Below are 56511 nucleotides of genomic sequence, written 5' to 3'. Positions count from 1 at the left end.
CCTCGACCTGGGCGTCGCCTCCGTCCTCGACACGGACACGACCCGCCTCACGCAGACCGGTTCGCCGATCGGCAGCCCGGCGTACATGGCGCCGGAGCAGGCCATGGGCGGCGCCGTCGGCCCGTCCACCGACCTGTACGCGCTGGGCATCCTGCTCCACGAGCTCCTCAGCGGCGACGTCCCGTTCGCCGGCTCCACCGCCCTCGGCGTCCTGCACCGGCACCTCTACGAGCCTCCCGTGCCGATCCGCCGGATCCGGCCCGAGGTCCCCGAGGCGCTCGAAGCCCTGGTCCTGCGGCTGCTCGCCAAGGACCCGCGGGCCCGGCCGTCCGGCGCGCACGAGGTGTACGAGCACCTGCTGCCGCTGCTTCCCGCGCGCGGCGCCCCGACGGGCCCGATGGACCCGACCCGCCCGTTCCTGCGGCCGCACGCGCCCTGGCCGGCGCGCCCCGCCGCCGTGCCCCCGCCGCTGCCGGCGCAGGCGCCCCCGCCGCCCGCCCGGCCCGCGGACCCCCGTACCGACCCTCGTACCGATCCCCGGGTCACGCCCTCCGCCGTCGGGCGCACCGACCTGGCCGCCGCGGTGGACGAGGTCAAGCGGCTGCTCGGCGAGGGCTCGCTGACGCAGGCCGTGGACCTCCTCGGCGGAATCCTGCCGCGGGCGGCGGCGGAGCACGGGGAGCGGTCGCCGATCGTCCACATCCTGCGCAAGCAGTACGCGTCGACGCTGATGGACGACGGCCGGTACCGCCGCGCGCTGCCGGAGTTGCGCCGGCTCGCGGAGGACCGTGACGCGGAGGCCGGCCCCGCGGACCCGGGGACGCTCCAGTTCCGGTACGACGCGGCGCTCTGTCTGGAGCAGCTGGGGGAGACGGCCGCCGCGCTGGCGGAGTTCCGGGCGGTCCTGCCGTCCTACGAGCGGGATCTCGTCCGCGCCTTCGACATCCGGCAGCGGATCGGGCTGCTGCTCGTGGCGGCGGGCGAGCACGCGGCGGGGCAGGACCAGCTCCAGCGGCTGCTGTTCGACGCGGAGCGCGCGTACGGCCCGTATCACCCGCTTCCGGTGGACTTGCGGCGGGTGCTGGACCACCAGCGGCAGCTGGGGCCCCGCTCCTGAGGGTTCCTGACGAGGCGCCAGGGTCACGACTCCACAACTGATCGGGAAGTGGATCTTCGTGATCCTTTTTGTCTATTTTGGCGCATGTAACGTTCGCGTCTGATCATGTCCGCGTCCCCAAGGAATCCCTCATGACGACGCCGTCCGCGCCCCTCACCCCCGAGCAGCAGCCCGCCGCCCCCGCCAAGAAGGGCAGCGCTGCCCTCAAGAAGGTCGGCGGCGTGGTCCTGGCGATCGTCATCGCCGTCGCCGTCAAGTTCGGCCTGCCCATCCTCACGGGCGACGCCCCGGTGCACGCCAAGGCCGGCGAGTGCGTCACCGTGACCGGTTCCGACAACGACCCGAAGGTCGACACCGCGGACTGCTCCTCCGGCAAGGCCGACCTCTTCAAGGTCGTCAAGGTCTACGACGACACCTTCGACCTCGACAAGTGCGGCCAGGAGCTCTCCGCCCTCGCCCAGCAGCTGGACTCGGACAAGTTCGTCCTCTGCCTCGAAGAGGTCGTCAAGAAGTAACCCCCACACACCCGAGAGGGCCGGAACCCACGGGTTCCGGCCCTCTCGTGCTGCCCGGCCCCTCGTGCCGCCCGGCCCCGAACGGCCGCATCGTCCCGGCCGCTCCGGAGTGAACGGGAATGAAACGATGCCGTGTTGCCGTTCGAGCCGATGCATTCTGGCCACTGTCAGTGGAGGTGGCGATCCGGGGGAGCAGGCGCGATGTGGTCGGTGGTGTCGTCGGGGGACCTCCCCGAGGCGGAACGGTTCGAGTGGTTCGCGGACATGATCTCGCGGGCGGTCATGCCCACCGCCCTCAGCAGCGAGCGGACCGCCGACTTCACGGCGGAGGCGGCCGTGCTCGACCTGGGGGAGCCCCAGGTGTCCCGGGTCGCCTACTCGCCGCTGCGCTCACGCCGCACCCCCGCGCTGATCCGGCGCGGTGACCCCGAGCAGTACCAGCTGGCCCTGGTGAGCAGCGGGGCCATGACCCTGGTCCAGAACGGCAACAGCTGCGCGGCGGAGGCCGGGGACCTCGTCTTCTGGGACACCTCGCGGCCCTCCGACGCGCGGTCGGTCTCCGAGGGCGAGCCCGGGCAGCTGGTGATCCTGCAACTCCCGCGCGACATCCTGCCGCTGCGCTCGAACCGGCTGGACGGCCTGCTCGCCCACCGGATGCCCGGCGGGACCGGCGTCGGGGCGCTCCTCGCCGACTTCCTGCGCTCCCTCGTCACCCACGGCGGCGCGTGCGGGCCCGAGGAGCTGCGCCGGGTCGGCTCCACGGCGGTCGACCTCGCGGCCGCCTGCCTGGCACAGCACATGGACGCCGGGCAGCAGCTGCCCGCCGAGATACGGGCGCGGACGCTGATCCGCCGGATCCACGCGTTCATCGAGTACAACCTCGGCGACCCCGAACTGACACCCGTCGCCGTCGCCGCCCACCACAACCTGTCGGTGCGCACCCTCCACCAGCTCTTCAAGGGCGAGGGGGAGACCGTCCAGGCCCGCGTCCGGCGGCGGCGCCTCGAACGGTGCCGGGACGAGCTGGCACGGCCCGAGTTCCTCACGTATCCCGTGCAGGCGATCGCCGCGCGGTGGGGGTTCAGCGGGCCGGCCGTGTTCAGCCGCTCCTTCCGGGAGGCGTACGGGGTCAGCCCCACGGAGTTCCGCGCGCGTGCGCTGAGCGTCAACGAAGGCCGCGCCGAGCGCACACCGCGCCGACCTCGGTCTTCTTAGGCTCGGAGCCGTTCGAACGAGTGCGGTGAAGACGGGGAGCCTTTCATGGGGAAGCGGAAGAGGACCGGCGGCCAGGGGGTCTGGGACGTGGCCGGGACGGCCGGCGGGCGCGTCCGTGCGACCATGCCCCGGTGCGTGAACTGAGTGAGCTGATCGAGGTCGAGAACCCGGCGTGGCCGGTCCTCGGCGAGGAACTGCGGGCGGCGGCCGTGCCCGTCGAGCTGCCGGACGCCGACGCCGGGCGCGGCGCGGCCGCGCTGCTGCAGACGCAGGTGACCGCCCGGTCGTTCCTCGGGGCGTTCCTGCTGCACAGCGGAGGGGCGTTCGTCGACGACGGCTGGCTGCGGGTGTACGGCAGCCCGGCCGCCGGCGACCCCCGTCGGCTGCCGGGCCTCGCACAGGTCAACGGCTATCCGGCCGAGGTCGACCCCCACTGGCGGCCCGAGGGCGGGCTCGTCGTGGCGCACGACGTCCTCGGCGGCGTGTTCATGATCCAGGGCGGGACCACCGAGGAGGTCGGGCTGCCCGGACAGCCCGGCGAGATGGTCTACTTCGCCCCCGACTCCCTGCGATGGGACGCCCTCGGCGCCGGATACGCCGCCTGGCTGTCGTGGACGCTGTCCGGCGGCACCGAGGAGTTCTACGAGGGCCTGCGCTGGCCCGGCTGGCGCGACGAGGTCCGTGACCTCGACGGGGACCGGGGCCTCACCCTCTATCCGCCGCTGTGGTCCGCCGAGGCCCACCAGGACCTCGCGGGGACGAGCCGGCGCGTGGTGGCGATGGCCGAACTCCTGGGCCTGGAGCGGGAGACGTGCCGCGAGTTCGACGGCGCCGACCCCGGCTTCCTGGGGACGGTGTAGCGCGTCCGGCCGCCGCGACGGAGCCCGACCGCCGAAGGGGGCGCGCCGAATGGGGGTGCGCGGGCCGGGGCGGCTGTGCAGACTCGGGCGGTGATCACTCACCACTGGCCGCTCAAGGCCCTGCGCGTACGGACTCCCCGGCTGGAGTTGAGGCTTCCCTCCGAGGAGGAGCTCGGAGAGGTGGCGGAGGTGGCCGCCCGGGGGGTGAGCGACGGGGGCGCCCGCACCTTCCTCACCGGATGGACGGAGCTGCCGCCCGAGGGGCGGGCCCGGTACGTCCTCCAGGGGTACTGGGGGCGGCTGGGGCGCTGGACGCCGGAGGACTGGGCGCTCGACCTGGTCGCGTTCCACGAGGGGCGGGCCGTCGGCGTCCAGAGCATGAGGGCCGCCGAGTTCGGGCTGCGGCGCGAGATCGTGTCGGGCTCCTGGCTCGGTGCCGCGCACCAGGGCAAGGGGCTCGGGACCGAGATGCGGCTCGGCATGCTCCATCTGGCCTTCGAGGAACTGGGGACGGTCTCGGCCACCTCGGCCTCCTTCTCCGAGAACCTCTCCGCCGTCACCGTCTCCCGCAAGCTCGGCTACCGCCCCGACGGCATCACCCGTGACGTCCTGAACGGCGAGGTCGTCGAGTCCACGCGCTTCCGCCTCTCGCGGGAGGACTGGCACCGGCGCCGGCGTTCCGACGTGACCGTGACCGGCCTCCGCGGCTGCGAGGAACTCTTCGGCATCCAGGCCACCTGACCCGCCGGGCCGGCGGAGCTGCCGGGCCGCCTTGCCGCCAGGCCACCTGACCGCCGGGCCGGGCGAGACCCCGGGGCGCCGTGGCAAGGCGTCAGGACCCGCCGCCGGTGGGGGCGGCGCGTGCGCGGCGCCGGTTCCGCCGGGCGCCGACCGTGCCGCGCAGCAGCAGGGCGAGCGCGGCCGCGGCTCCCGCGGCGAGGCCCGCGCGGAGACCCGGCGGGCGGAAGGCGCAGGAGATCTCGGTGCGGCCGGCGCGCAGGGGGACGGCGAGGAGGCCGCCGTAGGAGACCGCCGGGGCGCCCTCGCAGCGCCAGCCCGCGAGGCGGGGGGTCGCGACGACCGCCGTGCCGCCGCCGGCGGGGAGCGTGGCCCGTATCCCGGCCGGGGTGATCCGGACCGAGGTCGCCGCCCGGGCGCGGAGGGCGGTCACCGCCGCCCGGAGACGGCCGTGGTCCAGGCAGCCGACCTCGGCGCCGGAGCCGGGAAGGGCCGGCCGTGTCCCGGCGCGGTCGTCCCGCAGGACCACCCGCTCGCCGGGTGTCCGCTGGATCCCCAGGGAGGCCAGGGCGGCGCTGCGGCGGGGCCGGCCGCCGAGGAGACGGATCTCGTGGCCGCCGAGACGGGCCGTGCCCGTGGTGTCGGGGGCCCAGAGGAAGACCTCGGTGCCGGTGGGGCAGGCGCCGGAGAGCGCAGCGCCGTACACGCGGGAGCCGAGCAGGAGTTCCTGGTTGCGGAAGGGCGACGGGCCGTAGACCGGGGGCGGGCCCGGGGGCCGCGCCGTCACCAGCGGCAGGTACGGCCCGGTCCCGACGACGGTGCCGTCCCGCCACCGCGCCCCCACCCCGAACAGCGCGTCCGTCACCGGATTGTCGAGGCCGAGGAGGTTGCGGCCCCGGGAGGTCCAGCCGCCGCCGAGCGCGGTCGCCGTGGCGGTCAGCACGGCGGGGGTGTGGCTGCTGTAGTAGGCGGCGCTCTGGCCGCCCAGCAGCAGGGGGTCGTTGCCCGCGATCCGGGGCAGGCCGGGGTCCGTGCGGTACGCCGGCCAGCCGTCGGCGGCCGCGAGCGCGGCCGCCCGCCGGGAGTGCTCCGCGCCCCACGGCGGATAGTCGTCGAGCCGGACGAGGCGCTCCCGGTCCGCGTACGCCGTCGTGGCCGCCGCCTGCCCGAGCAGCGTGCCCGTGACGAGGAGCGCGGCGAGCACCCCGTACCGGCCGCGGCGCGGGAGCAGCAGCGCGCCGGACACGGCCGCGAGGCCCGCGCCCGCGAGGAGCAGCGCCCAGGGGGTGAGGAGGCGGCTGGGCAGGGCCCCGGCGCCGAGGGCCAGGACGACGGCCGCGCCGCCGAGCAGCGACCGGCGGTCCGGGAGGCCGTGTGCGAGGCCCGTCCACGCGGCGAGGACGAGGACGCCGGAGAGCACGAAGGTCTGGCGGTACGGGCTGCCGTTCGGGGTCGCGAAGACGTGCCAGACGAGGTGGGTCGGGCCCCACTGCATCGACACCGTCACCGCCGCGCACAGGCCGGCCCACAGCCACCGCTCCCGCCCCGGCACGTCCCGGCGGAAGAGCAGCGCCCCCGCGAGCAGCGGCACCGCGGTGCAGACGAAGGCCGCCGGGGTCGCGAAGCTGTAGGTCGCGGGGAGCAGCCGGGCGAGGAAGTCCGTCCCGGCCGCCGGGGCGAAGTCCCGGACGACGCCCGGGTGGGCGTGGCGCGAGCCGAGGAGGACGGGGAGGAGGAGGGGTGCGGCGAGCCCGGTCCCGAGCGCGGTGGTGAGCGCCGCGCGGGCGAGGACGCGGACGCGGAAGGAGTCCGTCACCGCGAGGCGGACCAGGAGGACCAGGCCGGCGCCGAGGGTCGCCATGTACGCGGTGTAGAAGTTCGCGAGCCAGCAGAGCGCCACCACCAGGGGGCCGAGGAGGGGCCGGCGGGCCTCCCGGGACCACTCGCCGACCAGGCAGAGCAGGGGGAGGGCGATGAGGCCGTCCAGCCACATCGGGTTGTAGGTGCCCTCCGCGAGCGACCAGCCGCACAGTGCGTAGGAGGCGCCGAGGACCGCCGCCCACCACCAGACGCCCGGCGCGAGGCGGCGCAGCAGGAAGGTCATGGCGGCCGCCGCGACCGCCGTCTTCAGGACGGTGACCGCGTACACCGCGTACTCGACGTCCCCGCGCGGGAAGAGGGCCACGAGCGGCGCGAAGGGACTCGACAGGTAGGTGCCGTAGTCGGGGAGGAAGCTGGTGCCCCAGCCCGCCTGCCAGTCGAGCGGCCCGCCGTCCGCCCGGCCGTGCAGCAGGTCCCACAGGTGGGCGTGGAACGGGACGAACTGGTTGGCGAGGTCGTTGACGGCCCGGTGGCGCGGCCCGAAGGGGAAGACCCGGGCGACGGCGTCCCCGCCGCAGACGGCGACGGCGGTGAGGAGGGCGGCGAGCAGGCACGAGCGCTTGGTGTTCGGCATGACGGGTCGAATATGACAGCGCTCCCGGGGGAGGATCCGCTGCCGGACGGCCAGTTCACGCAATGGTCGTCTGCAGGCCATCCATGCGGACCGGCCGGGACACCGCGCCCCGTTGTCGTGGTCCGCGTGCTGCTCTCGATCGTCGTCCCGTGCTTCAACGAGGAGGACGTCCTCGCCCGCTTCCATGACCGCGTGACCGACGAACTCGCCAGGCTCGACGGCGAGTTCGAGATCGTGTACGTGGACGACGGAAGCCGGGACGGGACCCTCCCGCTCCTGCGGCGGCTCGCCGCCACCGACCCCGGACGCGTCCGCTACGTCTCCTTCAGCCGCAACTTCGGCAAGGAGGCCGCGATGCTCGCCGGCCTGCGCCACGCGGCCGGCGACGCCGTCGTCATCATGGACGCCGACCTCCAGCACCCGCCCGAACTGGTGCACCGGATGGTCGCCCTGCACGCCGAGGGGTACGACCAGGTCGTCGCCCGCCGCACCCGCGACGGCGACCGGGTCACCCGGACCCTGACCGCCCGCCTCTACTACTGGTCGATCAACCGGCTCGTCGACGTCGAGCTGGTCGACGGCGTCGGCGACTTCCGGCTGCTCTCCCGCCGCGCCGCCGACGCGGTCCTCGACCTCGGCGAGTACAACCGCTTCTCCAAGGGGCTCTTCTCCTGGGTCGGCTTCCGCACCACGACCTTCGCCTACGAGAACGCCGTCCGGGAGCAGGGCCGCTCCAAGTGGAGCTTCGGCAAGCTCCTCAACTACGGGCTCGACGGACTGCTCTCCTTCAACAACAAGCCGCTGCGGGCCGCCGTCCACCTCGGGCTGCTCCTCGTCGTCGTCGCCCTCGGCTATGCCGCCTGGATCGTCGGCGACGCCCTGGTCAACGGCGTCGACACCCCCGGCTACGTCACGCTCCTCGTCGCCGTCACCGCTCTCGCGGGCGTCCAGATGGTCATGGTCGGGCTGATCGGCGAGTACGTCGGCCGCATCTACTACGAGGTGAAACGGCGGCCCCACTACCTGGTGCAGGAGACGCACCGGGGGGCCGAGACCGGCACGCCGCCGGTCGATACCAGGGAGACCGGTGAGTCGTTGTGGGAAACAGTCGCTCCGAAGTAGTGGCTCCGGCCCCGGCGACTCCCTACCATCGATCACCGCAAGGTCGTTCAACGTGACGCACGACCAGCCCGGGAGGCTCCTTTGCACCGCCGCACTGCGCTCACCGTCTCCGCCGCGCTCCTCGCCGCGGCCCCCCTGCTCACCGCGTGTGGCAGTGACGCCCACCCAGGAGCGGCGGCCGTCGTCGGCGGCGAACGGATCGAGGTCTCCAGCCTGCAGGCCCAGGTGAAGGACGTGCGGGCCGCTCAGGCCGCATCGGAGCAGTCGGCCGAGCTGCTCAAGGCCACCGGCGACCTCGGCCGGCAGAAACTCACCGGAATGATCATCGACCGGATCATCGAGAAGGTCGCCGAGGACAACGGCATCACCGCGACCCGGGCCGAGATCCAGCAGACCCGGACCGCCTACGTCCGCGAGAACGGCGGCGAGGAGCGGTTCGAGGCCATCCTGCTCCAGCAGCGGGGCGTGGCCCCCGACCAGATCGACGGCTTCATCCGGCACGAGGTCCTCATGCTGAAGACCGCCGAGAAGCTGGGCTTCACCGACAGCGCCGAGGGCCAGAAGAAGCGGACGGACGTCTACTCCGCCGCCTCCAAGGCCCTCGCCATCGACGTGAACCCGCGCTACGGCGCCTGGGACTCCGACCGGGGCGGCCTGACCGCCGCCACCACGCCCTGGCTCCGCCGGATCAGCCAGACCCCGGCCGCCGTCGAGGCCGGCGCCTGAGGCCGGGTAGGTTCGAGGGGTGACTTCTGAGAGCCCCGGCCGCATCGTCCTGCTCACCGCCAGCCACCGTGTGGCGCCCGGACTCCTGTCCTGGCCCGCCTGGCAGGCGCTGCACGGTGCCGACCGGGTGCTCTGCCCCGACGAGGACCACCCCCAGCTGCCGTACCTGCGGGAGGCCGGTGTCGCCGTCGAGCACGCCCGGCCGACCGCCGAGGAGCTCGTCGAGGCGTGTGCCGGGGGCCGGACGGTCCTGCTGCTGCCCTCCGGCGAGGGCGATCGCGCGCTGACCGACGGCCTGGCGCGGCTCGCCGGCTCGGGCCGTGTGTCGATGCCCGACCTGGAGCTGCTGCCCGGCTCGTACGACCTGCCCGGCGCCCGTCTGCTCGACGTCGTGCAGATCATGGACCGCATCCGGCGCGACTGCCCGTGGTCCTCGCAGCAGACCCACAAGGGGCTCGCCAAGTACGGCATCGAGGAGGCGTACGAACTCGTCGAGGCGATCGAGGAGGGCGACCGGGAGGAGCTGCGCGAGGAGCTCGGGGACGTCCTTCTCCAGGTCGTCTTCCACGCCCGGATCGCCGAGGAGGACCCGGAGGAGCCGTTCTCCGTGGACGACGTGGCCGGGCGGCTCGTGGAGAAGCTGATCCACCGGCATCCGCACGTCTTCGGGGACGAGACCGCCGAGACCCCCGAGGAGGTCAAGGCGCACTGGCTGCGCACCAAGGCGATCGAGAAGCAGCGGGAGTCCGTCACCGACGGCGTCCCGCTCGGCCAGCCGGGTCTCGCGCTCGCCGCGAAGCTGGCGGGGCGGGTCAGGACGGCGGGCCTCGACGTCGCCCTTCCGGCGGACGGGCCGGCCGGCGAGGAGGGCATCGGGTACGAGCTGCTCGCCCTCGCGGCACGCGCCGAGGAGTCCGGTGTGGATCCGGAGGCGGCCCTGCGGGCGGCGGCGCGGACCTATCGGGACGCGATCCGCGCGGCGGAGGGCCTCGGGGGCTGAGCTCCCGGCCGGCTCAGCGGTCGCGGGGGGCCCGGGCCTCCGGGTTGTGCCAGAGGACCTGGGGCGGGCCGAGGAGGCGTTCGGCCGTGGTGGCGGGGCGGGTGGCGAAGCGGCCGACGGTCGGCAGGGTGTCGTGGTGGACGCGGTCCGGGTCGGTGCCCAGTTCCTCCAGGACCTCCCCGACCTCCGTGTGGAAGGCGGGCGGCCCGGCGAGGTACACGTCGTGGGCCGGCCAGTGGACGCAGGCGCGCAGGGCCTGGAGCAGCCGCTCGGTGGCCTGGTCGCGGCGCTGGCGGGGCGCCGAGGTGATGTAGGTGACGCTCAGGCGGGGGAGGCGTTCCCTCAGGAGTTCGAGGTCGTCGCGCCCGTACAGGTACTCCTTGGCGCGGGCCACGACGAACAGCCGGCCTTCGAGTTCCGGCTCGGTCTCGGCCGCCTCCTCCAGGAGGGCCTTCACCGGCGCCCAGCCCGTACCCGCGCATATGTAGGTGCGCAGCCCGCCCGGCTCCGTCCGCGCGGTGAGTGCGCCGCCGGGGGCGCTGAGCCGCAGGAAGTCGCCCGGGCCGGTCTCCTCGACGAGCGCGGTGCTCATCGCGCCGCCCGGGATGCGGCTCACGTGCAGGTCGACCGTGCCGTCCGGGCGGGGCGCGTTGGCGAGGGAGTAGGTGCGCCAGACGCGGGGCACGCGCAGCGAACTGACGCTGACGTACTGCCCGGGGAGGTACGGCAGGGGGCGGCGGGGGTGGAGGGTGAGGACGGCGAGGTCCTCGCCGAACCGCTGGTGCCGGACGACGTCCGCGTCCCACCAGGACGGCTCGCCGGCCGCGGCCGCCTCGTCGGCGCCGGCCAGCATCAGGTCGGAGACCAGGCCGTACGCCTCGGACCACGCCTTCTCCGCCTCCCTCGTCCAGGCGGAGCCGGCGGCGTGCGCGAAGGCGGCGAGCAGGCTCCCGCCGACGGCGGCGTACAGCGCGGGTGAGGCGAGGAACTTGCGGTGGTCGCGCCCCAGCTGTCCCAGGTAGGCGGCGAGACCGGGGTCCTCCAGGTGCGTCACGACATGGGTGAGCGCCGCGAAGAGCCGGTCGCGCTGCGGCTGCATCTCCTCGGGGAAGAGCTCGCGCATGGCGGGGTTGTTCCAGAAGAGGTGCGAGTAGAAGAAGGTGACGGCTTGTTCGGCGCGTCTCTCGACGACGGCGAACGTAGCTCTGAGCAGCTGGGGATCCACCGACATGAATCTAGGGCACGACCTGTACCCCTTGATCACAGGTTCTCCACGAACGTGCCCTCCGGAGCGGACCTGTACGGTCGTGGCGTGAGCACAACCCCCGGCCCCGCCCCCTCGCCCGAGCTCTTCACCTGGGAGTTCGCAAGCGATCCGTACCCCGCCTACGCCTGGCTGCGGGAGCACGCGCCGGTGCACCGGACGACGCTGCCCAGCGGCGTCGAGGCATGGCTCGTGACCCGGTACGCCGACGCCCGCCAGGCCCTCGCGGACCAGCGGCTCTCCAAGAACCCGGCGCACCACGACGAGTCCCCGCACGCGAAGGGGAAGACGGGCATCCCGGGCGAGCGCAAGGCCGAGCTGATGACCCACCTGCTCAACATCGACCCGCCCGACCACACCCGGCTGCGGCGGCTCGTGTCGAAGGCGTTCACCCCGCGCCGGGTCGCCGAGTTCGCACCGCGCGTGCAGGAGCTGACCGACCGGCTCATCGACTCCTTCGCCGAGCGGGGGAGCGCCGACCTGATCCACGAGTTCGCGTTCCCGCTGCCGATCTACGCGATCTGCGACCTCCTCGGCGTGCCGCCGGAGGACCAGGACGACTTCCGGGACTGGGCGGGGATGATGATCCGCCACGGCGGCGGGCCGCGCGGCGGGGTCGCGCGCTCGGTGAAGAAGATGCGCGGCTATCTCGCCGAGCTGATCCACCGCAAGCGCGAGGAGTCCGGCGAGGACCTCATCTCGGGGCTCATCAGGGCCTCCGACCACGGCGAGCACCTCACCGAGAACGAGGCCGCCGCCATGGCCTTCATCATTCTGTTCGCCGGTTTCGAGACGACCGTGAACCTCATCGGCAACGGGGTCTACCAGCTGCTGCGCCACCCCGGAGAGCGCGAGCGGCTCCAGGCGTCGATCGTGGCGGGGGAGCCGGGGCTGCTGGAGACCGGTGTCGAGGAACTGCTGCGGTACGACGGGCCGGTGGAGATGGCGACCTGGCGGTACGCGACGCGGGCGCTGACGATCGGCGGTCAGGAGATCCCGGCGGGGGACCCGGTCCTCGTCGTGCTCGCCGCGGCCAACCGCGACCCGGCGCGGTTCGCGGGGGCGGACACGCTGGACCTCGGCCGGCGCGACAACCAGCACCTCGGGTACGGGCACGGCATCCACTACTGCCTGGGCGCGCCCCTGGCCCGGCTGGAGGGGCAGACCGCGCTCGCGACGCTGCTGACGCGCCTGCCGGACCTGCGACTTGCCGTCGATCCGGACGAACTGCGGTGGCGTGGTGGGCTCATCATGCGGGGATTGCGCACGCTTCCGGTGGAATTCTCCACTTCCGCCCCCCGGAAGTGAACTGACACCGCATCAGAAATGTGATCTTCACGTGATCGGGGGTCCATCGACTTGTGACGAGCGTTCGAATACCGCTACGTTTCGCCGCAGTCTCAGCCGTCACGCGAAAGGCGCTTCTATGCGTTCCGGGAACGGACGACACCGTCGCCCCCGTCAGGCCCCCGCCCTCGTCGTCGCCGCCGGTGTGACCGGATCCGCGATGGCGCTGCCGCTGCTCGCCACGGGGTCCGCCTCCGCCGCCGACGCCGCCACCTGGGACCGGGTCGCCGAGTGCGAATCCGGTGGCCAGTGGAGTGCCAACTTCGGCAACGGGATGTACGGCGGCCTCCAGTTCACCCAGGACAGCTGGGAGCGGAACGGTGGCCTGGCCTACGCCCCCAGCCCCGACCTGGCCAGCCGCGCCCAGCAGATCGCGGTGGCCGAGAAGGCCCTTGCCAAGGGCAGCACCGAGTGGGCCACCTGCGCGCCGATCGCCGGCCTGACCAACGACGGCAAGGCCACCGGGGTGGACCCCGGACCGACGGCCGTCCCGACGACCCCCGCCGGGCCGGTCGCCGAGTCGAACCGGACCTCCGGCCTCCCCGCGGGCTCCGCCGGCGCCTTCCGGCCCGCCGGGACGCCGAAGGGCGCGAAGGCCGCCACGGCCGCGCCCAGCGCGCCCGCCGTCCCCGAGGACCCGAACGCCTCGGTCACCCCGACCGCGCCGGTCACCCCGGACGCGTCCACGACCCCGGGCGCGCCGACGACCCCGGTCACGCCCGACACGTCCGTTACGCCCGGTACGCCCGTCTCTCCCGACGCGACCGAGGGTGACGCGTCGTCGGCCACGCCCGGATCCGGCAAGCACCGGGGCGAGGCCGCTCCGGAGGAAACCGGCAAACCGGGCACTTCGGCAGAATCAGGCAAGCATGCCTCCAAGGACAAGTCGGCCGAAAGTCCCGCGTCGGCGCCCTCGACTGACGGCGTGAAGAATTCGGACGCAACGGACACTCAGGACACTTCGGGCGAGTACACCGTGCAGCCCGGCGACAGCCTGTCGGACATCGCGCGGTCGAACGAACTGCCCGGCGGCTGGACGGCCCTCTATGACGCCAACCGGCGGACGGTAGGCGCCGATCCGGACCTGATCCTGCCTGGTCAGAGCCTTGAGCTGACGGCGGATCCGGTCACGACGGCAGGGTAGTTCGGGGCTGTATGTCCGGTTCTGGGCAAGTGAGACATGGGTCTCTTCGCCTCAACTGGCGTGTCCTGTCCGTAACCTTTGCCTCCGTCACCTCTCACCTGCGCAAACGCCCCCCACCGGAGGGCAAGTAGGGGCGATATTTCCGCAATGAGCCTCTTTGAACTTCCGGTGGGTCTGTGTCTACGGTCGTAACCGCTCGCCACCGCGGGCCCCGTCGACCGAAACGCCGAATCCTGCCGTCGGCCGATGGGAACAGTCGTCGCGTCAGCGCCGAAGGCAGGAGCGGGGGACCCAAGGTAAGTGCCGGCCCCGGCCGTTGAGACAGACGGCCGACGATCGGCTTGGGGTGAAGTCGCGTGCAAGGACACGCGGCCGGGCAACTCATTGGCCCGAACCCGACAGCTCACCTCGCAGGCGTCGGTGAGGAGAATCTCCATGCTGTTTTCCGGCAAGGGCAAACACCGTCGTCCCTCCAAGGCCACCCAGGTCGCCACGCTCGTCGGCGTCACCGGTGTCGCCGTCGCCGCCCCGCTGATGACCGCGGGCACCGCCTCGGCCGCCACGGTCTCCGAGTGGGACCGGGTCGCCCAGTGCGAGTCCGGCGGCAACTGGGCCATCAACACGGGCAACGGCTACTACGGCGGCCTGCAGTTCTCGTCGTCCACCTGGGCCGCGTACGGCGGCACCGCCTACGCCCCCAACGCCCACCAGGCGTCGAAGTCGCAGCAGATCACCGTCGCCGAGAAGGTCCTCGCGGGCCAGGGCAAGGGTGCCTGGCCGAGCTGTGGCGTGGGCCTCTCCCGCACCACCTACACCGGTGGCGCCGCGGCCCCCGCCCCCGAGCGCAAGGTCTCGCAGCCGACCACCCGCAGCGAGCAGCGCCAGGTCCCCAAGAAGGTCACGACCCCGCAGACCCCGCGGAAGGCGACCACCCCGAAGACCGTCACCACCCCGGCCGGCGTGACGGTGAAGAAGGGCAACGGCGAGTACCAGGTCAAGCCCGGCGACACCCTCGGCACCATCGCCCGGGCGCACGGCGTCCAGGGCGGCTGGGCGAAGCTCTTCGAGCTGAACAAGGACGTCGTCGACGACGCCGACCTGATCTACGTGGGCCAGCAGCTCCGCCTCAAGTGAGCCAGGCGACCCTCCCGCGGTGACCACCCCGGTCCGGCGTGCCCTCCCCCGTGCACGCCGGACCGGGGTTCCGCCGTGTATAGGGGGAAGTGTTCGGGACATCCTGCGGTTACCGCCCAGTAGATCTGGGGCCCTTCATCCCGAGATGCGTGCCCTTGGGTCCTTTTTCGTCCCAGGGTGCGGGCGCCCGGCGGGCGGGAGCCCCCGAGCCGGTTAGGCTCTTGTCGCAAGGCCAAGCGACCCTGCACCGACCTTGCGTCACATCCAGCGTCACATCCCAGAAGGAGATGCTCGTGCCGTCCATCGACGTCGTCGTAGCCCGGGAAATCCTGGACTCCCGAGGCAACCCCACGGTCGAGGTCGAGGTCGGCCTCGACGACGGCAGCACCGGTCGTGCTGCTGTTCCGTCCGGCGCCTCCACCGGTGCCTTCGAGGCCATCGAGCTCCGCGACGGTGACCCCAACCGTTACCAGGGCAAGGGTGTCGAGAAGGCCGTCCTCGCCGTCATCGAGCAGATCGGCCCGGAGCTCGTCGGCTACGACGCCACCGAGCAGCGCCTGATCGACCAGGCCATGTTCGACCTGGACGCCACGGAGAACAAGGGCTCGCTCGGCGCCAACGCCATCCTCGGCGTCTCCCTCGCCGTCGCGCACGCCGCCGCCGAGGCCAGCGACCTGCCGCTCTTCCGTTACCTCGGCGGCCCGAACGCGCACCTGCTGCCCGTTCCGATGATGAACATCCTCAACGGTGGGTCGCACGCCGACTCCAACGTGGACATCCAGGAGTTCATGATCGCCCCGATCGGCGCGGAGTCCTTCTCCGAGGCCCTTCGCTGGGGTGCGGAGATCTACCACACCCTCAAGGGCGTGCTGAAGCGCAAGGGCCTCTCCACCGGCCTCGGCGACGAGGGCGGCTTCGCCCCGAACCTGGAGTCGAACCGCGCCGCCCTGGACCTCATCATCGAGGCCATCAAGGAGGCCGGCTACGCCCCGGGCACCGACGTCGCGCTCGCGCTCGACGTCGCCGCGTCCGAGTTCTACAAGGACGGCGTCTACGAGTTCGAGGGCAAGTCCCGCTCGGCCGCCGAGATGACCGAGTACTACGAGGAGCTCGTCTCCGCGTACCCGATGGTCTCCATCGAGGACCCGCTGTACGAGGACGACTGGGCCGGCTGGAAGGTCCTCACCGACAAGCTGGGCGCCAAGGTCCAGATCGTCGGCGACGACCTCTTCGTCACCAACCCGGAGCGCCTCGCCCGCGGCATCGAGGAGGGCACCGCGAACGCCCTCCTGGTCAAGGTCAACCAGATCGGCTCGCTGACCGAGACCCTGGACGCCGTCGAGCTGGCCCAGCGCAACGGCTTCAAGTGCATGATGTCCCACCGCTCCGGCGAGACCGAGGACGTCACCATCGCCGACCTCGCCGTCGCGGTGAACTGCGGTCAGATCAAGACCGGCGCCCCGGCCCGCTCGGACCGCGTCGCCAAGTACAACCAGCTGCTGCGCATCGAGGAGATCCTCGACGACGCCGCGGTCTACGCCGGCCGCAGCGCCTTCCCGCGCTTCAAGGGCTGACAGCGTCACACCCGGTAGTTCCGTCCGTCCCCGCACTCGGTCCCGTACCGTGTGCGGGGACGTCCGCGTGAACAGGGGAGGCGACACGACATGGCCGCGAAGGACCGGGACCGGTTCTCGACCGCGACCCGGATCAGGCTGCTCGGCGAGCAGACCGCCGCCCGTGTCTACCGCTCCCAGACCCGCCGTCAGGCCCGCCGCTCCCGGCTCACCGGCCGTGCGGCCTTCCTCGCGCTGGTCGTCTGCTCCCTCGTCGTGGCCCTCGCCTATCCCATGCGGAGCTACGTCTCCCAGCAGGGCGAGATCGCCGAACAGGAGCGCAGGGCCGCCGAGGCCGCCCGGCGGGTCGAGGAGCTCAGGGACGAGAAGGCCCGCCTCCAGGACCCGGCCTACGTCCGCCGCCTCGCCCGCGAACACCTGCACTACCTGCTGCCCGGCGAGACCGGCTTCACCGTGGACGACCCCGACGCGGAGCAGCGGCCCCGCACCGACCAGGGAGCGGCCGACCGCCCCTGGTACGACAACCTCTGGGACGGCGTCGACCGCGCCGACCGCCCCTGACCAGGCCGCTTGGTGGCCGACCCGACACACGAACAAGGCAGACATGGAAACGCCCCCTCCGCAGACCGAACGCACCGAGCCCACCGAGAAGGACATCGCCGCCTTCGAGCTCCAGCTCGGCCGGCCGCCCCGCGGCCTGCGCGCCATCGCGCACCACTGCCCGTGCGGCAACCCGGACGTCGTCGAGACCGCGCCGCGGCTCCCCGACGGCACCCCGTTCCCGACGACGTACTACCTCACCTGCCCCCGGGCGGCCTCGGCCATCGGCACCCTGGAGGCCAACGGGGTCATGAAGGAGATGCAGGCCCGGCTCGCCACCGACCCGGAGCTCGCCGCCGCCTACCGGGCCGCGCACGAGGACTACATCGCCCGCCGGGACGCCATCGAGGTCCTGGAGGGCTTCCCGAGCGCCGGCGGCATGCCGGACCGGGTCAAGTGCCTGCACGTCCTGGTCGGCCACTCGCTGGCCGCCGGCCCGGGCGTGAACCCGTTCGGCGACGAGGCCCTCGCGATGCTGCCGGAGTGGTGGGCGAAGGGCCCCTGCGTCACCCCGTGCGCCGACAAGGAAGCCGGCAAGGACGCCGACGGGGAAGAGGGGCGGGGCGAGTGACCCGGGTCGCCGGAATCGACTGCGGTACGAACTCCATCCGCCTCCTCGTCGCCGACGTCCACCCCGAGACGGGCGACCTCGTCGAGCTGGACCGGCGGATGACGATCGTCCGGCTCGGCCAGGGCGTCGACAAGACGGGCCGGCTCGCCCCGGAAGCACTGGAGCGCACCTTCGCGGCCTGCCGCGAGTACGCCGGGATCATCAGGGACCTGGGCGCCGAGCGGCTCCGCTTCGTCGCCACCTCCGCCTCCCGGGACGCCGAGAACCGCGAGGACTTCGTGAACGGGGTCGTGGAGATCCTCGGCGTCGAGCCCGAGGTGATCACCGGCGACCAGGAGGCCGCGTTCTCCTTCACCGGCGCCACCGGCGAGCTGCACGGCATGGAGACGTACCTCGTCGTGGACATCGGCGGCGGCTCCACCGAGTTCGTCACCGGCAACAGGCACGTCGAGGCCGCCCGCTCGGTCGACGTCGGCTGCGTCCGGCTCACCGAGCGGCACGTGCGCCACGACCCGCCGACCGCCGAGGAGGCCGACGCGATCCGCGCCGACGTGCGGGCCGCGCTCGACCTGGCCGCCGAGACCGTGCCGATCACCTCGGCCGGGACCCTCGTCGGGCTCGCCGGCTCGGTCACCACGGTCGCCGCGATCGCCCTCGGGCTCACCGAGTACGACTCGACGAAGATCCACCACGCGCGGATCTCCGCCGGGCAGATCGCCGAGGTCACCGAGCGGCTGCTCTCCTCCACGCACGCGGAGCGGGCCGCGATCCCCGTCATCCACCCCGGCCGGGTCGACGTGATCATCGCCGGGGCGCTCGTCCTGCGGGAGATCGTCGAGCGGGTCGGAGCCCACGAGGTCGTCGTCAGCGAGCACGACATCCTCGATGGGATCGCCCTATCCGTGGCATAGCGGGCATCTATCGAGCCTCCCGGCGACATCCCGTCGGGAAAGTTCGTGAAGTTCTTCACAAGGAAAAGGGCCCTGATGGCGCCCGAGGGGGGTCTTTAGCCCCTTCGAGGGGCGCCGCAGGGCCCTTTCGCAGGCGCGGAGGCCGATTCGCTCGATGTTTCCATCGCGTGAACGGGTCCCTCGGTTCAGCGTTAACGGGCCCTCTCCAGGCCAGTTCACGGGGGGTGAACAACGTTCACCAGTGCACCCCGGTTCCTTTGCAGCACCATGACGTGGATCACGTGGGCGGCGGAGTGTAGCAGAGGTGCCCCCGAACCTTGTGAAGGGGCGCACGAGCACCCCCCTCAGCAGGGGTGGATACTCGATCCCATGAGCACCACGGAGCGTCCCAGGATCCTCGTAGTAGGCGGCGGGTACGTAGGCCTGTACGCAGCTCGGCGCATCCTCAAGAAGATGCGCTATGCGGAGGCGACCGTCACGGTCGTCGACCCGCGGTCGTACATGACCTACCAGCCCTTCCTCCCCGAAGCCGCCGCCGGCAGCATCTCGCCGCGTCACGTCGTCGTCCCCTTGCGACGCGTCGTCCGCGGAGCCGAGGTGCTCACCGGTCGGGTCACCACCATCGACCAGGACCGCAAGGTCGCCACGATCGCGCCGCTCGTCGGCGAGGCGTACGAGCTGCCGTTCGACTACCTGGTCATCGCCATGGGCGCGGTCTCCCGCACCTTCCCGATCCCCGGCCTCGCCGAGCAGGGCATCGGCATGAAGGGCATCGAGGAGGCCATCGGCCTGCGCAACCACGTCCTCGAGCAGCTCGACAAGGCCGACTCGACGACCGACGAGGAGGTCCGCCGCAAGGCGCTGACCTTCGTCTTCGTGGGCGGCGGCTTCGCCGGCGCGGAGACCATCGGCGAGGTCGAGGACCTGGCCCGCGACGCCGCGAAGTACTACCAGAACGTGTCGCGCGAGGACATGCGCTTCGTCCTGGTCGACGCGGCCGACAAGATCCTCCCCGAGGTGGGCCCGAAGCTCGGCCAGTACGGCAAGGAGCACCTCGAGGGCCGCGGTATCGAGATCTACCTCGAGACCTCGATGGACTCCTGCGTCGACGGCCACGTCGTGCTGAAGAACGGCCTCGAGGTCGACTCCAACACGATCGTGTGGACCGCCGGCGTGAAGCCGAACCCGGCGCTCTCCCGCTTCGGTCTGCCGCTCGGCCCCCGCGGCCACGTGGACTGCAACGAGAAGCTCCAGATCAACGGCCTCGACTACGCCTGGGCCGCGGGCGACAACGCCCAGGTCCCGGACATGGTCGGCCGCAAGGCGGGCAACCCGAACGCCTGGTGCCCGCCGAACGCCCAGCACGCGCTGCGCCAGGCCAAGGTCCTCGGCGACAACGTGGTGGCCGGCATGCGCGGCTTCCCGCAGAAGGAGTACAGCCACGCCAACAAGGGCGCCGTGGCCGGACTCGGTCTGCACAAGGGCGTCGCGATGATCGTCGTGGGCAAGGTGAAGATCAAGCTCAAGGGCCGTCTCGCCTGGTACATGCACCGTGGCTACCACGGCATGGCGATGCCGACCTGGAACCGCAAGATCCGCGTCTTCGCCGACTGGACCCTCGCGATGTTCCTCAAGCGCGAGGTCGTCTCCCTGGGCGCCATGGAGACCCCCCGCGAGGAGTTCTACGAGGCCGCCAAGCCCGCCCCCGCGCCGGCCGCCCCGGCCCAGGAGAAGGCCAAGGCTTCCTAAGGCACCCGCAGCACCCGCAGTACCCCCCGCAAGGGCCGTCCGCCATCCGTGGTGCGGACGGCCCTTCGCGTGTTTTGCCGACTTGTTGCGCTGCGGCGGGACTGCAAACGCCTACGGACGGTGTTCCCTTGGTGACGAGCATTTCTGGGGCACGAGATCACGGAGGTGTGCACCATGGCCGACGCCGCGTCGCGGCTGACGACACTCGCCGAGGAGCTGCTGGGTCAACCGCTCCCCCTACGCCTGCGAGCCTGGGACGGCAGCGAAGCCGGCCCCGCCGGCGGCCCCGTCCTGATCGTCCGCGACCGCCGCGCCCTGCGGAGGATGATCTGGAAACCCGGCGAACTGGGCCTGGCCCGCGCCTGGGTGGCCGGCGAGATCGACGTCGAGGGCGACCTGTACGACGCCCTGGACCGGCTCTCGGGCCTGCTCTGGGAGCGCGGGGAGGACACCAGGAGCCTGCTGGACTCCGTACGCGACCCCCGGCTCCGCGCCGCCGCCGGCACGCTGCTCCGGATCGCCGGCCCCCTGCCGCCGCCGAAGCCGCCGGCCGAGGAGATCCGCGGCCGCAGCGGCGGCCGGCACACCCGGCGCCGCGACAAGCAGGCGATCAGCCACCACTACGACGTGGGCAACGACTTCTACGAGCTGGTCCTCGGCCCGTCGATGGTCTACTCGTGCGCCTACTGGACCGAGGACGGGACCCTGGAAGACGCCCAGCGCGACAAGCTGGACCTCATCGCCCGCAAACTGAACCTCCGGGAGGGCGACCGGCTCCTCGACGTGGGCTGCGGCTGGGGCTCCATGGCCCTGCACGCCGCCCGCGAGTACGGCGCCAAGGTCGTCGGCATCACCCTCTCCCGCGAACAGGCCGCCTACGCCCGCAAACGGATCGCCGAAGAGGGCCTCACCGACCGGATCGAGATCCGGGTCCAGGACTACCGGGACGTCGCCGACGGCCCGTACGACGCGATCTCCTCGATCGGCATGGCCGAGCACGTCGGCGCCGTGCGGTACCGGGAGTACGCCGACACGCTGTACGGGCTCCTCAGGCCCGGCGGACGGCTCCTCAACCACCAGATCTCCCGCCGCCCCGAACCCGACGAGGGGGCGTACGAGGTCGACCCGTTCATCGACGCGTACGTCTTCCCCGACGGCGAACTCGCCCCCATGGGACGGACCCTGTCCACCCTGGAGGACGCCGGCTTCGAGGTCCGGGACGTCGAGGCGATCCGCGAGCACTACGCCCTCACCCTGCGCCGCTGGGTGGCCAACCTGGAGCGTGACTGGGACCGGGCGGTCCGGTTCACCTCGCCCGGCCGGGCCAGGATCTGGCGGCTCTACATGGCCGCCTCGGCCGTCTCCTTCGAGCGCAACCGGATCGGCGTGAACCAGTTCCTCGCCGTGCGGACCCCGGTGTCGGGGAAGAGCGGCACGGCGCTGCGGCCGCGCGTCTGGAACGAGAAGCGGGACTGACACGCCGAAGGGCCGGCCTCCCCCGAGGGGAGACCGGCCCTTCGCGCGCCCGCGGCTACTCGGCCTTGATGGCGGAGAGCATGTTCAGCCTGGCCGCGCTGCGGGCCGGCCACAGCGAGGCGAGGACGCCGACCAGGGCCGCCAGGACCAGGAAGAGACCGATCCGGTCCCAGGGCAGGACCAGGGCGTAGCCCGGCAGGCTGCTCTTGAACGTCTCGCCGATCGCCCAGCCGAGGAACGAGCCGAGGCCGATGCCGACGACCGCGCCGAACACCGAGATGACCACGGCCTCCAGACGGACCATCCGCTTCACACGGCGCCGGTCGAGACCGATCGCCCGCAGCATGCCGATCTCCTGCTGGCGCTCGAAGACGGACATCGCGAGGGTGTTGACGACACCCAGGACGGCGATGATCAGGGCCATGCCGAGCAGGCCGTACATGATGTTGAGCATCATGTTGATCGGGCCGCCGAAGGAGTCGCGGATGTCCTTGTGGTCCATCACCGTGATCGCCGGGTTGTCGCCCATGGCCTTCGACAGGGCCTGCTCGTGGGCCGCGCTCGCGCCGCCGTCGGTGGAGACGAAGATCTGGCGGATCTCCGCCTGCTCCTCGTGCGCGGTGACCAGCGCGTGGTCGGCGAGGACCGGCGAGACGAACTCGTTGGCCTCGTAGACCGCGCCGACGGTCAGCTTGCCCTTCTGCTTGTCGAGGTACTCGACCGGGACGCTGTCGCCGACCTTCAGGCCGCGCTTCGCGGCGACGTCGTCGTCGACGGCGATCGTGTTCCCGCCGAGGGAGTCCAGCGAACCCTTCACGACGTCCAGCTTGAGGACCTTGCCGATGTCGCCGGGGGTGACGCCGGAGACCGAGACGTACGAGCCCTTCAGCTCGAAGGCGCCCGCCTGCTGCGGGGAGAGCGCGGTGACGCCGGGTGCCTTCTCCAGGGCGGTCAGCGCCTCCTGGCTCAGACCGTTGCCGCTGGCCATGGAGACCATGTAGTCGGCCTTGATCTGGTCGGTCGTCACCTTGTCGAGGGCCGAGCCGACGGTCGCGCCGAGCACCGAGAGGCCGGTGACGAGGGTCAGGCCGATGGCGAGCGCGGAGGCGGTGGCGCCGGTGCGGCGCGGGTTTCGGACCGCGTTGAGGCCGGCGAGCTTGCCGGAGACCCCGAAGAGGTTCACGAAGACCGGGCGGATCACGGCGATCACCGGCCGGGACAGGAACGGGATCAGCACGATCACACCGATGAGGGTGAGGAACGCGCCGCCCGCGATGAGCATGCGGCCGTCGTCGCCGCCCTTGCCCGCGCCGAGCACGATCAGCACGACACCGATCGCGGTGAGCGCGGCGCCGAGGGAGTTCCGGACGACGAGCGACTTGGTGCTCGCGGCGGCGTGGACGCTGCTCATGGCGGCGACCGGCGGGATCTTCGCGGCGCGGCGGCCGGGCAGCCAGGCGGCGAGCATCGTGATCAGGACGCCGACGGCGAAGGCGCTGACGGCCGGGGTGGCGCCGAGGACGAGGTCGCCGGCCGGGACCTTCATGTCGAAGGCGCTCATGGCCGAGCGGAGTCCGACGGCCAGGCCGATGCCGAGGACGTAGCCGACGGCGGAGGCGAGCAGGCCGACGAGGCCGGCCTCGGCGAGGACGGAGCGGGTGATCTGCTTGCGCGAGGCACCGACCGCGCGCATCAGGGCCAGTTCCTTGGTGCGCTGGGCGACCAGCATGGTGAAGGTGTTGGAGATCAGGAAGATGCCGACGAAGAGCGCGATGCCGGCGAAGCCCAGGAGGACCTGGTTGAGCGCGCCGAGGCCGGACTCGATCTGCTGGGCCTGCTCGTCGGCGAGGGCCTGGCCGGTCTGCGCGGTGGCCGACTTCGGGACGACCTTCAGGACCTCGGCGAGGAGCTTGTCGGCGTCCGCGCCGGGGGCGGCGGTGACGGTCATGCTCTGGAAGTAGCCGGGCTTCAGGTAGAGCTTCTGGGCGACGGCGGTGTCGAAGACGACCAGGCTGCCGCCGGCGTTGACGGCGCCGTCCTCGGTGGTGAAGACACCGGAGAGGGTGTACTCCTTCACCGGGCCGTTGGTGGCGACGCGGACGGTGTCGCCGACCTTGTAACCGCCCTTGTCGGCGGTGTCCTTGTCGAGCGCGATCTGGCCGGCTTCGGCCGGGCCCGCGCCCGTGGTGAAGACGTACGAGCGGTCCTTGCCGTCCTTGCCGGGGGCGAAGTTGGTGCCCTTGTTCGACCAGCCGCTGCCGATCAGCTTGCCGTCCTTGTCGGGCACACCGGCGAAGCCGTCGACGCGGGGGGCGACGGAGACGACCCCGTCGAGCTTCGCGACCTTGTCGACGTCCTGCCGGGAGAGGCCGGGGGCCTTCCGGGCCTCCTCGGGGTTCGGGTACATGTCGACGGCGACGGCGACGTCGTCGTAGCTCTTCGCCGACTGGTTGCGGAAGGCGCTGGAGAGGGTGTCGGTGAAGACGAGGGTGCCGGAGACGAAGGCCACGCCGAGCATCACGGCGAGGACGGTCATCAGCAGTCTCGCCTTGTGCGCGAGGACGTTGCGCAGGGCGGTACGGAACATGGGTGTGTCCTGGAGGAAGGGGAGGGAGGGCGGCGGGCGGGGGTGCGGCGGTGCCGCCGTCTCAGCTCGTGCGGCCCTTGGCGTCGAATGCCTTCATCCGGTCGAGGACGCCGTCCGCCGTGGGGCGGAGCATCTCGTCGACGATCCGGCCGTCCGCGAGGAAGATCACGCGGTCCGCGTAGGCGGCGGCCATGGCGTCGTGGGTGACCATGACGACGGTCTGGCCCAGTTCGCGGACCGAGTTGCGCAGGAAGCCGAGGACCTCGGCGCCGGAGCGGGAGTCCAGGTTTCCGGTCGGCTCGTCACCGAAGATGATCTCGGGGCGGGAGGCCAGGGCGCGGGCCACGGCCACGCGCTGCTGCTGGCCGCCGGAGAGCTCGCCGGGCCGGTGGCTCAGCCGGCCCGAGAGACCGAGCATGTCGATGACCTGCTGGACCCACTGCTTGTCGGGCTTGCGGCCGGCGATGTCCATCGGCAGCGTGATGTTCTCCAGGGCGGTCAGGGTCGGCAGCAGGTTGAACGCCTGGAAGATGAAGCCGATCTTGTCCCGGCGCAGCTGGGTGAGCTGCTTGTCCTTCAGGGTGGACAGCTCGGTGTCGCCGATGCGCACCGAGCCGGAGGAGAAGGAGTCCAGGCCGGCGACGCAGTGCATCAGCGTCGACTTGCCGGAGCCGGAGGGGCCCATGATCGCGGTGAACTCGCCCTGCCGGAAGTCGACGGTGACATGGTCGAGCGCGACCACCTGGGTCTCGCCCTGTCCGTAGACCTTCGACAGATCCGTGGCGCGGGCGGCCACCGCGGTGGCGCGGGACACGGTGGGGGTGGTGGTCACGAGGAGGACTCCTGTCACTGCGGGGCTGTTGCGGGAACCCCTCCATCGTGTCGGGCGTTTCGGCCGGGAGCGTCCGTCCACGTGCCCGTTCCCGGGGCCCTCTCGAGTCTGACCGGAGGGCCGGCCGGTCCTCCTGAGGTATGACGGGGGCCCTGAGAGCCCCGCTGTGCGGGGCTTTCGGCGGAGGTGACAGAAGTGCGACGACTTTTCGTCATTCCCAGGGGTGCGGCTTTGCGCCTGCGACCCCTGTCACAGTTCGGTGAAAACGCCCCGACCTGCACTGACGCACCCTCAGACGTCAATAAAATAAGACAACATCGGGCCGATGTTCCGCTGAACGGGGGAAGCGTCCCGATAGGCTCCTGTGCCAACGCGGAGCTTCGCGTCGACGCCCGGATGGTGGAACGCAGACACGGCGAGCTTAAACCTCGCTGGCCTTTGGCCGTACCGGTTCGAGTCCGGTTCCGGGCACCACCGGGCCCAGGCGGGTGCCTGTGGCCCGGCGGAGCCTTCACGGGCCGGCCGGTGGCCGACGGAGATCGGTAGCTGGCGGAAAAAGATCCTCCCCGAGCACTAGGGAGTTTCTTTTGCCTACGCATTACTCTTGACGCAAGACCGCGCCGTGCGGTCTTGCCATGGAGGAGTGAGATGAGGAGCAGCAACCCGGTCTTCTCGCGACGGGGGTTCAGCCGCGACACCGGCTACGCGGGTGTCAACGCGCAGCAGCCGCAGGCCGGGGGCCCCGCCGTCGGAACCAACCCGTACGCCACCGGCAACCCGTATGCCGAGGGTGCGACGAACCCCTACGCGACCAACCCGTACGCGCCGCAGGACACCCAGTTCGGGGCCCCGCAGCAGACGCGCGGCAACGTGATGACGATCGACGACGTCGTGAGCCGTACGGCCATGACGCTCGGCACGGTCGTGCTCACCGCCGTCCTGTCCTGGCTGCTGCTGCCGGTCGACCCGGCGAACCTCGGCAAGTCCTACGGCATCGCCATCGGCGCCGCCCTGGTCGCCCTGGTGCTGTCGCTCGTGCAGTCCTTCAAGCGCAAGCCGTCGCCGGCGCTGATCCTGGGTTACGCGGCCTTCGAGGGTGTCTTCCTCGGCGTGATCTCGGCCGCCGTGTCGACGTACATCGCCGACGGCGTGGTCATCCAGGCGGTCCTGGGCACGATGGCGGTCTTCGCCGGCGTGCTCATCGCCTACAAGCTGGGCTGGATCCGCGTCAACCGGCGCTTCTACGGCTTCGTGATGGCCGCCGCGATGGGCTTCATGCTGCTCATGGTCGCCAACCTGCTGTTCGCGGTCTTCGCCGGCGGTGACGGCCTCGGCTTCCGCAGCGGCGGTCTCGGCATCGTCTTCGGCATCGTCGGTGTCATCCTCGGTGCCTGCTTCCTCGCCCTCGACTTCAAGCAGGTCGAGGACGGCGTGACCTACGGTGCGCCGCGCGAGGAGGCATGGCTGGCCGCCTTCGGTCTCACCATGACCCTGGTGTGGATCTACCTGGAGATGCTGCGTCTGCTGTCGATCCTGCAGGGCGACGACTGACGCACCCCCTGACTCGGGGGAAGGGCCCGTCCGGCTTCGTGCCGGGCGGGCCCTTTCGCGTGTGCTCAGGAAGGCCGTGCCGCGTCGAGGAGGACGCGGGCCGCCGCCTTCGCCTGGGCGGCGGGCCCGGGGGAGCCGGTGATGCCCGCGACGGCCATGGCGCCGTTGGCGAGCAGGGCCAGCTGGTCGGCGAGGAGGGGCGGGGCGCCGAGGGCGTCTGTCTGCTCGGCGAAGTACGCCCGCAGGGCCTCCTTGTGGTCGCGGGCGATCACGGCGACCTGCGGGGCGACCCCGCCCAGCTCTCCGAAGGCGTTGATGAACGCGCACCCCCGGAACTCCGGCTCGGCGAACCAGCCGGCCAGCCAGTCGAAGACCGCGAGAGCCCGCTCGTACGGCCCGTCGGCGGCCTCGGCGCCATGGGCGGTCAGGGCGGACCGCACGGCCTCGTCGCGGCGCCTGAGGACGGCCTCGACCAGGAGTTCCTTGGAGGGGAAGACCTGGTAGAGCCGCTTGAGGGAGACCCCGGACGCGGTGCGGATGGCGTCCATGCCGACGGACTGCACCCCGCGTTCGTCGAAGAGCCGTTCCGCGGTGTCGAGCAGCTTCAGCTCGGCGGTTTCCGCGTCCATCGTCCGATCACCCCTTGCGTGGAGAACCATCGTTCTCGTAGTCTACAGGGCATCGGGAGAACGATCGTTCTCCTCATGGAGACCGGAAACGGGGAGTCAGTCATGTCCGCCTTCGCCCAGCGCGCCCACACCGTCACCGTCGACGGGCTCGACGTCTTCTATCGGGAGGCCGGCGACCCGGCCAACCCCACCCTCGTCCTGCTGCACGGGTTCCCGTCCAGCTCGCACATGTACCGGGGACTCCTGGCCGAGCTCGCCGACTCGTACCATCTGATCGCCCCCGACCACATCGGCTTCGGCGCCTCCGCCGCACCGGCCGTCGAGGACTTCGCGTATGGCTTCGAGAGGCTCACCGAGATCACGCTCGGGCTCCTCGACCGGCTGGGCGTGGAGCGCTTCGCGCTCTACATCCAGGACTACGGCGCCCCGATCGGCCTGCGGATCGCCTCCCGGCACCCCGAGCGCGTCACCGCGATCGTCAGCCAGAGCGGCAACGCCTACCGGGAGGGCTTCACGCCCTTCTGGGACGTGCTCTTCGCCCACGCCGAGGACCGCGCCGCGAACGAGGCCGCGGTGCGGGAGCTGCTGACCGCCGAGGCCACCCGCTGGCAGTACACCCACGGCGTGCCCGCCGACCGGCTCGACCGGATCGCCCCCGAGACCTGGACCCTGGACCAGGCCGGCCTCGACCGGCCCGGCAACAAGGAGATCCAGCTCCAGCTGTTCTGGGACTACCAGTTCAACCTGGACGGCTACCCGGCCTTCCAGGAGTACTTCCGCACCCACCGGCCGCCGCTGCTCGCGGCCTGGGGGCGCGGTGACGAGATCTTCGGGCCAGCCGGCGCGGAGGCGTTCGCCCGCGACCTGCCGGACGCCGAGATCCACCTCCTGGACGCCGGGCACTTCGCCCTGGAGACGCACGGAGAGGAGATCGCCGGACTCGTCCGCGACTTCCTCGGCCGGCATGTGAAGTGATCCGCCGGGGCGGGGCCGGCGCGCGGCTCAGAGCAGTCTGCGCGCCGCCCGCCGCAGGTCGTACTCGTGGAGGATCGCCTTGGCGTGGCCGTACGCGAGGTCGTGCGCCCCGCGGAGCCAGTTCACCCGCTCCTCGAAGCGGAGGAGGGAGGGCCCCTCCTCGACGGTGCGCATCCAGTCGGCGATCTCACGGCCGGTGCGGCGCGGGATGCGGGCCAGCATGTTGCGGTGGGTCTCCGCGGAGAAAGTCTGGGACATCGGCGCCTCCGGACGCGTCGTACCGTGTGCTCCTCGTGTTCTTCCCGTCACCGTGCCCAAGGGTTCGCCCGTTGGCAAGGGGCCCGGGACGGCGCGTAGGGTCGCGGGGTGCGCGATACGAGTGAACTGACCGCCGCCGTCGAGCGCTTCGCCGACCGGCTGCGGACCGCCCCGCAGAGCCGGCTCCAGCGTGGTGCCGCCGCCGAGGGACTGGCCCTGGCCCGCGAACTGGCGGCGCGCGCCCAGCGCGCCGAGGAGCCCGGACGGGAGCCGAGGGCCATGCCGGACGCGGGGGTCTTCACCGTCGCCGACCAGCTCCTCGTCGCCGGCAACGACCTCGCCGAGATCATGCGAACGGCCCCGGACGGCTCCCGTGAGGGGGAGCTCGGCGAGGCCGTGGGGCTGGTTCGGGAGGCGATGGAGCGCGCGGGGCTGTAGGACGCGGTGTCCCGGCCCCCGGCGCCCCGCTCAGAGCGAGGCGATCACGCGGTCCGCGAGGATGTAGACGTTCTCCTCGTCGTTGTCGCCGTACGAGAAGGTGAGGGCGAAGGCGCCCGAGACACCCGAGCCGCCGAGCAGGACCGGGGTCCGGCCGGAGCGCAGGGCCTCCGCGAGGAGCTCCGCGGTCTCCCGGTGGCCGGGGGTCATGCAGAGCGTGGTGCCGTCCGCGAAGACGTACACGTCCAGGGTGCCGAGCGGGCCGGGGCGCACGTCGGTGAGCGCCGTGCGGGTGTCGGCGAGCTCCTCCAGGCGGGCCACCGTCCGCTCGTGGTCGGTGACGACCGGCGTCTGGACCGGCACGAAGTCCGGGTGCGAGGGGTGCCGGCGGCGGGCCGCGGCGAGCTCCGCCGAGTCCTCGGGGTACTCGTCCAGCGCGTCGGGGCCGTCGAGCGCGGCCGCCTCGGCCTCCATGGCCTCCAGGGCCATCGCCTCCAGGCCGGCGAAGTCGGCCTGGCGCGGCACGAAGAAGGCGCCGTCGTCCGCCGGGCCGCCGAAGCCGCCGAGCAGCGACGGGGCGTCGGCGGCGTCCCGGGCCTCCTGCGCGGCCCAGAAGGCCCGCGCCTCGGCGAGCTCGCGCTCGCGCTCCTCGGCCAGCGCCTCCGCGACCGCGGCCCGTATCTCGGCGACGGGCGTGCGGGCGGCGGGCACGGTGATGCCGTGGCCGGCGGCCAGCTCGCCGCGGAGGGCGGTGACCTCCTTGCGGAGACCGCGGACGGCGTGCAGGGCAGCAGCGCCCACGGCCGTGGCAGCGGCCGTGGTCAGCAGCAGGGCAAGAGACATGGCGCTCACTGACGTACTCCCGATTCCGAGTCGATCCCCCGACTTCCTACATCAGCTTGTCCTGGGACGGGGCAGGCTGTCAGTGCATTACGTCACGAATTGGACAGGTATTTCTGCCATGTGTTTAGTCCCGAACCGGCTCTGACCTGGGAAAACGAACTCCCCCGGGACGTAGGTCACATCCTGGGGGAGATTCGGTCACGGCTCGGACGCGGAGCGGTTAGCCGCCGGGCGCCCGGGAGAGGCGCGGGTCGGCTTCAGGGCCGCTCCGCCACGGCTCAGCTCAGGCGCTCGATGACCATGGCCATGCCCTGGCCGCCGCCGACGCACATGGTCTCCAGGCCGAACTGCTTGTCGTGGAACTGGAGGCTGTTGATCAGCGTGCCGGTGATCCGGGCGCCGGTCATGCCGAAGGGGTGGCCGACGGCGATCGCGCCGCCGTTGACGTTCACCTTGTCCAGGTCCAGGCCCAGGTCCTGGTAGGACGGGATGACCTGGGCGGCGAACGCCTCGTTGATCTCGGCGAGGTCGATGTCGCCGATGGTCAGGCCGGCGCGCTTGAGGGCCTGCTTCGACGCCTCGACCGGGCCGAGGCCCATGATCTCGGGGGAGAGGCCGGAGACGCCGGTGGAGACGATCCGGGCCAGCGGGGTCAGACCGAGCTCGGCGGCCTTGGTGTCCGACATGATCACCAGGGCGGCGGCGCCGTCGTTCAGCGGGCAGCAGTTGGCGGCGGTGACCAGGCCGTCGGGGCGGAAGACCGGCTTGAGGCCCTGCACGCCCTCCAGGGTGACGCCGGCGCGCGGGCCGTCGTCCGTCGAGACGACGGTGCCGTCCGGCAGCGTCACGGGGGTGATCTCGCGCTCCCAGAAGCCGTTCTTGATGGCCTGCTCGGCGAGGTTCTGCGACCGTACGCCGAACTCGTCCATCTCCTGGCGGCTGATGCCCTTCAGGCGGGCCAGGTTCTCGGCGGTCTGGCCCATCGCGATGTACGCGTCGGGGACGATGCCGTCCTCGCGCGGGTCGTGCCAGGTGGAGCCCTCGGAGGCGGCGACCTCGACGGTGCGGGCCTCGGCGTCGGCGAAGTAGGGGTTGTGCGTGTCCGGCAGGGAGTCGGAGTTGCCCTTCACGAAGCGGGACACCATCTCGACACCGGCCGAGATGAAGACGTCGCCCTCGCCCGCCTTGATCGCGTGCAGCGCCATCCGGGAGGTCTGCAGCGAGGAGGAGCAGTAGCGGGTGATCGTGCAACCCGGCAGGTGGTCCATGCCCATCCGCACGGAGACGATCCGGCCCAGGTTGTTGCCCTGCTCGCCGCCGGGCAGACCGCAGCCCAGCATCAGGTCGTCGATGTCGCGCGGGTCCAGCTCGGGCACCTTGGCCAGGGCGGCCTGGACGATGGTCGCGGTGAGGTCGTCCGGCCGCAGGTCCTTGAGGGAGCCCTTGAAGGCCCGGCCGATGGGCGAGCGGGCGGTCGAGACGATCACGGCTTCGGGCATCACGGCTCCATGAGGGTGCGGAATGGGCGGACTGAAAGGGAAGTTACCCGTACGTACCGCAGGGGTCACCGCTCAGGCGGTGTGACGCGGGCCTCTTTTCTAAGCGAGCGCTCAGTTGGCCGGGGTCTCCGCCGCCGTGGCGGTGTCCGCGGCCCCGCTCGCGGGCCTCTTCGCGACCCCCTCGCCGACCCCCTCCGAAGTCGCCCCGGCCGCTCCCTCCGCCACCGGCAGCCGCCGCCTGCGCCGGTGCTTCAGCAGCGCCCACGGGGCCCGGGCGCCCGTCACCTCGGTGCCCGCCTCCCGCGCCGCCTCGGCCGCCGCCTTGGCGACCGGCAGCATGTTCTCGTGACGGGCGGGCTCCAGGCGGTCCGCCTCCGGCCAGACGCCGAGGACCGCGCACAGGGTCGGCAGGACGGCCATCGCCGCCGTCGCGTACCCCTCCGCCGACGGGTGGAAGTTGTCGACCCCGAACATCTCGCGCGGGTTCGCCGCGAACTCGGGGCCCAGGAGGTCGCCCAGCGACACCGTCCGCCCGCCCTGCTCCACCACCACGATCGTCTGCGCCGCCGCCAGCTGCCGCGAGGCCCGCCGGGCCAGCCAGCGCAGCGGCTGGTAGACCGGCTCGATGGTGCCCAGGTCCGGGCAGGTCCCGACCACCACCTCGACCCCCGCCGTCCGCAGCCGCCGCACCGCCGCCGAGAGGAGCCGCACCGACTCCGTCGGCGCCGTCCGGTGCGTCACGTCGTTCGCCCCGATCATGATCACGCACACGTCCGGCGGGCCGAGCGGCTGCGTGATCAGCAGCGACACCTGGCGCTCCAGGTCGTCCGAGCGCGCCCCCGAGAGCGCCACGTTCCGCAGCACCACCGGCCGCTCCGCCACCGCCGCGAGCCCCGAGGCGAGCAGCGCGCCCGGCGTCTGACCCGAGCGGCGCACTCCCTGCCCCGCCGCCGTGGAATCACCCAGAAGGGCCAGCCGCAGGGGGTCCTCCGTGCCGAAGGCGCGGCCGTACAGGCCGTCCGCCCCCGGAGGCAGCGGCGCCGCCCCGTCCCCGACCGTCCGCTTCGCGAGCTGCATCTCGGCCAGCAGGACCCCCACCGCCGCCACCCCGAGCAGGCCGATGCTCCCGCCGCCGTACGCCGCACCCGCCGCGATCCGGCGCGCCACCCTCGCCCTCGACATGGGGCCGTCACCTCCTTCAAGCCGTTGGGTCCGTCGAGCGGTACCAGGTCCTTCAAGCCGTTCAGGGTCTAACTGCCCCGTAACCCGCTCCGACTACGCATACGCTTGCCACACCATTACGGAGACCCCGGAGATTACGGTGCAATTCCACGACTCGATGATCAGCCTCGTCGGCAACACCCCGCTGGTGAAGCTCAACAACGTCACAGCGGGTATTCAGGCGACCGTCCTGGCCAAGGTCGAGTACTTCAACCCCGGCGGCTCGGTCAAGGACCGGATCGCCGTGCGGATGATCGAGGCGGCAGAGCAGAGCGGCGAGCTCAAGCCCGGCGGCACCATCGTCGAGCCCACGTCCGGCAACACCGGCGTCGGCCTGGCGATCGTGGCCCAGCAGAAGGGCTACAAGTGCATCTTCGTCTGCCCCGACAAGGTGTCCCTCGACAAGATCAACGTGCTGCGGGCGTACGGCGCCGAGGTCGTCGTCTGCCCGACCGCCGTCGACCCCGAGCACCCCGACTCGTACTACAACGTGTCGGACCGGCTGGTCCGTGAGACCCCGGGGGCGTGGAAGCCCGACCAGTACTCCAACCCGAACAACCCGCGCTCCCACTACGAGACCACCGGTCCGGAGCTCTGGGAGCAGACGGACGGGAAGATCACGCACTTCGTGGCGGGCGTCGGCACCGGCGGCACTATCTCCGGCACCGGCAACTACCTCAAGGAGGCCAGCGGCGGCTCCGTCAAGGTCATCGGCGCCGACCCCGAGGGCTCCGTCTACTCGGGCGGCTCGGGCCGTCCGTACCTGGTCGAGGGCGTCGGCGAGGACTTCTGGCCCACCGCGTACGACCGGAACGTCACCGACCGGATCGTCGCCGTGTCCGACAAGGACTCGTTCCAGATGACCCGCCGCCTCGCCAAGGAGGAGGGCCTCCTCGTCGGCGGCTCCTGCGGCATGGCGGTCGTCGCCGCCCTGGAGGTCGCCAAGGAGCTCGGCCCCGACGACGTCGTGGTCGTCCTGCTGCCCGACTCCGGCCGCGGCTACATGTCGAAGATCTTCAGCGACGAGTGGATGGCCGGCCACGGCTTCCTGGAGGACACCTCCTCCGCCACCGTCGCCGACGTCCTGCGGCACAAGGAGGGCGTCATGCCCTCCCTCGTCCACATGCACCCGGACGAGACCGTCGGCCAGGCCATCGAGGTGCTGCGCGAGTACGGCGTCTCCCAGATGCCCATCGTGAAGCCCGGCGCCGGCCACCCCGACGTCATGGCCGCCGAGGTCGTCGGCTCGGTCGTCGAGCGCGAGCTGCTCGACGCGCTCTTCACCCAGCGCGCCTCCCTGGAGGACCCGCTGGAGCGCCACATGAGCTCCCCGCTGCCGCAGGTCGGCTCGGGCGAGCCGGTCGCCGACCTCATGTCCGTCCTGGGCGACGTCGCCGACGCCGCGATCGTGCTGGTCGAGGGCAAGCCGACCGGTGTCGTCAGCCGCCAGGACCTGCTGGCGTTCCTGGCCAACGGCGGCGCGAAGTAGTACGTGAAACTGGTTCTTCGTACAACCGGTACGAGCGTGACACGTGCGCGCAGCACCGGCTTAACACGCGTCCGGCACATTGGTGGTTGTCGGCGTCACGGACTTCCGGAGCGGCTCCCGGGTCTCCACAGACGTCGCGGACGCGGAGACCGGCCCTGACCCGGGCCCGTGTCCCTCGCGGGGACCGCCGTCGTCCCGCCCCCCGGTAACGGGGGTGCGGCGGTCCCCGCGGTCCACTTTCCCGGGCGCGGTACGCGCTGGCCCTCTCCTCACCCCCCTGCATATCCTTATGCAGAGTTATTGGCGGGTGAATAGGGAGGGGGCGGCATGAGCGACAGCCCGGCCGGTCGGCTGCAGGCGCTCTTCGAGGGGCACCGGCTGACGCCGACGCAGCGGCGGATCGCCCACTGCATGGTGCGGCGCGCCGGGGATGTGCCGTTCCTGTCCAGCGTCGAACTCGCGGAGCTCGCCGGCGTCAGCCAGCCCTCCGTCACCCGGTTCGCCGTCGCCCTCGGCTTCGACGGGTACCCGGCGCTCCGCCGCCATCTGCGGGAGGTCGCGCCCCCCGAACCCGGCGGCGTCGACGGCCGACAGCACAACGAGTACCAGCAGGCCGTGCTCGCCGAGATCGAGAACCTCCGGCACCTCGCCGGACTGCTCGCCGACCCCGCGCCCGTCGTGCGGGCCGGCCGGCTGCTCGCCGGCTCCCGCCCGCTGCCCGTCATCGGCCTGCGGGCCGCCTCCTCGCAGGCGCGCGGCTTCGCCTACTTCGCCGCCAAGGTGCACCCCGACGTCCGCCTCCTCGACGAGGGCGGCTCGATGCTCACCGACCGCGTCGACGCGGCCGTACGGGCCGGGGCCACGGCCCTGCTGTGCTTCGCGCTGCCCCGGCACGCCCGTGAGGTCGTCGAGGCGCTGGAGTACGCGCGGGCCGCCGGGCTCGCGGTCGTGACCGTCGCCGAGTCGGCGTTCGCGCCCGTCGCCGCCCACAGCGACCTGCTCATCCCGGCCGCCGTCGGCACCGGACTCGCCTTCGACACCGCCTGCGCGCCGATGATGCTCGGCCGGGTCCTCCTGGAGGCCATGGCGGACGAACTCCCGGACGCTCAGGCGCGCCTGGAGGAGTTCGACTCGAAGGCGGCGGCGCGGGGCCTGTTCGTGGAGTAGTCCGCGGGCCCCGCGAGCCCGTCAGACGTCCAGCTCGTTCTCGATCTTCTTCAGCTGGTGGCGGGCCATCGCCAGGTTCGCGCGGCCCTTGTCGAGGGCGAGGTAGAGGAAGAGACCGCTCGTGTTGCGTCCCTTGAGCAGCCGGATCAGGTGGTAGTGGGTGCCGAGGGTGATGAGGATGTCCTCGATCTCGTCGTTGAGCCCCAGCATCTCCATCGCCCGGACCTTGGCCCGGACGACGTCGGTGTTGCCGGCCGCCGCCACGTTCAGGTCGAGCTCCTTGCCGCCGCCGATCGTGCCGAGCGCCATGCCGCTGGTGTAGTCGACGAGGGCGGCGCCGATGGCGCCTTCGATGGAGGCCGCTTCCTTGAGGGAGGTCTCGGTGTTCGCCATGGTCGTACTTCCTTTTCGGGTGTGCTGATCGGACGGTTCTGTTCGGTCTCGCGTCGTTCGGTCGCGTCAGTTCAGGTCTTTGCGCTCCAGCGCGCCGTCGACGAGTTCGCCTATCCGGGCGCTGGACCGTCGGGCCTCCAGATGGAGCCGGCCCACGTTGATGCGGGGCTCGGCGAGGAGGGTCAGGACGGCGGCGCCGCCCGCCGCGTACGTCGCCACATAGCCGCTCTCGCCGCGGACGAGCAGTTCGCGGAAGCGGCCCTGCCCGGTGGAGTCGGTCAGCCGCTGTCCGACGCCGAGCGCCGCCGCCGTCAGCGCGGCCACGCTCTCGGCCTCGCCGTCCACCGTGTCGTGGGCGAGCACGAGTCCGTCCGCGCTGGCCGCGAGCGCCCCCGTCAGCTGGGGGAGCCGGGCCCGCAGCCGTCTGAGCTCGCCGAGGACCTCGGCTTCTGCCGTCATGAGCTGTCTCCTCTCGGCGCGCAGGCGCAGGGCACGCCTCATCACAGGTGTGCCTCCAGGGCGTCACGGAGCCGGCGCAGCAGGGCGATGTCGGGATCCGCGACCGGCGGGGCCGGTGAGAGCACCGGCGGTGGCGGTACGGAGTCGGGTACGAGCGGGGTCTCGACGAGCCCGGCGGCGGCGAGCCGCCGTACGTCGAGAAGGGTGTGGAAGGCGGGGCGGCCGAGCAGCCGCGCCAGCTCCGCCGGGGTCCGCTCCCCGTCGGCGGCGGCGAGCAGCGCACGCTGGCGCGCGCCGACGCTCTGACCGGGTCCGGCGGCGCGCGGCACGACCGGTGCGGTGTCGACGGAGGCGTACGGCCAGACGGCGTCGAGGAGTTCGCGGCGGCGGACGGTCTCGCGCTCGACGGCCTCGGCGGAGACCGGCCGTACCGTGCCGAACCAGTGCCCCACCCCGTACCGGAAGCGGGTCGGCCCGCTGGTGGGGGAGAGGGCGAAGAAGGCCGCGTCGAAGACGGCGCCGAGGTGGCAGATCTCCAGCTCGCCGTCGTGGAGCCGGCCGCTGTCGACGAGGAAGCGGCCGACGGCGCGGTGGGCGCCGGCCCGGTCGACGGCCTCGTCCCAGCCTTCCCGGGGGAGCCGGCCGCCGGTGGTCAGCAGGACGTCGACGCCGGGGGCGGCGGGGCTCTCGGCGTGCACGACCCGGCCGTCGACGAGGTAGAGCGTGCCGTGGTCGCGGAGCAGGGCGCCGGTGGCCTTCTCGGCGGCCAGCCGGACCAGCATCGGGGAGACCGGGGCGGCGGTGGCGGTGGCGGCGGGGCTCATCCGAGGACCAGCCGCTCGGCGAGGTCGCGCAGCCGTATGCGGGCGAGGGCGAGATTGCCGGTGTCGCGGTCGAGCCAGAGATGGAGGAATACGCTGCTGTCGAAGGAGGTCTCGACGAAACGCAGGACGTGGTAGCCGGCGCGGGTGGTGACGATCAGGTCCTCGACCGGCGGGCCGGGTGGTGCGTCCGGTGCTCCGCTCGCGGTGAAGGAGTCGAACTCGGCGGCCGCCCTGGCTATTTCGGCCGTCTCGGCGGCCGTGGTCTCGTGGTCGCCGGTCGGTGACTCACCCGTCGTCCCGAGGGCGAGCCCGCTGGTCCAGTCGACCAGGGAGGCTCCGCGAGCGCCTGGCAGGGCCATGGCCTCCAGAAGGCACTCGTCGATTCCGGGCACGCGGATTCCCCTCCCAATGCGGCGTGCGAACGTGCGGCAGTGACGGTGACGCTACTCAACGTTCCGGCCCTGGGGAGGCGTTCTGGCATTTTCCATCGGAACATGCCTCTGTCTGACGGAAATTGATCCCGCGCGTTGATCAGATCCGGGACTCGACGGCGTTCGCGATGTCGGACAGGTCCTTCGCCAGCGCCTTGGCGACGGCCTTCGAGCCGAAGCGGGCGAGCAGCCGGGCGACGAGTCCCGGGGTGCGGCCGGCGGCGGGCCGGGAGGAGAAGGCCATCCGCAGGGTGGTGCCCCCGCTGCCGTCGGGCGTCAGGGTGAGCCCGGAGACGTAGTGCATGCCGTGCGATTCGGCCACCGTGACGTACCGCTCGGGGGCCTCGCACTCGGTCACCGTCATCTCCTCCGTGGCCTCCTTGCCCAGCATCCGCCGTGTCTCGCGCCAGCGTGTGCCCACGCCGAAGACGCCCTCGGTGAGCACCTCCACCTTCTCGACGCCGGACAGCACGCGGGGCATGTCCCGCAGGTCGGTGATCGCCTCCCAGACCCGGCCGGGGGAGGCGGCGACCCGGCGCTCGACGACGACGGAGGTGGTGTCCTTGCCCGAAGCGGTCATGGCTCCATGGAAGCCGGGCCGCCGGGCCCCCGCTACCGGACGGGCCGCCGGGCCCCGCTACCGGACGAGCGCGTCCGCGTGTGCCCCGCCCGCCTCCGCGACGATCTCGGCGAGCGTCTGGGGCGTGCGCACGGCCGTGAACGTCACCGCCCCGTCGTCGGCCACCGTGAAGCCGTGGATGCCGGGGCGGGGCAGGCTGTTGTACGCGTAGTGGTGGGCGAAGTAGTACGCGCCGGTGTCCGGGACGGCCACGATGTCCCCGGGGCGCAGCAGCGGCAGCGCGCGCTCCGCGGCGAGCAGGTCCCCGGCGAAGCAGGCGGGCCCCGCGACGTCCTGGACGGTGACCTCGCCGGCGCGCGGGCGGCCCTCGGCGTCGTACGGCAGGACGCGCAGCGGCCAGGAGGCGGGGGCGTAGACCGTGCGGGTGGCGAGCTGTACGCCCGCGTGGGTGACGGCGATGGGGCGGCCGCCCGAGGTCTTCGTGTACTCCACCCGGGCGAGGACCGTGCCGTGCTTGGCGAGGAGGGAGCGGCCGAACTCGGTGACCAGCCGGTAGCGGCCGTCGAAGAGCCCGGGGGCGGTGTCGGCGAGCAGCCGGGCGTACTCCGCGTACGTCGGCGTCTCCTCGTCGGAGGCGAAGTTGACCGGCAGGCCGCCGCCGATGTCGAGGGTGTCGATCTGCTGCCGTCCGGCCGTCCGGTTGATCTCCTCGGCGAGCGCGTACGCCTCGCCGACCCCCTCCGTCATCAGGGCGAGCGGGATGCCCTGGGAGCCGGTGTGGGTGTGCAGCCGGGTCAGCCAGGGCCGCTCCAGGAAGGCTGCCACGACGGTCTTGCGGGCGCCCTCGTCGCGCAGCGCCACACCGAACTTCGAGGTGGCGGTCGCGGTCGAGAGAGCGCCGATGGAACCCGCTCCGACCTGCGGGTTCACCCGGAGGCCGAGGCGTGAGGCGGTGGGCGCGGAGGCGACGAGGGCGTCGAGCCTGGCCAGCTCCTGGAGGTTGTCGGCGTTGACGGCGATCCCGAGCGCGAGGGCCTGGCGGAGCTCGGCCGGCGTCTTCGCGGGGGAGTCGAGCACGGTGTGGGTGGGCGGGATCCCGGCGGCGCGGGCCAGGGCCAGCTCGCCGGGGCTGGCGACCTCGACGCCGAGGCCCGCCTCGTGGAGCAGGCGCAGGACGGGCACGAGCGGGGCGGCCTTCACGGCGAAGGCGTGCAGCACGGGGGCGTCGGTGACGGCCGCGAAAGCGCTGGTCAGGGCGGCGGCGGAGGCGCGGATGCCGGCGGTGTCGAGGAGGGCGACGACCGGTTCGGCGGGGGAGAGGAGTCCTTGGTCGACGGAGGCTCGGACGGCGAGATCACGGCGGTAGGAGGCCATGCGGCCCATCCTCGTGCATGTCTTCACCAGGACGGGTGAGGGCGGCCCTGTTGACTACAACTATTCATCACGTCAGGATGTGAATATCTGTACGACATTCGAGGAGGCACCGCCATGTCAGGACCCCGCCCCGTACGAGCAGCCCGCGGTACGGAACTGAGCGCCCTGGGATGGCAGCAGGAAGCCGCCCTCCGGATGCTCCAGAACAACCTCGACCCCGAGGTCGCCGAGCACCCCGACAAGCTCGTCGTCTACGGCGGCACCGGCAAGGCCGCCCGCGACTGGCGCTCCTTCGACGCGATGGTCCGCACCCTGCGGACGCTCAAGCAGGACGAGACGATGCTCGTCCAGTCCGGCCGCCCCGTCGGCGTCATGCAGACCCACGAGTGGGCCCCGCGCGTCCTCCTCGCCAACTCCAACCTCGTCGGCGACTGGGCGAACTGGGAGGAGTTCCGGCGCCTGGAGCACCTCGGCCTCACCATGTACGGCCAGATGACCGCCGGCTCCTGGATCTACATCGGCACCCAGGGCATCCTCCAGGGCACCTACGAGACCTTCGCCGCCGTCGCCGCCAAGAAGTTCAACGGCACCCTGGCCGGCACCATCACCCTCACCGCCGGCCTCGGCGGCATGGGCGGCGCCCAGCCCCTCGCCGTCACCATGAACGACGGCGTCGCCCTCTGCATCGACGTCGACCCGCGCGCCATCGAGCGCCGCATCGAGCACCGCTACCTGGACGTCAGGGCCGACAACCTGGCCCACGCCCTCCAGCTGGCGACCGAGGCCCGCGACGCCCGCCGCCCGCTCTCCATCGGCCTCCTCGGCAACGCCGCCGAGCTGCTCCCGCAGATGCTCGCCGAGGGCGCCCCGATCGACATCGTGACGGACCAGACCTCCGCCCACGACCCGCTCGCCTACCTTCCGATCGGCGTCGCCTTCGACGACATGGCCGACGCGGCGGCGAAGGACCCGGCCGGCTTCACCCAGCGCTCCCGCGAGTCGATGGCCAAGCACGTCGAGGCCATGGTCGGCTTCATGGACGCCGGCGCCGAGGTCTTCGACTACGGCAACTCGATCCGCGGCGAGGCCCAGCTCGCCGGCTACGACCGCGCCTTCGCCTTCCCCGGCTTCGTCCCCGCCTACATCCGCCCGCTGTTCTGCGAGGGCAAGGGCCCGTTCCGCTGGGCCGCCCTCTCCGGCGAGGCATCGGACATCCACAAGACGGACAAGGCGATCCTGGAGCTCTTCCCGGAGAACGAGTCCCTGCACCGCTGGATCAAGATGGCCGGCGAGCGCGTCCACTTCCAGGGCCTGCCCGCCCGCATCTGCTGGCTCGGCCAGGGCGAGCGCGACAAGGCCGGCGACATGTTCAACGACATGGTCGGCAACGGCACCCTCGCCGCCCCCCTCGCGATCGGCCGCGACCACCTCGACTGCGGCTCCGTCGCCTCCCCGTACCGCGAGACCGAGGCCATGCTCGACGGCTCCGACGCGATCGCGGACTGGCCCCTCCTGAACGCCATGGTGAACGTCGCCTCCGGCGCGTCCTGGGTCTCCATCCACCACGGCGGCGGCGTCGGCATGGGCCGCTCCATCCACGCCGGCCAGGTCTCGGTGGCCGACGGCACCGCGCTCGCCGGCGAGAAGATCCGCCGCGTCCTGACGAACGACCCCGGCATGGGCGTCATCCGCCACGTCGACGCGGGCTACGACATCGCGGAGCGCGTCGCCGACGAGAAGGGCGTCCGCGTCCCGATGCGCGAGGGTGACTCCGCGTGACCTCGTCCCACGACGCCGCCGAGGCGCCCCGCGGCTCCACCCGGGCCGCCTCGGCGGGGGCCGGGCGACCGGACTCCCCCTCGTTCCACGCGATGTGGCGCAGCCTCGCCCCCATCGGCCGCAACGCGGCCTCCGGCGGCTACCGCCGCTACGCCTGGACCCCGGCCGACGCCGACTGCCGGCTCTGGTTCCGGATGCAGGCCGAGGCCCGCCGCCTGGACGTCGAGACCGACCGCAACGGCAACCAGTGGGCCTGGCTCGGCGACCCGACGGCCGGCGACGCGGTGGTCACCGGCTCGCACCTGGACTCCGTCCCCGACGGCGGCGCCTTCGACGGCCCCCTCGGCGTCGTGTCCGCCTTCGCCGCGCTCGACGAACTCCGCTCCCGCGGCGTCTCGTTCAAGCGCCCCCTCGCCATCGTCAACTTCGGCGACGAGGAGGGTGCCCGCTTCGGCCTCGCCTGCGTCGGCTCCCGCCTCACCGCCGGCCGGCTGACGAAGGAGCAGGCGTACGAGCTCCGCGACGCCGACGGCGTCTCCCTCCCGCAGGCCATGGAGGCGGCCGGACACGACCCGGCCGCCATCGGCGCCGACCCGGAACGCCTGGCCCGTATCGGCGCCTTCGTCGAGCTGCACGTCGAGCAGGGCCGAGCCCTGGACCTGTCCGGCGACGCCGTCGGCATCGCCTCCGCCATCTGGCCGCACGGCCGCTGGCGGTACGACTTCGCGGGCGAGGCCAACCACGCCGGCACCACCCGGCTCGTCGACCGCCGCGACCCGATGCTGACCTACGCGGAGACGGTCCTCGCCGCCCGCCGCGAGGCCGAACTCGCGGGCGCCGTCGCCACCTTCGGCAAGATCGCGGTCGAGCCGAACGGCGTCAACGCCATCCCGTCGATGGTCCGCGGCTGGCTCGACGCCCGCGCCGCCGACCAGGGCGCCCTGGACAAGGTCGTCACCGGCATCGAGGCGGAGGCCCGCGCCTTCGCCGCCCGCCACGGCATCGACCTCACGGTCGTCCAGGAGTCCTTCACCCCGATCGTGGACTTCTCGCACGCCCTGCGCGACGAGCTGTCCCGGATCCTCGGGGCGTCGGGCAAGGTCCCCGTCCTCGGCACCGGCGCGGGCCACGACGCGGGTATTTTGTCCGAATCGATCCCGACCGCCATGCTGTTCGTACGGAACCCCACCGGCGTCTCGCACTCCCCGGCCGAATCCGCGGCCGAGGACGACTGCGTGGCCGGGGTCCTCGCACTCGCCGACGTACTGGAGGAGCTGGCGTGCCGCTGACGACGTACTGGCTGGAGCACGCCTGGCTCGACACGAACGTCGAGCCGGGCGTGACCCTGACCGTGTCCACCGGCGACTCCGCCGCGGGGACCGGCGACGGCCGCATCGGCACCGTCCACGCCGGGGTCGACACCCCGCCGCCCGGCGCCGTCGTCCTTCGCGGCCTCACGATCCCCGGCCTCTCCAACGCCCACTCGCACGCCTTCCACCGCGCCCTGCGCGGCACCGTCCAGGTCGGCTCCGGCACCTTCTGGACCTGGCGCGAGGTCATGTACACCGTCGCCCAGCGGCTCACCCCCGACAGCTACTTCGCCCTCGCCCGCGCGGTGTACGCGGAGATGGCGCTCGCGGGCATCACCTCCGTCGGCGAGTTCCACTACCTCCACCACGCGCCCGGCGGCACCCCCTACGCCGACCCCAACGCCATGGGCGAGGCGCTCATCGCCGCCGCCACCGAGGCCGGCATCCGCATCACCCTCCTCGACACCGCCTACCTCTCCGCCGGCTTCGGCGCCGCCCCCGAGCAGCACCAGCTCCGCTTCACCGACGGCACGGCGGACCGCTGGGCCGAACGGGTGTCGGCCCTGAAGGAGCGGGACGGCGTACGCATCGGAGCGGCCGTCCACTCCGTGCGCGCGGTCCCGGCCGACCAGCTGTCGACCGTCGCCCAGTGGGCCGCGGAGCGGAGCGCCCCCCTCCATGTCCACCTCTCGGAGCAGACCGCCGAGAACGACGCCTGCCTCGCCGCGCACGGCCTCACCCCCACCCAGCTCCTCGCCGAGCACGGCGTCCTCGGCCCCCGGACCACGGGCGTCCACAACACCCACCTGACCCCCGGGGACATCGCCCTCCTCGGCTCGTCCACCACCGGCACCTGCATGTGCCCGACGACCGAACGCGACCTCGCGGACGGCATCGGTCCCGCCGTGGCCCTCCAGCGCGCCGGCTCCCCGCTCTCCCTCGGCAGCGACAGCCACGCGGTCGTCGACCTGCTGGAAGAGGCGCGGGCCATGGAGCTCAACGAGCGCCTGCGCACCCGCACCCGCGGCCACTGGACCGCCGCCGCCCTGCTCCGCGCCGCCACCGCCGACGGCCACGCGGCCCTCGGCTGGGCCGACGCGGGCACCCTGGAGGCGGGCGCCCTCGCCGACTTCACGACGATCGCCCTGGACACCGTCAGGACAGCGGGACCGGTACCGCGTCTGGGAGCCGAGACGGCGGTATTCGCAGCGTCGGCCGCGGACGTGCGGCACACGGTCGTGGGCGGCCGTCACGTGGTCCGGGACGGCGTCCACGCCTCCGTGCCGGACGTGGGCCAGGCCCTCGCGGACTCGATCGCCGCGCTGCGCGGCTGAAGGAGACACCTCTCATGAACACCGGCCCCGCGGCGACGAACAACCCGGCCGCGACCTCCGCCCCCACGAGCGCGAACAGCGCCGTGGCGACGACCGCCACCGCCATCGTCAACATCGCCAGCCTCGTCACCAACGATCCCTCCCTCGGTGATGGCAGTTCCCTGGGCCTGATCCAGGACGCGGCCGTCGTCATCGACGGCGACCGTGTCGTCTGGGTCGGTGAATCCAGCAAAGCACCCGCCACTGACAACAGGATCGACGCCGGCGGCCGGGCCGTGATCCCCGGCTTCGTCGACTCCCACTCGCACCTCGTCTTCGCGGGCGACCGGACCGCCGAGTTCAACGCCCGCATGTCGGGCCAGCCGTACAAGGCGGGCGGCATCCGCACGACCGTCGCGGCGACCAGGGCGGCGAGCGACGAGGCCCTCTCGGCGAACGTGGCCCGCTTCATGAGCGAAGCCCTCCGCCAGGGCACCACCACCTTCGAGACCAAGTCCGGCTACGGCCTGACGGTCGAGGACGAGGCCCGCGCCCTGCGCATCGCGGCCGAGCACACCGACGAGGTCACCTACCTCGGCGCGCACATCGTCTCGCCGGACTACGCCGACGACCCGGCGGCGTACGTGGAGCTGGTGACGGGCGAGATGCTCGACGCCTGCGCCCCGTACGCCCGCTGGGTGGACGTCTTCTGCGAGAAGGGCGCCTTCGACGGCGACCAGGCCCGCGCGATCCTCACCGCCGGCAAGGCGAAGGGCCTCCACCCCCGGGTGCACGCCAACCAACTCACGTACGGTCCCGGCGTGCAGCTGGCGGTGGAACTCGACGCGGCGAGCGCGGACCACTGCACCCACCTGACGGACGCGGACGTGGACGCGCTCGCCTCCGGCGACACGGTCGCCACCCTCCTCCCGGGGGCGGAGTTCTCCACCCGCGCCGAGTGGCCGAACGCCCGCCGTCTCCTGGACGCGGGCGTCACCGTCGCCCTGTCCACGGACTGCAACCCCGGCTCCTCCTTCACCTCCTCCGTCCCCTTCTGCATCGCCCTCGCGGTACGGGACATGGGCATGACGCCCGACGAGGCCGTCTGGTCCGCCACCGCCGGCGGCGCGGCCGCCCTCCGCCGCACCGACGTCGGCCGCCTCACCCCCGGCGCCCGTGCCGACCTGACCTTCCTCGACGCCCCGTCCCACGTCCACCTGGCCTACCGGCCGGGCGTCCCCCTGGTGACCGAGGTCTGGCGCGCGGGCGTGCGGGTGGCCTGACCCCGGGATTGAGTAACGGGGCTGAGTAGACGTACTCAGGTGGGGCGGCCCGTCCCCGCGCAGACTTCGACCATGAACTCGACGTCCCTGCGGAACACCCGAGCCGGTCGCGGCCTGGCACTCGCGGCCCTGTGCACCCTCGCCCTCACCGCCTGCGGTACGGAGGGCACGGGGAGCCGGACCCCGGCGGGTGCCGGGGCCGGGGCGACGCGGGTGGCGGACCCCACCCCGCCCGCCGCCCCCACCCCGACCCCCACCGCACCGCTCCCCGACCCCGCCGACGACCCCCGCCTCACCCCCGCGCAACAGGCGGCCGAGCTCAGGCTCATGGAACTCGCCCTCGACGTCGCCGGGCCGTGCGCGGGCGGCCCGCCCCCCGTGCCCACGGCGGAGCCGGACGCGCCGTCGGCGCGTCCGGGCGCCCCGCTCCCGCCGCCCGTCTCCGGTCCGTCCGACATCCCCGTCCCCGTCGAGGACCCGGAGCCGCCCACCGAGACGCCCTGGAGCTTCGAACGGGCCCGCCAGGAAGTCGAGTTGAGCGACGTCGACAAGTGCGTCGCGCCCCGCCACGGCGACCGCATCGCGAAGGCCCTGGACGGCGGGACCCCGGCGAACCCGGCCGACGTCGACAAGGCACTCCGCGGCCTCGGGTACGACGTCGACTACCGCCTCCACGGCCCGCGGAAGACGAACGGCACGGTCGAGTTCACCCTCGACCTCCGCTTCATGGGCGGCGAACTCTGCCTCACCGGGCGCTTCGACGGCACCGACACCGCCTTCGACCCCTACGGCGCCTCACCGGAGGTCCGCTGCACGGACGTGAAGCGCCGCGCCTGAGTGCCGCCGTGCCGCCGTGAAACACCACGGCTGAGACCCGGCATGAAGGCCGGAAGCCGGAGCGGCCCCGCATCCGAGCCCCTACCCTCAGGGCCATGACCGTCACCACCGCCCTCTGGTCCTTCGCGCTGGTCGTGGGACTCCTCACCCTCACCCCGGGCCTCGACACCGCCCTGGTCCTGCGCACCTCGGCCCTCGGTCATCGCGCGCGGGCCTGGGGCGTCGTCCTCGGCATCCAGACGGGCGTCCTCGCCTGGGGCGCGCTGACCTCACTGGGCGTGACCGCGCTCCTCACGGCGTCGCACCTGGCCTACGAGGTCCTGCGCTGGGCGGGCGCCGCCTACCTGGTCTGGATGGGCGTCCAGATGCTCCGCAGGACCTTCCGGGGTCTGCCCGCGACGGAATCGGACGACCCGGCCCCCGCCGCCGCGGACTCCTTCGCCGCCGGCTGGCGCCAGGGCGCCTTCACCAACCTCCTCAACCCGAAGGTGGGCGCCTTCTACGTGGCCGTGCTGCCGCAGTTCCTCCCCCCGGACGCCGACCACCTGGTGATGGGCCTCCTTCTCACCACCGAGCACATCCTCCTCGGCCTGCTCTGGTCCACCGTCCTCATCGCCTGTGCCCGACTCCTCTCCGGCTGGCTCCGCCGCCCCGCGGCCCGCCGCACCCTCGACCGCGTCACCGGCACGGTCATCGCCGCCTTCGGCATCCGCCTGGCCTTCGGCGACTGAGGGCCGGCGACTCCCCGGTCCCGTCCCGCTCGGTCGTCGTCCGCCGCCGTGTCCGTTCCCTCACGGGTCGGGCACGGAAGACCGGGTATCCCTGCCCTGGCCGGTTGCGGACGGGTACCGTCCTGTCCTGGCAGCACTCAGGGGGGAAGACCGGGGGGTCGGTGTGGTGAGCGCTTTTCGCATGCGGATCGTGAGGCCCGGGGAGCTGACCGACCGCGAGATCGAGGCGTGGCGGGAGCTGCGGATCAAGTCCGGTGCGCCCGCGAACCCGTTCATGGAACCGGAGTTCACGCGCGCGGTGGCCGAGGTGCGGCCCGGCTCGCGGGTCGCGGTGTGGTGCGAGGGCGACCAGCCGGTCGGGTTCTTCCCGTACGAGAAGGGGCCGTTCGGGATCGGCCGGGCGATCGGGTTCGGCGTCTCCGACAGCCAGGGGGCCGTCCTGCGGCCCGGGCTCCGGCCGGCCGCCCGCGCGGTGCTGCGCGCCTGCGGCCTCGCCGTCTGGGGCTTCGACAACCTGGAGGACGGCCAGCCGGTCTTCGCGGGCGCGGCCGCCGAGTCCTTCGCCTCGCCGGTGATCGACGTCGGCGAGGGGTACGCGGCCTACGAGGCGCTGCTGCGCGTGCAGTCGCCGAAGTTCCTCAGGACCACCCTCGCCAAGGAGCGCAGGCTCGGCCGCCAGGCGGACGGCGGGCTCCGGTTCGTCTTCGACGAGCGCGACCCGGCGGCCCTGCGCACCCTCATGGAGTGGAAGTCCGCCCAGTACCGCAGGACCGGCCGCGGCGACCGCTTCGCCAAGGAGTGGATCAGCGCCCTCGTCCGCCGCCTCCACGAGCAGCGCACGCCCGGCTGCTCAGGGGTGCTGTCCGTGCTGTACCTCGGGGACCGTCCGATCGCCGCGCACTTCGGGCTGCGGTCGCGCTCCGTCCTCGCGTGCTGGTTCCCGTCCTACGACACGGAGTTCGCGAAGTACTCGCCCGGCCTGGTGCTCCACCTGCGGATGGCCGAGGGCGCGGCGGCCGCCGGGATCACGCTGCTCGACCTGGGGCGCGGCGCCGCCGAGTACAAGGACGCGCTGAAGACCGGGGAGCTGACGGTGCACGAGGGCACGGTCGTCCGGCCGGGTGTCCGCGCCGCCTTCCACTGGGTGCGCCGCGAGCCGCCCCGCCGGGCCGTCGCCTTCGTCCGCGAACGTCCGGCCCTCGCCGCCCGCGGCCGAGCCGCCCTCAACGGCCTCGCGCGCCTGCGGGGCCACCGTTAGCCCCGCGTACGCCCCCCGCCCCGACCCCGTCCGCCGTACCTCCGTGGGGGATTCCCGATGAGCAGCCGAGCACCCCGACCGATATCCGTCGCCGAGCTCGACCTCGACGCGCCCGAAGGGCCCGTCCTGGCGTTCCGCCCGGCGCCCGGCGGGCCGCCCGTGGAGCCGGGTGAGGTCTACACGCTGGTACGGCTCAGGGGCCGGCCCGCGGCCACGGTGGTCGGGACGGTGGCGGAGGGCGAGGACCCGGCGGAGGTGCTCGCGGCCCTGGCGGGGCGGCGGCTCGCGCAGGCGGGTCCCCGGACGGACGCCGAACGGCTCGCGGCGGCGCGCCCACTGGCCCGCCCCGACCTGCTCGCCCGGGCCCGCCGCGGACTCGCCCCGCCCCGCGCCTCCGTCGTCGTCGCCACCCGCGAGCGCCCCGGGCAGCTGGCCCGCGCGCTCGATTCGCTGCTCGCGCAGGACCATCCCGACCACGAGCTGATCGTCGTGGACAACGCGCCCCGCACCACCGACACCCACGACCTGGTCACCGGGAAGTACGCGGACCGCGTCCGGTACGTGCGCGAGGACACCCCGGGTCTTGCCGTCGCCCACAACACGGGTCTGGCCGCCGCCGACGGCACCGTCGTCGCCTTCACCGACGACGACGTGATCGCCGACCCGCACTGGCTGACCGCCCTGACCGAGCCGTTCGCCGCCGATCCCGGCCTCGGCTGTGTGACGGGCCTGATCCTGCCCGCGCGGCTGCGCACCCCGGCCCAGATCCTCCTGGAGTCGCACGGCGGCTTCGCCAAGGGGTTCGCGCCGCGGGTGTACGACCCGGCGGAGCCGCCCGCCGACGAGCCGCTGTTCCCGTTCACGGCGGGGAGCTTCGGATCGGGCGCGAACATGGCCTTCCGGACCGCCGCGCTGCGCGAGGCCGGCGGGTTCGACCCGGCGACCGGGACCGGGACCGCGGCCAGGGGAGGGGACGACCTGTACGCGTTCGTCGCGGTCCTCTCCGCCGGCTTCCGGCTCCGCTACACCGCCGAGGCACTCGTCTGGCACCACCACCGCGACACCTGGCAGGACCTGCGGAACCAGGCGTACGGCTACGGCGCGGGCCTCACCGCGTACCTCACGGCGACGCTGGTACGCCGTCCCCGCCTGCTGCCCGCGCTGCTCGCCCGGGTGCCGCGCGGACTCGCCCACGCCCGGACGATCACGGCCCGGCGCGGGGAGACCTCCGAGGGCGGGGTCCCGGGCGAGCACGGCACCCACCACCATCCCTGGCCTCGCAGCCTCTCCCGACTGGAGCGACGCGGCATGCTGTTCGGCCCGATCGGATACGCGAAAGCCCGTGCGCGGGCGCGACGGGGGAGGACCGCCCGATGACCGCCGCCGCCCCCACCCGGATACCCGTCCTCCTCTATCACGCGGTGATGGAGGACCCGCCGGACTGGATCGCCGAATTCACCGTCTCACCACGGGAGTTCGCGTCCCAGTTGGACGCGGTCGTCGCCAGTGGGCGGACCGCGATCACCGTCGGCGAGCTCGCCGCGCACCTCACCGCCGGGACCCCGCTGCCGCCCCGCCCGGTCGTCCTCACCTTCGACGACGGCTTCGCCGACCTGGCCGGGCCGACGGCCGAGGCGCTCGCCGCACGGGAGCTGCCGGCGACCGCGTACCTGACGACCGGCGCCCTCACCCCGGGCCGGCCCTGTCTGCTGCCGCCCGCGCCGATGATGACGCTGGCGCAGGCGCCGCGCCTGGAGCGGTACGGGATGGAGGTCGGCGCCCACACCGTCACCCACCCGCAGCTCGACACCCTCGCGCCGAACGCGCTGCGCCGCGAACTGCGCGAGTCCAAGGCGGTCCTGGAGGACGTCCTCGGGCACGAGGTGCGGCACCTCGCCTACCCGCACGGCTACAACAGCCCGGCCGTGCGGCGGGCCGCCGCGGCCGCCGGGTACACCTCGGCGGTCGCCGTCCGGCACGCGCTCAGCTCCGGGACCGACGAGGTCTACCGCATCGCCCGGCTCATCCTGCGCCGCGGCCACACCGTCGCCGACGTCGAGCAGTGGATGGAGGGGCGCGGCGCGAGGACCGCGCCGTACCCGGACTCGCTGCCCACGGTCGGCTGGCGGATGTACCGCAGGGCCCGCGCCCTGCTCAAGGGGCCCGAGTTCGCGGGCTGACCGCGGCGCCGGCGGCGGAACCACCCGCCGAAGATCGACAACCTCCGGAGGGAGTCCGGGAGTTGAACGCCTGAACACAACCGAAGTACGTTCCTGTACTTCGCCGAAGGGACAGTTCGTGGGGGGAGTGGCGTCGTGCAGCACCATGTGCCAACACCGGTGACCGGGAGCGGCGTTCCGCCGCAGCCCGCCGCGGCGGACCGGGACGCGGCGAACCCGGCCTCGGCGGACCGGGTGGCGCAGGGCCGGGAGCGCGCCGAGGGCGACCGCCCCGGCGTCGCCGGCCTCCTCCGCTCGCCCGCCGCGCACAACCTCGCCGCGCTGGTCGTGGCCGCCGGGCTCTGGCTCTGGGCGCTGCCCCGCATCGACTTCCGCAACATCGACGAGTTCGGCCTGCTGGACCGCTTCCCGATCGCCTTCTACGCCGCCCTCGCCGTCCTGACCTTCGGCTTCGTCCTCACCCTGCGCCGGGCGGGCACCGCGCCGATCTGGCCCGCGACGTACTGCGCGGCGATGCTCGTCGCCCTGAAGGCGCCGCCCGCGATCCTCTACGACACGGTCCGCTATGCCTGGGCGTCCAAGCACGACGCGATCATCACCCGGCTGCTGACCGAGGGCACCGTCCACCCCGGCCGCGAGCTGTCCGGCGGCATGTCCGCGTACGACCAGTGGCCCGGCTTCTTCTCCCTCGACGCGGCCCTCGTCCGCGCCTTCGGCGTCGACGCCGCCGCCTCGTTCATCAACTGGGCCCCGGTCGCGCTCGGCATGCTGACCGTGCCCGTCCTCATCCTCGTCTACCGCACGTTCAGCGACGACTGGCGCCTCGTGTGGACCGGCGTGTGGATCTTCCAGCTGGCGAACTGGGTGGGCCAGGACTACCTGTCGCCGCAGGGCTTCTCGTACCTGCTCTACCTCACCGTGTTCGCCGTCGTCGTCCGGCACTTCGTGCTGCCCGGCTCGGCCGGCGCGCTCCGGGACCGGTCCGCGCTCGATCCGGCCGCCGCGGCCGTGCCGCCGCCCACCACCACCCGGCAGCGGGCGGTCGCCGTCCTGTTCCTCCTGCCGATCATCGCGACCGTCAACGCCTCGCACCAGCTCACCCCCGTGATGCTGTGCGCGACCCTGTTCGTCCTCTGCCTCACCCGCCGCTACCGCAACCTCGGGCTGCTCGCCGTGACCGGCGCGGTCATGCTCGCCTGGAACCTGACGATGGGCCGCGAGCTCTTCCTCGACACCCTCGGCACCCTGCGCGAGAAGGCCGGCGACCTGCTCGGCAACTCGCGGCCCGGATTCGCGGGCGACCCCACCGGCCCCGGCCCCGAACTCGTCGGCAGCGCCAACATCCTGATGGTCCTCGCGCTCGGCGGCCTGGCCGCCGCGGCCGTCCTGCTCCGCCGCCGGCTGGCCCGCAGCGCCCTGCCGCTCGTGCTCGCCGCCGCCGCGCCCCTGCCGATGTTCGCCGTCAACGACTACGGCGGCGAGATGATCTTCCGGGTCTACCTCTTCGGGCTGCCCGGCTCGGCCTTCTTCGCCGCCGCCGCGCTCGTCCCGGCGGCCGGGGCCGCGAGCCGCGCCGCGGTGATCGCCCGCCGGGTGGCCGCCGTCGCCCTGCCCGTCACCCTCGTCGCCATGCTCGCCGGCTTCCTGCCCTCGTACTACGGCAAGGAGGGCATGCACTACGCGCCGCCCGGCGAGACCGCGCTCACCCGGCACGCCTTCGACCGGGCCCCCGAGGGCGCGCTGATCATCGCGGCGACCGGCGCGTTCCCCGACTCGTACTACCGCTACGACCGGTACGAGCGCTGGTTCTTCACCGAGCAGGAGGTCGACGAGAACCTGCGGATGCTGAAGGACCCCGCCGGCTATCTGGCCGGCGGCATCCCCGCCGGGCGGCCCGCCTTCGTCATCCTGACCCGCACCCAGTCCGAGGCCGTCATCGGCGAGGGCTACCTGCCGGTGGGCGGCTTCGACACCATCCGCGAGGCCCTCAGGAAGTCCCCGCTCTTCGAGGTCCTCAAGGAGAACGCGTACGGGATCGTCCTCCGCTACGACCCGCCCACCCCCACCCCCTGACCCCCGAACCCGCCGGCCCGCCCCCGCCGAACCTCCGAGGAGTAGGTACGTCATGGCCCCGCCACGCCTGACCCCGCGCGTCCAGCGCAGAGCCGCGCTCGCGGCCTCCGGATGGGTCGCCCTCGCCGCGACCGCGCTCCCCGGCGGCTCGCCGCTGCGCTGGATCCCCGTGCTCGCCTTCGTCTGCGTCGCCCCCGGCCTCGCCCTGCTGCTCCCGCAGCCGCTCGGCCTGCGGCCCGGTGCCCGCCTGGAGGCCCTGGCGCTCGCCGCCCCGGTGAGCCTGTCGGTGGCCACGCTCACCGCGACCACCCTGTTCCTGACGAAGACCTTCTCGCTGACCGTCTTCCTCGCCGTCCTCGCCCTCTTCGTGAGCGTCGCCGCCACGCTGCCCGGCGTGCCCCTGCCGGCCGCCACCCGCGGCGCCGTCGAACGCGACGGCGCCCGCACCTCCGGCTTCCGCGGACGACGCTCCGGCGCGAGCACCTGACCGACCGACACCCCAGGACCGCGCGGTCACGGGCCGGGAGCCGCGCTTCCGGCGGCAGGTGACGGGCCGCCGATCCGCCGGGGGCGGGCTCAGCGGCGCCCGGCCGCCAGGCCGCGGAAGGCGCACACCGCCATGGTGGCCCCGGCCAGGCCGAGGAAGAGGGGGAGCGGGGCGGCGGCGAAGCCCTGCTGCCCCGCCCAGCCCGCCCAGACCAGGACCCACACCACCCCGGCCGTGACGCGGTCGGCCACGCCGAGGACCCGCAGGAGCACGGCCGCGAGCAGCAGGCACACCGCCTGGAGCGCGACCGGCGCCACCGCCGCCGCCAGGCCCTCGCCGAGCAGCTCCGCGCCGGGGCCGCCCGCCGCGGCGGGCCGCAGGCCCAGCAGGGGAGGGGCGGTGTGCAGGGCGAGGAACGTCGCGAGCAGGACCGTCGCGGCGAACGGGCGCCGGAAGGCCCGGAGACCGACGGCGGCGCCCTGGAGGGCGACGAGCAGCAGCCCGGCGACGAGCGTGGCGGGCGGCAGCGCGTTCAGCAGACCGGTCCCGGAGAGCCGTTCCACCGCCGGATCGCCGGAGCGGGCGAGCGGGAACCAGAAGAGGCCGGCCGCCAGCCCCAGCACCGGCCACAGCCCGGTCGCCCACCGGCCCGGACCGTCCGGCCCCTCGGCCGTGACCGCGCCCGGGGCGGCCGGCGGGGACGCGGGCGCCCTCACGGGGCTCGTCCCCTCCGGCTCGTCCTCGCGATGCCGGGGCACGTAGACGGGGATGCCGAACGCCGGTGTCACCGAGTCGTGGGTGCCGCGCAGATAGGCGCTCTCGCGCGCCCAGTTCGTGCCGTACCCGTCCGTCGCGCGCTCCTGCGCCCGCGCCGCCGCCCTGGGCCGCTCGGCCGGTGCCCGGCCCTTGAGCGTGGCCCGCAGCCCGGGCACGCAGGCCGCCGCCATCAGGGTCATCGAGCCGAGCACCGCGTACCCCGCGCCGGAGATGCCGAGGGGCCCGAGGAGGACCACCGCGCTCCCCAGGACCAGCGCGCACATCGCGCCCTGGAGGACGGCGAGCATGCCCGTACGGCCCTGGACGCGCAGCACCCCGATGTACAGCTCGACCGCCACCCGGGGCAGCGCGGCGGCGGCGAGGAGCCGCAGGACGGTCATGCCGTTCTCGGCGTACTCCTCGCCGAAGGGCGTGAGGAGCACCGGGGCGAGGACGACGAGGAAGAGCACCACCGGGACCAGCAGGAGCACCATGCGGCGCAGCGCGCCCCTGACCCCCTCGGCGAGCGACTCGGGGCTGTGCGAGGCGTGCGCGGTCAGCGAGGAGGCCATGTTGATGGCCATGAACTCCATCGTGCCGCCGACGGTGTACGCCGTGTAGAAGAAGGCGTTGTGGGCGGCGTCGAAGCGGACGGCGACCATCACCGGCAGCAGGTTGATCATGGCGAGGCTGAACAGCGCGCCGACGGAGTCCCCGGCCATGAAGCGGCCGATCTCGCGCAGGCCGGGCGGCTCGCGGTCGCGGTCGGCGCGCGCCTGACGGGGGATGAGCCGCCGGAAGACGAGCCAGGCGAGCGGCACCACGGACAGGGCGATCGCCGCCGACCAGGAGACGAAGACGCCGAGGACGGGCAGGCCGGCGGCCAGGACGCCGAGCAGCACGAGCTTGCCCAGCGAGAAGACCGCGTTGCCGACGGGCACCCAGATCGCCCGTCTGAGGCCGGTGAGGACGCCGTCCTGGAGGGTGAGCAGCGCCCAGCCGACGCAGGAGGCGGTGAAGAACAGCCCGGCGGACAGGGTGCCGAGCGGCGCGTACGAGGGCCCCCACCGGTCCAGGGTGAGCAGGAAGACGCCGCAGGCCAGGGCGACGACCACGGTGCTGACCAGGTACATCCTCAGGACGAGGGGCCCGGTGGCGCGGCCGGCGCGGGGCACGTACCGGACGACCGCGCCGATCATCGTGGTGGCGGTGAGGGAGGCGAGCATCCGCTGCGCGGCGATGGCCGCGGAGCCCTGGCCGACGGCCTCCTCCGAGTAGTAGCGGGCCGCGGCCAGCCAGAAGCCGAGGCCGAGTGCGGCGGAGACGCCGGTGGAGAGCATCAGGGCGTAGGCGTTGCGGAACATCGAGCCGTCGTCCGCGCCCTTGTCCTCGCCGGGGCCGTTCCCGTCGGCCGGGATTCCGGGCGCGGGGTCCGCGGGCTCCTGGGGCGCCGGCCGGTCCGGGTCCCGCAGTCGTACCGTCTCCGTCACCGGGCGCCCCTGGTGGCCGGCGACGGGTGGCGGGCGGGGCGGATCCCCGCGGTGCGCAGGGCGGCGAGGATCTCGTCGGCGCGGCACGGGTCGACGGGCAGGGCGTGCCGGGCGAACCAGGCGGCCGCTTCCGGTGCGGGGGAGGGGTCGGTGAACGCCTCGCCCGCGTAGCTGTCGAGCGGCGGGTCGTAGAGGTAGCCGGTGGTGATCCGGCGCCGGGCGAGGGCGGCCGTCGCCGCCTCCCGGTCGTCGACGAGCAGCGGCACCCGGAACAGCGGCTGCACCGGCTCGTCCAGGGCCCCGGGGGTGCCGAACTCGCCGGCCAGGAGCCTGCCGGTGCCGTCCCGGTGGGCGGCGAGGGCGGTGTCGAGCCGCGCGAGTCTGCGGGCGGTGCGGCGGAGCCGGCCGGCCCCCGGCCGGAGCCGGTAGTCGTGCATGTCGACCCGGATCCAGGAGTGGAAGGGTTCGAGCGCGGGAGCGGCCGGGAGGGCCCGCGCCAGCTCGTCGGGGCGCAGCGGCATCCGGATCTCCTCCCGCTCCTCCAGACCGAGCACCCGCATGGTCGCACGCGCGGCCGTGACCAGGCGCAGCCCGCGCACGCCGGCCTCGGCGTACGGCCGTGCCCAGTAGGCGAGTTCGGCGGTGGGGCGGGTCGGGTGCAGCAGGGCGTCGCGGGCGGCGGCGAACTCCTCGCGCAGCGCCGGGTCGGCGAGGGTGAGGAAGCCGCCGGTCTTGGCGGCGGTGTGCTTCGAGAGGCTGAAGACCGACGCCTCGCCGTACGTGCCGACCGGGCGCCCGCCGACGGTGGAGCCGATCGCGTGGGCCGCGTCCTCGATCAGCGGGATGCCGAGCCGGTCGCACCGGGCGCGCAGCTCGGGCGCCGGGTCGGGGTTTCCGTACAGATTGGTGGTGAGGACGGCGGAGAGCCCCTGCCAGACGGATTCGGGCACCGCCGCCGTGTCGATCGACCCGTCCCGGGGGTCGAGCGGCGCCTGCACCGGGCGCAGTCCGGCGGCGAGGGCGACGAAGAAGATGACGTCGTCGTTGACCGGCGACATCAGTATCCGGCCACCGGGCGCGCACCAGCGGCGCAGCGCGAGATAGAGACCGAAGCGGCACGACGGGACGTAGAGGCACTCCCGGCCCCCGAGCCGGCCGCGCATGCGTTCTTCCAGTTCCGCGTACGCAGAAACCATGTGATTCCCCCCTGAAACCCCGGGCTCAATGTCGCCCAATGCGGACGGCGCGTCAACAAGACCCCGTCGTACCGCGGTCGGCGGTGCCCCTCCGGGGTCCTCCGGTGAGCGCCCGGTCGCGCGGAAGGGCCCGCCCAGGGTCGGCAGACCGTGAACGGGCCCTTTCCGGGGCCATTTTGGCGGCTCGGGGGAGCCGCCGGAGGTCATTCGTCCAGAGTGAGGCCCCGGCGCAGCCGGGCGAGGGTGCGGGAGAGCAGCCGGGACACGTGCATCTGCGAGATGCCGAGCTCCGCGCCGATCTCCGACTGGGTCAGGCCGGAGACGAAGCGGAGGGAGAGGATCTGCCGCTCGCGGTCGGGCAGCGAGGCGATCATCGGCTTGAGGGAGGCGATGTACTCGATCCCGGTGAGGCCGTGGTCCTCGTAGCCGAGCCGGTCGGCGAGCGCGGTCTCGCCGCCGCTGTCCTCCTCGTCGGGCTGGGCGTCGAGCGAGGACGCCGTGTAGGCGTTGCTCGCGGCCATGCCCTCGACGACCTCCTCGGGGGAGATGCGGAGCGCGTCGGCCAGTTCGGCGACGGTCGGGGCGCGGTCGAGGCGCTGGGCGAGGTCGTCGCCGACCCGGGCGAGGTCGAGCCGGAGCTCCTGGAGCCGGCGGGGCACGTGCACGGACCACGAGGTGTCGCGGAAGAAGCGCTTGATCTCGCCGATGATCGTCGGCATCGCGAAGGTCGGGAACTCGACGCCCCGGTTC

The 56511-nt window shown here is 73.0% G+C and carries 51 protein-coding genes, 1 tRNA gene and 1 riboswitch (2 of these 53 cut by a window edge); of the genes, 34 read left to right on the top strand and 18 right to left on the bottom strand.

Annotated elements, in window-relative coordinates; all coding sequences use genetic code 11:
- The 5 genes from ACFVZH_RS22180 to ACFVZH_RS22160 form a co-directional block, all read left to right on the top strand.
- Positions 1–1117 carry the 3' portion of a protein kinase gene (locus tag ACFVZH_RS22180; RefSeq protein ID WP_384899423.1) on the top strand. 461 nt of this gene lie to the left of the window's left edge, so only the last 1117 of its 1578 coding nucleotides appear in the window; its start codon lies beyond the left edge, outside the window; it ends in the stop codon at positions 1115–1117.
- A 131-nt stretch (positions 1118–1248) separates the two neighbouring features.
- Complete coding sequence (locus ACFVZH_RS22175) at positions 1249–1632, top strand: hypothetical protein (protein WP_384899421.1); 384 nt, start codon at positions 1249–1251, stop codon at positions 1630–1632.
- A 201-nt stretch (positions 1633–1833) separates the two neighbouring features.
- Complete coding sequence (locus ACFVZH_RS22170; RefSeq protein WP_384899420.1) at positions 1834–2847, top strand: AraC family transcriptional regulator; 1014 nt, start codon at positions 1834–1836, stop codon at positions 2845–2847.
- Between the two features lie 131 nt (positions 2848–2978).
- Complete coding sequence (locus tag ACFVZH_RS22165) at positions 2979–3707, top strand: DUF2625 domain-containing protein (RefSeq protein ID WP_384899418.1); 729 nt, start codon at positions 2979–2981, stop codon at positions 3705–3707.
- A 90-nt stretch (positions 3708–3797) separates the two neighbouring features.
- On the top strand, positions 3798–4448 hold the full coding sequence (locus ACFVZH_RS22160; protein ID WP_384899416.1) for a GNAT family N-acetyltransferase: 651 nt from the start codon (positions 3798–3800) through the stop codon (positions 4446–4448).
- A 91-nt stretch (positions 4449–4539) separates the two neighbouring features.
- Here ACFVZH_RS22160 and ACFVZH_RS22155 read toward each other — a convergent pair whose 3' ends face one another.
- Positions 4540–6900 carry a YfhO family protein gene (locus tag ACFVZH_RS22155; RefSeq protein ID WP_384899415.1) on the bottom strand — a complete coding sequence of 787 codons (2361 nt, stop codon included), beginning with the start codon at positions 6898–6900 and terminating at the stop codon, positions 4540–4542.
- A gap of 126 nt (positions 6901–7026) precedes the next feature.
- Here ACFVZH_RS22155 and ACFVZH_RS22150 point away from each other — a divergent pair, with 126 nt between their 5' ends.
- From ACFVZH_RS22150 to ACFVZH_RS22140, 3 genes are all read left to right on the top strand, one after another.
- Positions 7027–8022 carry a glycosyltransferase family 2 protein gene (locus ACFVZH_RS22150; protein WP_384899413.1) on the top strand — a complete coding sequence of 332 codons (996 nt, stop codon included), beginning with the start codon at positions 7027–7029 and terminating at the stop codon, positions 8020–8022.
- Between the two features lie 81 nt (positions 8023–8103).
- Positions 8104–8748 carry a SurA N-terminal domain-containing protein gene (locus tag ACFVZH_RS22145; RefSeq protein ID WP_384899411.1) on the top strand — a complete coding sequence of 215 codons (645 nt, stop codon included), beginning with the start codon at positions 8104–8106 and terminating at the stop codon, positions 8746–8748.
- Between the two features lie 19 nt (positions 8749–8767).
- On the top strand, positions 8768–9748 hold the full coding sequence (locus tag ACFVZH_RS22140; RefSeq protein WP_384899410.1) for a nucleoside triphosphate pyrophosphohydrolase: 981 nt from the start codon (positions 8768–8770) through the stop codon (positions 9746–9748).
- Positions 9749–9761: 13 nt separating this feature from the next.
- On the opposite strand, the gene ACFVZH_RS22135 is transcribed toward ACFVZH_RS22140, so the two are convergent.
- Positions 9762–10973, bottom strand: a complete 1212-nt coding sequence (locus ACFVZH_RS22135) for a globin domain-containing protein (RefSeq protein WP_384899409.1) — start codon at positions 10971–10973, stop codon at positions 9762–9764.
- An 87-nt stretch (positions 10974–11060) separates the two neighbouring features.
- On the opposite strand from ACFVZH_RS22135, the gene ACFVZH_RS22130 reads away from it, so the two are divergent.
- The 9 genes from ACFVZH_RS22130 (at position 11061) to ACFVZH_RS22090 (ending at position 21518) form a co-directional block, all read left to right on the top strand.
- Positions 11061–12320, top strand: a complete 1260-nt coding sequence (locus ACFVZH_RS22130; RefSeq protein ID WP_384899407.1) for a cytochrome P450 — start codon at positions 11061–11063, stop codon at positions 12318–12320.
- Positions 12321–12438: 118 nt separating this feature from the next.
- A complete protein-coding gene (locus tag ACFVZH_RS22125; RefSeq protein WP_384899405.1) occupies positions 12439–13503 on the top strand; it encodes a transglycosylase family protein in 1065 nt (354 codons plus the stop codon).
- A 258-nt stretch (positions 13504–13761) separates the two neighbouring features.
- A riboswitch (cyclic di-AMP (ydaO/yuaA leader) is annotated at positions 13762–13935 on the top strand.
- 3 nt (positions 13936–13938) lie between these two features.
- Complete coding sequence (locus ACFVZH_RS22120) at positions 13939–14637, top strand: transglycosylase family protein (protein WP_384899403.1); 699 nt, start codon at positions 13939–13941, stop codon at positions 14635–14637.
- Positions 14638–14924: 287 nt separating this feature from the next.
- The gene (gene eno, locus ACFVZH_RS22115) at positions 14925–16211 is read left to right on the top strand and encodes a phosphopyruvate hydratase (RefSeq protein WP_384899401.1); all 1287 of its coding nucleotides are present in this window, start codon (positions 14925–14927) and stop codon (positions 16209–16211) included.
- Positions 16212–16301: 90 nt separating this feature from the next.
- Positions 16302–16772 carry a septum formation initiator family protein gene (locus ACFVZH_RS22110; protein ID WP_384899399.1) on the top strand — a complete coding sequence of 157 codons (471 nt, stop codon included), beginning with the start codon at positions 16302–16304 and terminating at the stop codon, positions 16770–16772.
- Positions 16773–16815: 43 nt separating this feature from the next.
- Positions 16816–17382 carry a DUF501 domain-containing protein gene (locus ACFVZH_RS22105; RefSeq protein ID WP_384899397.1) on the top strand — a complete coding sequence of 189 codons (567 nt, stop codon included), beginning with the start codon at positions 16816–16818 and terminating at the stop codon, positions 17380–17382.
- A complete protein-coding gene (locus tag ACFVZH_RS22100; protein ID WP_384899395.1) occupies positions 17379–18293 on the top strand; it encodes an exopolyphosphatase in 915 nt (304 codons plus the stop codon). The genes ACFVZH_RS22105 and ACFVZH_RS22100 overlap by 4 nt, the downstream gene beginning before the upstream one ends.
- Positions 18294–18662: 369 nt before the next feature.
- Positions 18663–20042, top strand: a complete 1380-nt coding sequence (locus ACFVZH_RS22095) for an NAD(P)/FAD-dependent oxidoreductase (RefSeq protein WP_384899394.1) — start codon at positions 18663–18665, stop codon at positions 20040–20042.
- Positions 20043–20216: 174 nt separating this feature from the next.
- Positions 20217–21518 carry a class I SAM-dependent methyltransferase gene (locus ACFVZH_RS22090; protein WP_384899392.1) on the top strand — a complete coding sequence of 434 codons (1302 nt, stop codon included), beginning with the start codon at positions 20217–20219 and terminating at the stop codon, positions 21516–21518.
- Between the two features lie 55 nt (positions 21519–21573).
- On the opposite strand, the gene ACFVZH_RS22085 is transcribed toward ACFVZH_RS22090, so the two are convergent.
- Both ACFVZH_RS22085 and ACFVZH_RS22080 read right to left on the bottom strand, forming a co-directional pair.
- Positions 21574–24105, bottom strand: a complete 2532-nt coding sequence (locus tag ACFVZH_RS22085; RefSeq protein ID WP_384899390.1) for an ABC transporter permease — start codon at positions 24103–24105, stop codon at positions 21574–21576.
- A 61-nt stretch (positions 24106–24166) separates the two neighbouring features.
- Positions 24167–24937: an ABC transporter ATP-binding protein gene (locus ACFVZH_RS22080; protein WP_384899388.1), complete on the bottom strand. Its 771-nt coding sequence runs from the start codon at positions 24935–24937 to the stop codon at positions 24167–24169.
- A 390-nt stretch (positions 24938–25327) separates the two neighbouring features.
- Between ACFVZH_RS22080 and ACFVZH_RS22075 the strand changes: the two genes are divergently transcribed.
- Both ACFVZH_RS22075 and ACFVZH_RS22070 read left to right on the top strand, forming a co-directional pair.
- Positions 25328–25411 (top strand) — tRNA-Leu (locus ACFVZH_RS22075).
- A gap of 174 nt (positions 25412–25585) precedes the next feature.
- Complete coding sequence (locus tag ACFVZH_RS22070; protein ID WP_384899386.1) at positions 25586–26488, top strand: Bax inhibitor-1/YccA family protein; 903 nt, start codon at positions 25586–25588, stop codon at positions 26486–26488.
- Positions 26489–26553: 65 nt separating this feature from the next.
- Here the strand turns inward: ACFVZH_RS22070 and ACFVZH_RS22065 are convergent, their stop codons facing one another.
- Positions 26554–27117, bottom strand: coding sequence for a TetR/AcrR family transcriptional regulator (locus ACFVZH_RS22065; RefSeq protein ID WP_384899384.1), 564 nt, complete (start codon positions 27115–27117; stop codon positions 26554–26556).
- A 102-nt stretch (positions 27118–27219) separates the two neighbouring features.
- Between ACFVZH_RS22065 and ACFVZH_RS22060 the strand changes: the two genes are divergently transcribed.
- On the top strand, positions 27220–28092 hold the full coding sequence (locus ACFVZH_RS22060; RefSeq protein ID WP_384899382.1) for an alpha/beta fold hydrolase: 873 nt from the start codon (positions 27220–27222) through the stop codon (positions 28090–28092).
- A 27-nt stretch (positions 28093–28119) separates the two neighbouring features.
- Here the strand turns inward: ACFVZH_RS22060 and ACFVZH_RS22055 are convergent, their stop codons facing one another.
- Positions 28120–28350 (bottom strand): DUF4287 domain-containing protein, encoded by a 231-nt coding sequence (locus ACFVZH_RS22055; RefSeq protein ID WP_017241213.1) that lies wholly within the window; start codon positions 28348–28350, stop codon positions 28120–28122.
- A 108-nt stretch (positions 28351–28458) separates the two neighbouring features.
- Between ACFVZH_RS22055 and ACFVZH_RS22050 the strand changes: the two genes are divergently transcribed.
- Positions 28459–28788 carry a hypothetical protein gene (locus ACFVZH_RS22050; RefSeq protein ID WP_384899380.1) on the top strand — a complete coding sequence of 110 codons (330 nt, stop codon included), beginning with the start codon at positions 28459–28461 and terminating at the stop codon, positions 28786–28788.
- 30 nt (positions 28789–28818) lie between these two features.
- Here the strand turns inward: ACFVZH_RS22050 and ACFVZH_RS22045 are convergent, their stop codons facing one another.
- The 3 genes from ACFVZH_RS22045 to ACFVZH_RS22035 form a co-directional block, all read right to left on the bottom strand.
- On the bottom strand, positions 28819–29631 hold the full coding sequence (locus tag ACFVZH_RS22045) for a hypothetical protein (RefSeq protein WP_384899378.1): 813 nt from the start codon (positions 29629–29631) through the stop codon (positions 28819–28821).
- A gap of 278 nt (positions 29632–29909) precedes the next feature.
- Complete coding sequence (locus ACFVZH_RS22040) at positions 29910–31130, bottom strand: acetyl-CoA C-acetyltransferase (RefSeq protein ID WP_384899376.1); 1221 nt, start codon at positions 31128–31130, stop codon at positions 29910–29912.
- Positions 31131–31241: 111 nt separating this feature from the next.
- On the bottom strand, positions 31242–32312 hold the full coding sequence (locus ACFVZH_RS22035) for an SGNH/GDSL hydrolase family protein (RefSeq protein ID WP_384899374.1): 1071 nt from the start codon (positions 32310–32312) through the stop codon (positions 31242–31244).
- A 139-nt stretch (positions 32313–32451) separates the two neighbouring features.
- Here ACFVZH_RS22035 and ACFVZH_RS22030 point away from each other — a divergent pair, with 139 nt between their 5' ends.
- On the top strand, positions 32452–33840 hold the full coding sequence (locus ACFVZH_RS22030) for a cystathionine beta-synthase (protein ID WP_384899372.1): 1389 nt from the start codon (positions 32452–32454) through the stop codon (positions 33838–33840).
- A 327-nt stretch (positions 33841–34167) separates the two neighbouring features.
- A complete protein-coding gene (locus ACFVZH_RS22025) occupies positions 34168–35007 on the top strand; it encodes a MurR/RpiR family transcriptional regulator (RefSeq protein WP_384899370.1) in 840 nt (279 codons plus the stop codon).
- 21 nt (positions 35008–35028) lie between these two features.
- Here the strand turns inward: ACFVZH_RS22025 and ACFVZH_RS22020 are convergent, their stop codons facing one another.
- The 6 genes from ACFVZH_RS22020 to ACFVZH_RS21995 form a co-directional block, all read right to left on the bottom strand.
- A complete protein-coding gene (locus tag ACFVZH_RS22020) occupies positions 35029–35400 on the bottom strand; it encodes a hypothetical protein (protein WP_384899368.1) in 372 nt (123 codons plus the stop codon).
- A 66-nt stretch (positions 35401–35466) separates the two neighbouring features.
- Positions 35467–35859, bottom strand: a complete 393-nt coding sequence (locus ACFVZH_RS22015; protein ID WP_384899367.1) for a roadblock/LC7 domain-containing protein — start codon at positions 35857–35859, stop codon at positions 35467–35469.
- A gap of 41 nt (positions 35860–35900) precedes the next feature.
- The gene (locus ACFVZH_RS22010; protein ID WP_384899365.1) at positions 35901–36683 is read right to left on the bottom strand and encodes a transcriptional regulator; all 783 of its coding nucleotides are present in this window, start codon (positions 36681–36683) and stop codon (positions 35901–35903) included.
- Positions 36680–37075, bottom strand: a complete 396-nt coding sequence (locus ACFVZH_RS22005; protein WP_384899364.1) for a hypothetical protein — start codon at positions 37073–37075, stop codon at positions 36680–36682. The genes ACFVZH_RS22010 and ACFVZH_RS22005 overlap by 4 nt, the downstream gene beginning before the upstream one ends.
- A gap of 139 nt (positions 37076–37214) precedes the next feature.
- Positions 37215–37694, bottom strand: coding sequence for an SRPBCC family protein (locus ACFVZH_RS22000; RefSeq protein ID WP_384899362.1), 480 nt, complete (start codon positions 37692–37694; stop codon positions 37215–37217).
- 57 nt (positions 37695–37751) lie between these two features.
- Entirely contained in the window at positions 37752–39077 is a 1326-nt protein-coding gene (locus ACFVZH_RS21995) for a diaminopimelate decarboxylase (RefSeq protein WP_384899448.1), read from the bottom strand.
- Between the two features lie 105 nt (positions 39078–39182).
- On the opposite strand from ACFVZH_RS21995, the gene hutU reads away from it, so the two are divergent.
- From hutU to ACFVZH_RS21940, 11 genes are all read left to right on the top strand, one after another.
- A complete protein-coding gene (gene hutU / locus ACFVZH_RS21990) occupies positions 39183–40847 on the top strand; it encodes a urocanate hydratase (protein WP_384899361.1) in 1665 nt (554 codons plus the stop codon).
- A 92-nt stretch (positions 40848–40939) separates the two neighbouring features.
- Positions 40940–42136, top strand: coding sequence for an allantoate amidohydrolase (locus tag ACFVZH_RS21985; protein WP_384899446.1), 1197 nt, complete (start codon positions 40940–40942; stop codon positions 42134–42136).
- A complete protein-coding gene (locus ACFVZH_RS21980) occupies positions 42127–43491 on the top strand; it encodes a formimidoylglutamate deiminase (RefSeq protein WP_384899359.1) in 1365 nt (454 codons plus the stop codon). Before ACFVZH_RS21985 ends, ACFVZH_RS21980 begins: the two co-directional genes overlap by 10 nt.
- A 14-nt stretch (positions 43492–43505) precedes the next feature.
- Positions 43506–44753: an imidazolonepropionase gene (gene hutI, locus ACFVZH_RS21975; RefSeq protein WP_384899357.1), complete on the top strand. Its 1248-nt coding sequence runs from the start codon at positions 43506–43508 to the stop codon at positions 44751–44753.
- A 72-nt stretch (positions 44754–44825) separates the two neighbouring features.
- Positions 44826–45590, top strand: a complete 765-nt coding sequence (locus ACFVZH_RS21970) for a hypothetical protein (protein WP_384899355.1) — start codon at positions 44826–44828, stop codon at positions 45588–45590.
- A gap of 95 nt (positions 45591–45685) precedes the next feature.
- Positions 45686–46321 (top strand): LysE family translocator, encoded by a 636-nt coding sequence (locus tag ACFVZH_RS21965; protein ID WP_384899353.1) that lies wholly within the window; start codon positions 45686–45688, stop codon positions 46319–46321.
- Positions 46322–46502: 181 nt separating this feature from the next.
- The gene (locus ACFVZH_RS21960; protein WP_384899351.1) at positions 46503–47579 is read left to right on the top strand and encodes a GNAT family N-acetyltransferase; all 1077 of its coding nucleotides are present in this window, start codon (positions 46503–46505) and stop codon (positions 47577–47579) included.
- 57 nt (positions 47580–47636) lie between these two features.
- Positions 47637–48956 (top strand): glycosyltransferase, encoded by a 1320-nt coding sequence (locus ACFVZH_RS21955; protein ID WP_384899349.1) that lies wholly within the window; start codon positions 47637–47639, stop codon positions 48954–48956.
- Complete coding sequence (locus ACFVZH_RS21950; protein ID WP_384899347.1) at positions 48953–49759, top strand: polysaccharide deacetylase family protein; 807 nt, start codon at positions 48953–48955, stop codon at positions 49757–49759. Before ACFVZH_RS21955 ends, ACFVZH_RS21950 begins: the two co-directional genes overlap by 4 nt.
- 135 nt (positions 49760–49894) lie before the next feature.
- Positions 49895–51832 carry a hypothetical protein gene (locus tag ACFVZH_RS21945; RefSeq protein ID WP_384899345.1) on the top strand — a complete coding sequence of 646 codons (1938 nt, stop codon included), beginning with the start codon at positions 49895–49897 and terminating at the stop codon, positions 51830–51832.
- 52 nt (positions 51833–51884) lie between these two features.
- Positions 51885–52319: a hypothetical protein gene (locus ACFVZH_RS21940; RefSeq protein WP_384899343.1), complete on the top strand. Its 435-nt coding sequence runs from the start codon at positions 51885–51887 to the stop codon at positions 52317–52319.
- An 89-nt stretch (positions 52320–52408) separates the two neighbouring features.
- Here the strand turns inward: ACFVZH_RS21940 and ACFVZH_RS21935 are convergent, their stop codons facing one another.
- The 3 genes from ACFVZH_RS21935 to ACFVZH_RS21925 form a co-directional block, all read right to left on the bottom strand.
- Entirely contained in the window at positions 52409–54565 is a 2157-nt protein-coding gene (locus ACFVZH_RS21935) for a lipopolysaccharide biosynthesis protein (RefSeq protein WP_384899341.1), read from the bottom strand.
- Complete coding sequence (locus tag ACFVZH_RS21930; protein WP_384899339.1) at positions 54562–55761, bottom strand: DegT/DnrJ/EryC1/StrS family aminotransferase; 1200 nt, start codon at positions 55759–55761, stop codon at positions 54562–54564. Before ACFVZH_RS21930 ends, ACFVZH_RS21935 begins: the two co-directional genes overlap by 4 nt.
- A 203-nt stretch (positions 55762–55964) precedes the next feature.
- A protein-coding gene (locus ACFVZH_RS21925; protein WP_384899337.1) for an RNA polymerase sigma factor SigF crosses the window boundary here: on the bottom strand, positions 55965–56511 show its 3' portion. Its footprint extends 341 nt past the window's final position; 547 of the gene's 888 nt are visible here — the last part of the coding sequence; its start codon lies off the right edge, out of view; its stop codon occupies positions 55965–55967.

The sequence above is a fragment of the Streptomyces sp. NPDC059534 genome (assembly GCF_042743475.1).
Lineage (GTDB): Bacteria > Actinomycetota > Actinomycetes > Streptomycetales > Streptomycetaceae > Streptomyces.
The sequence above is the reverse complement of the archived record's forward strand: the minus strand, read 5'-3'. Positions and strand labels throughout refer to the sequence as shown.

Bases quoted from the DNA above. Each gene is read 5' to 3' on its own strand.
- ACFVZH_RS22175 (WP_384899421.1), top strand. From the start codon at position 1,249: ATGACGACGCCGTCCGCGCCCCTCACCCCCGAGCAGCAGCCCGCCGCC.
- ACFVZH_RS22170 (WP_384899420.1), top strand. From the start codon at position 1,834: ATGTGGTCGGTGGTGTCGTCGGGGGACCTCCCCGAGGCGGAACGGTTC.
- ACFVZH_RS22155 (WP_384899415.1), bottom strand. From the start codon at position 6,900: ATGCCGAACACCAAGCGCTCGTGCCTGCTCGCCGCCCTCCTCACCGCC.
- ACFVZH_RS22125 (WP_384899405.1), top strand. From the start codon at position 12,439: ATGCGTTCCGGGAACGGACGACACCGTCGCCCCCGTCAGGCCCCCGCC.
- ACFVZH_RS22120 (WP_384899403.1), top strand. From the start codon at position 13,939: ATGCTGTTTTCCGGCAAGGGCAAACACCGTCGTCCCTCCAAGGCCACC.
- eno (WP_384899401.1), top strand. From the start codon at position 14,925: ATGCTCGTGCCGTCCATCGACGTCGTCGTAGCCCGGGAAATCCTGGAC.
- ACFVZH_RS22110 (WP_384899399.1), top strand. From the start codon at position 16,302: ATGGCCGCGAAGGACCGGGACCGGTTCTCGACCGCGACCCGGATCAGG.
- ACFVZH_RS22105 (WP_384899397.1), top strand. From the start codon at position 16,816: ATGGAAACGCCCCCTCCGCAGACCGAACGCACCGAGCCCACCGAGAAG.
- ACFVZH_RS22095 (WP_384899394.1), top strand. From the start codon at position 18,663: ATGAGCACCACGGAGCGTCCCAGGATCCTCGTAGTAGGCGGCGGGTAC.
- ACFVZH_RS22090 (WP_384899392.1), top strand. From the start codon at position 20,217: ATGGCCGACGCCGCGTCGCGGCTGACGACACTCGCCGAGGAGCTGCTG.
- ACFVZH_RS22085 (WP_384899390.1), bottom strand. From the start codon at position 24,105: ATGTTCCGTACCGCCCTGCGCAACGTCCTCGCGCACAAGGCGAGACTG.
- ACFVZH_RS22070 (WP_384899386.1), top strand. From the start codon at position 25,586: ATGAGGAGCAGCAACCCGGTCTTCTCGCGACGGGGGTTCAGCCGCGAC.
- ACFVZH_RS22065 (WP_384899384.1), bottom strand. From the start codon at position 27,117: ATGGACGCGGAAACCGCCGAGCTGAAGCTGCTCGACACCGCGGAACGG.
- ACFVZH_RS22060 (WP_384899382.1), top strand. From the start codon at position 27,220: ATGTCCGCCTTCGCCCAGCGCGCCCACACCGTCACCGTCGACGGGCTC.
- ACFVZH_RS22055 (WP_017241213.1), bottom strand. From the start codon at position 28,350: ATGTCCCAGACTTTCTCCGCGGAGACCCACCGCAACATGCTGGCCCGC.
- ACFVZH_RS22045 (WP_384899378.1), bottom strand. From the start codon at position 29,631: ATGTCTCTTGCCCTGCTGCTGACCACGGCCGCTGCCACGGCCGTGGGC.
- ACFVZH_RS22040 (WP_384899376.1), bottom strand. From the start codon at position 31,130: ATGCCCGAAGCCGTGATCGTCTCGACCGCCCGCTCGCCCATCGGCCGG.
- ACFVZH_RS22035 (WP_384899374.1), bottom strand. From the start codon at position 32,312: ATGTCGAGGGCGAGGGTGGCGCGCCGGATCGCGGCGGGTGCGGCGTAC.
- ACFVZH_RS22025 (WP_384899370.1), top strand. From the start codon at position 34,168: ATGAGCGACAGCCCGGCCGGTCGGCTGCAGGCGCTCTTCGAGGGGCAC.
- ACFVZH_RS22020 (WP_384899368.1), bottom strand. From the start codon at position 35,400: ATGGCGAACACCGAGACCTCCCTCAAGGAAGCGGCCTCCATCGAAGGC.
- ACFVZH_RS22015 (WP_384899367.1), bottom strand. From the start codon at position 35,859: ATGACGGCAGAAGCCGAGGTCCTCGGCGAGCTCAGACGGCTGCGGGCC.
- ACFVZH_RS22010 (WP_384899365.1), bottom strand. From the start codon at position 36,683: ATGAGCCCCGCCGCCACCGCCACCGCCGCCCCGGTCTCCCCGATGCTG.
- ACFVZH_RS22000 (WP_384899362.1), bottom strand. From the start codon at position 37,694: ATGACCGCTTCGGGCAAGGACACCACCTCCGTCGTCGTCGAGCGCCGG.
- ACFVZH_RS21995 (WP_384899448.1), bottom strand. From the start codon at position 39,077: ATGGGCCGCATGGCCTCCTACCGCCGTGATCTCGCCGTCCGAGCCTCC.
- hutU (WP_384899361.1), top strand. From the start codon at position 39,183: ATGTCAGGACCCCGCCCCGTACGAGCAGCCCGCGGTACGGAACTGAGC.
- ACFVZH_RS21985 (WP_384899446.1), top strand. From the start codon at position 40,940: ATGTGGCGCAGCCTCGCCCCCATCGGCCGCAACGCGGCCTCCGGCGGC.
- hutI (WP_384899357.1), top strand. From the start codon at position 43,506: ATGAACACCGGCCCCGCGGCGACGAACAACCCGGCCGCGACCTCCGCC.
- ACFVZH_RS21970 (WP_384899355.1), top strand. From the start codon at position 44,826: ATGAACTCGACGTCCCTGCGGAACACCCGAGCCGGTCGCGGCCTGGCA.
- ACFVZH_RS21965 (WP_384899353.1), top strand. From the start codon at position 45,686: ATGACCGTCACCACCGCCCTCTGGTCCTTCGCGCTGGTCGTGGGACTC.
- ACFVZH_RS21960 (WP_384899351.1), top strand. From the start codon at position 46,503: ATGCGGATCGTGAGGCCCGGGGAGCTGACCGACCGCGAGATCGAGGCG.
- ACFVZH_RS21955 (WP_384899349.1), top strand. From the start codon at position 47,637: ATGAGCAGCCGAGCACCCCGACCGATATCCGTCGCCGAGCTCGACCTC.
- ACFVZH_RS21950 (WP_384899347.1), top strand. From the start codon at position 48,953: ATGACCGCCGCCGCCCCCACCCGGATACCCGTCCTCCTCTATCACGCG.
- ACFVZH_RS21940 (WP_384899343.1), top strand. From the start codon at position 51,885: ATGGCCCCGCCACGCCTGACCCCGCGCGTCCAGCGCAGAGCCGCGCTC.
- ACFVZH_RS21930 (WP_384899339.1), bottom strand. From the start codon at position 55,761: ATGGTTTCTGCGTACGCGGAACTGGAAGAACGCATGCGCGGCCGGCTC.